Raw genomic sequence first — 57671 nt, 5'->3', positions numbered from 1 at the left:
TTGATTCTAATGGCGCAGTTATTGGGCACGGCTATAACAGGCGGGAGTTGGACCAAAATGCACTTAAACATGCGGAGATGCTGGCAATATCCGAGGCATGTCAGAACCTTTCGACGTGGCGGTTAGAGCACTGCTCCATCTTTGTGACACTCGAACCTTGCCCCATGTGTTCGGGTGCGATTATCAATAGTCGCATCGAGAATGTGTTCTACGCAGCACACGACCGTAAGGCTGGTGCAGCCGGTAGCGTGGTCGACTTATTCAAAGTGCCACAGTTCAATCACCATCCCGTGGTTTATCCGGGTCTGTACGAGCAGAAATCTGCAATGCTACTCCAGAACTTTTTCCGCGCGATTCGTGCACGAAAAAAACAAAAGTAGTTTGCAAATAGGTGGAAAATAATTGGCGTTTAAGGTATGATAGTTAGTGCCGAAAGGCAAGGGCAATATTGCTCTTGTGAATCGTGTCAGATTCGGAAGAAAGCAGCACTAAGCAGGTTGCGGTATGTGCCCTTAAATTGAACAACAACACTCTTAGTCTTTTAGGCTAAGAGTTTTTTAATAAGAGGTTATCAGATGGCATATCAGGCTCTCTATCGAAAGTGGCGTCCCAGAACGTTTGCGGATGTAATTGGTCAGGAATCAATTACAAGCACGCTTAGAAACTCAATTCGTATCAATAAAATCAGTCACGCATTCCTATTTGCCGGTCCGCGCGGGACTGGTAAAACTAGCTGTGCAAAGATCCTCGCTAAAACAGTTAATTGTTTGAATATTAAAGACGGTGAACCTTGTAATGAATGTGCCAACTGTCTGGCAGCTGATGAGAATCGGATGAGTGATTTGATTGAGATTGATGCTGCTTCGAATAACGGTGTCGATGAGATAAGAGACATCCGGGATAAGGTGAAGTATGCTCCGACCGAGGGCAAGTACAAAGTCTATATCATTGATGAGGTACATATGCTTTCGATGGGCGCATTCAACGCACTTTTAAAGACGTTAGAAGAGCCCCCTGAGCATGTCATCTTCATTCTGGCAACGACCGAATTGCAGAAGGTGCCGGCGACTATTATCTCACGGACACAGAAGTACACTTTCAAAAGAATTGCACTTGATGCGATTATTGCGCGTCTTAAGCAGATCCTAGTTGCCGAAGAAATTAGTTATGAAGATAAAGCTTTACAAGTCATTGCACAGGTTGCAGACGGTGGAATGCGCGATGCGTTAAGTATTCTTGACCAGATTATTTCGTTTGAGAAGGATGGCGTCACATACGCCGATGCGCTAGAAATTACCGGTTTTGCAAACCAAGAAAAAATCGAAGAATTATTTCTCTTGCTTACACAACAAGAGACCGGCGCGGCACTAGCCCTGAATAAGGAATTACTAGCAGCGGGTATCAACCCGCAAAATATTTTAAATGAACTCGTAGAACTTGCTACCCAGGTATTAATTAGTCAAAAGACCAAGACAAAAAGTTCAGCGTTCTTAACTAATGAATTAAGTGAGACTGTAGAGAGTCTGGATAATCGCGCGATTCTTTATCTCATCGATACTGCTAACGAAGCGCTCAACGATTTGAGATTTACCACACAACAAAACGTGCCACTAGATATTTTCTGTGTGAAGGTGACTAGTTTCCACCCTGCTGGTGACGAGCAGCAAAGTGGTCGACAAACAGATACTAGCGAGGAAATGCAGGAGTTACAAAAGCAGGTCCAACACCTTAGTCAACAATTGGGTGCACTGCAAAAGACCGGGGTCGTTCCGAGAATGAAATCTGCCACTACTACTGGTGCTTCCGTCAAATCAACCGTAGCAAGTACCAACTTGAAGACAAAGTACCGTGCGAGTGTATACCATGTGCTGAAACACGCCACTAAAGATGACCTCAGTCGAGTGAAGGATGTTTGGCCAGATTTAATCAGTAAGCTGGAAGTTTCGCAAAGAGCGATGATGAAGGTTTCAAAGCCCGTTGCGGCTGGCCCTGATGCCTGTGTTGTGGCATTTGACTACCAACTTTGGTTTGAACGTGCAACTAGTGATAGTGAGCTAATGAAGCAATTGAATGATGGCTTAACAAGTTTAACGCATGCCAATACCGAGATTGTCCTCGTGCCGAAGAATGAATGGCCGATTTTGCGTGCTGACTATCTGAAGACTCATAAGGCAGAATTAACTAACCGCCAAGAGGTGGACGAAACTGAGACTGCTGCGCAGGCAGATGAGGCCGATAATAGCCAGTCAAAAGATGTAGTAAAGAATGATATAATTGAACAGGCGCGTCAGCTTTTTGGCGACGACATGATTGATGTTAAAGATTAATTTACTGAGATAAAGGAGAAGTAAACGATGCGTGGTGGAATGCCTAATATGCAGAAATTGATGAAACAAGCACAACAGATGCAAAAAGAAATGGAACAAACTAAGAAGGAAATCAACGAGACTGAATTTATCGGTCATGCGGCAAACGACTTAGTTGTTGCGACTTTCATGGGAGATAGTACCCTAAAGAAGATTGCGCTTAAGCCTGAAGTAATCGATCCAGATGATCCGGACATGCTCCAAGATTTGATTGTGGACGCGGTCAATCATGGGCTTAGCCAAATTAACGAAACAACGACCCAAAAGATGGGGAAATACTCTAAAGGATTAATGTAAAAAGGTGAGATAATGCAATATCCATTACCAATTGCCAAGGTAATTGAAAGTTATATGAAGCTACCTGGTATCGGAGAAAAGACGGCAACTAGACTTGCCTTTTATACTTTAGGCATGCCCGAGAGTGCAGTCCAGGATTTCGCCAAGAGTTTGGCTGATTTGCAGCAAAAACTGCGCTTTTGTTCAATCTGCGGCAACATCACTGAGACTGATCCATGTGCCATCTGTCGGGATGCAAGTCGTAACCAAAATCAGATTCTGGTAGTTGAACAACCAAAAGACATCATGGCCTTTGAAGAGATGGGCGAATACAATGGCCTCTATCACGTGCTGAACGGTGTTCTGTCACCGATGGACGGTGTCTCAGTTGAAGACATCAACATCAAATCACTGATTACGCGACTACAAGAGAGCGACGTCAATGAGGTGATCATCGCACTGAATTCTACACCAGAGGGTGAGGCAACAACCATGTATATCAGTCGACTGATTAAACCTGCTGGAATCAAGGTAACGCGACTAGCTAGTGGTCTAGCAGTCGGCTCTGATATTGAATATGCTGATTCCCTCACGCTAAAACGAGCAGTAACGGGAAGGACTGAATTGTAATGGGCAAGCATAATTTAAGGGAACAGGCTGACAGTCAGTTAATGACTTCAATTGCCAATCTGCAACAACAGCTTGCATTGACGAAGACGTTGTCAGAAACCAGTCTAGATGATTCGCCCGAGAATATCGTGGCTCTTAAGATATTGAAAGCTAAATATAATTTCCTGTTTAAAGAAGCCCGATTGCGCCAGACTAGTTCGAAGGGATTGAACAATGTTATTTCACATTAAGTCCAATTGTTTTGGGCTTTTTATTTTGGAATTGACTTTAAGTTGACTACGATTTCAAGTACAATTTTACCTATGGAGGCGTAAAATGACAGGGACATTTATTTCTTTCGAAGGGCCCGATGGTTCGGGCAAAACTAGCACGCTGAATGGTGTACTAGCACAACTTGCAGGCAACACGATTACTAAGCCAGTAGTTACCCGGGAGCCCGGAGGATCCCAGATTGCCGAAAAAATTCGCCAAATTATATTAGATCCAAACAATAAAGAAATGGATGTTAAGACTGAGGCGCTGCTCTTTGCGGCGGCCAGAAGACAACATGTGGTTGAGGTGATTAAACCGGCGCTAGAACGCGGTGAGATATTGATTTCTGATCGTTTTGTGGACAGTTCGCTGGCCTATCAGGGTGGCGGGCGCCAGATTGGGATTGCGCCAGTGGCGATGATTAATAGCTTTGCAACTGACAATCTGCAGCCCGATCTGACTATCTACCTCGATGTGGATTCGCAGATTGGCTTACAACGCATCTCAAACAGTCGCTCTGGGACGGAAGATCGCTTGGAACAAGAACAGGTAGAGTTTCATGAACGCGTGACTACTGCTTATCATGAGCTAATCAAAGCTAACCCCACCAGAATAATTGCGGTGAATGCTAATCAGGAGTTAGCAAAAGTAATCAGCGATAGTGTTAAAATAATAAGAGAGAGAATACCACAAATTTTTCGTGAAGGAGAACACAAATGAAATTAATTCTCGCAATCGTACAGGACAAAGACAGCAACCTATTGAGCAGTGAGTTTATCGAAAACGATATTCGGGCAACTAAACTATCGACCACTGGTGGTTTCTTAAAGGCCGGGAATACCACTTTTATCATCGGTATTGAGGATAAGCGGGTCTATGAAGTGCTGGACATCATCAAAAAAATCTCGCATGCAAGACAGCAGTTTATGACACCGCCAGTTAATATGGACATGGGTGGCGACGCCACAATGTCTTACCCAATTGAGGTTCAGGTTGGCGGTGCAACGGTGTTTGTCTTGCCAGTTGACCAATTCGAACAGTATTAAGCACAATGATAAATGAAGGTAGTTTTACCAACATTCCTGCTAAGTTTAAGCAGGAATTTTTACAAGCATATAAAGAAGATGCTGTGAGTCACGCCTACCTTTTCTTGGGGAGTGACGAAAAGACAACAACTGCAGCAGCTATTTGGCTGAGTTGTTTATTTCTGTGTGAGCACCCAGACGAAGATTTGCGACCGGACGGTACTTGCGCCAATTGCCGGCGGGTGAGTGAACTGAACCATCCAGACGTCTTTTTGGTGACCGAAACTGAGAAGCAGAGTATCGGGATCGACACTGTGCGGCCATTAAAGATTGAACTTGCGAAAAGTCCCACGGAGGGCGATCGCCGCTTCTTTATCATCTCTGATGCACAAAAATTAACGATGTCGGCAGCAAATGCACTACTAAATGTGCTGGAGGAACCTGTAGCACCCGTGCTGACAATCTTAACCACCACGAATGTTAATCAGATTCTGCCCACGATTAAGTCACGGGTTCAAATAGTTAACGTGACGGATGAATTCAAGAACGAGGCAGAACAAGATAAGCTGCAGGATGATCAAGCTGAGTTGGCGCCTTTAGCTGAGCGTTTTTATACTGAATTAATGGAGAATAATCCATTGGCGATTCTGACGGCCAAAACCCTTGCAGATTCAGCTAAGCAAAAGGAGTTGCAGCAATTTATACTCGATTATCTGCTGCAACAAGCCGATAGAGAAATGCTGACGCTCACGAACATCAAGCAAAATCAAGAGTTGTTGAGTGAGCTACTTCATGTGAACAAGATGATTGCTGCTAATGTGAGCTTTAGTAGTTGTCTGCAGTATCTAATTTTGAACATAGAATTCTAAAGGTGAACAAATTGACAGATCCATACACACAACTTGATCAGGTATTAAATAATTTACACACGATGATTACGACAGTCGAAGGCCTACAAAACGACCTGCTAGAGGCCCTGCGAGAGAATACTGAGTTAAAGATCGAGAATAAGCTCTTACGGGAGAAGTTCAACAATATTCCGGAGAAACACCAAGAGAAGACTCAGGATGGGATGTCCGGACTGAAAGAGATTTACCAGTCTGGCTACCATATTTGTAATATGTATTACGGCTCTCATAGAGTGGAGAACGAAGACTGTATTTTTTGCCTAGATATTTTCGATCATCAGCGTGGTGCGGGAAAGAAGAATAATGCAAATTCAAAGTAGTTTTAATGACGAAGCAGGCAAGCTTTATTTGGTGCCGACGCCAATCGGTAACTTGAAGGACATGACGCTGCGCGCAAAAGAAACATTAGAAAATGTGGATTTAATCGCCGCAGAAGACACGCGGACGACGGGTAAACTTCTGGGGCTCCTAGGAATTGAGACCAGTGGTAAACTAGTCAGTTTTCACGAGTTTAATGCTAAGGAGAAGGCGCCAGAATTAGTTACGCAAATTCTGGCTGGACATTCGCTCGCACAAGTCAGCGATGCGGGAATGCCTGTGATTAGTGATCCGGGATATGAACTGGTGCAGTCTGCGATTGCCGCAAATATTGCGGTGGTCAGTTTGCCCGGACCGGCGGCTTTCACCACCGCTCTGATTGCTTCTGGCTTGACGGCTCAACCGTTCACGTATTACGGCTTCTTACCGCGTAAGAAGAAACAGCAAACGGACTTTTTAACCGAAATCAGCAGACAAAAAGAGACGGCAATCTTCTATGAGGCCCCGCACCGGATTAGAGCGACACTCGCTAATTTGGGCGAAACCGTGGGTCTAAACCGCCAAGTGGTGGTCGCCCGCGAGCTGACAAAGTTACACGAGGAATACCTCCGTGGTACTGTAGCTGAGCTAATAGAGCACTTCGAGACGGTGGAACCACGCGGTGAAATGGTTGTTCTAATGGGTGGCTATGTTGAGTCAGAGAAACCGACAGCGACGTTAGCCGAGTTGGCGGTGGTAGTTGACCAACTAGTTGAAGATGGGCAGAGTAAGAAGGATGCGATTGGCCAAGTCGCACGGCATGCCCATTTAAGTAAGAAAGAATTGTACGATTATTATCACAATCAACCAAGGGAGTAAAACTAGGAGCATGGAAAAATTTGAACAAACTGCTAAATTATCTTACTTCGATGTTGATGCATTGAACCAGATTAAATTATCCGTCCTAATTGACCTACTCTTGAAGGTATCAAGCTATCAGCTCGATACAATGGGGGTGGGAACAAACAATCTTGCTAGGGAGAACCTCGGCTGGGTCGTGACGCAGTATCACATGGAGATAAAAAGATTACCACAACTGGATGAGGAAATAATTCTTGGCACGCAACCGACCGGTTACAACCGGTTTTTTTGTTACAGAGATTTCTGGGTGAAGACCCAGGAGGGGGAATCCCTGATTACGGTCTCCAGTACGTGGATTGTGCTAGATCTGTTGAAGCGAGAGATTCACGAGAATACGTCGGAATTTGGTGCAAAAATGGCGGTACCAGAGGTTAAGCGGGGACCGCGATTGCCAAGAATTAGGTTACCTAAGTTTGATGATTCCGGGGTCGAATATCGGGTACGTTATTACGATATTGACGCGAACCGTCACGTCAACAACTCACATTATTTTGAGTGGATGATTGATGTGCTCCCACAGGATTTGGTATTGCATGCTCAAATTAAGTGCATTGACATCAAGTTTGACCAGGAGATTCGCTACGGCGACTCTCCGAGGTCATTGGTCAAGGTCGAGGAGCAGGAGGAACTTAAATCATACCACCTCATTCAAAACGGAACAGGTAAGGCAGCCGAGGCGATTTTCACCTGGAAAAAATAAAAAACGCCATTAAGATACGGCATTGCTGACAAACTTATTTAGCTGAATTTGTAACATCTCATTCGGTGTAATTTGTGGCGAGGACAGGTTGAAGATTTCTTCAGTTGTGAGTTTCAATGGGACATCCGTAGCTAATTGGAATTGGTTGAGGGGATTTCTCTCATTTGGCATGATTTCACCAGCATCATTTTCTGACATGGAGATTGTGCCACCGGTGTGTAGAACGAGAATATTTTTCATCGTCGTTAACCTCTTTTCAATAACATATCATAGTAAATATGTGGGTTTAAGACAAGAATGTGTTATATTTAAACGGTTGTATTTATGTTAATGATGCAGATTAAGTGAACGGAGGGCGACTCCATGACAATGAGAAATGTATTTAGAAAATTAGAACTTAGAGAGTTGATTGTGCTGGGCTTAATTGTGGCCATTAGTATGATTTTGCAGAAAATTTCATTTGGGACATCGGTCACCAAAGTTGGGTTGGGCTTTATCGCAACGGTGCTGCTTGGAAAGTATTTTGGCCCTTTTTGGGGTGGCATTGGCGCAGGCGTAGCTGATGTGCTTTCTGCTGCATTATTCGGGGTTGGCGGAGGAATGTTCTTTGGCTTCACCATCTCCGCAGTTGTTGGGGGGATCATCTACGGTCTCTTCTTCTACGAGCAAAAACTCGTGGTTTGGAAGGTGATAAGCGCTGTTTTATTAGTCACGATTATTGTGAACGTCCTGCTCAACACATATTGGCTGACCGTTATGTACAAGCTCGACTTTCGTGGCGCGCTCCTCCAAAGAATTCCAAAGGAACTGATTGTTCCTTGGATTCAGATGGTAATCACCTGGATTGTTCTAAAAGCGACAGAACGTGTTAAGATTAAATAATAGTATTTTTTAACCAGAAATTTTAACGAGATAAAGTGAATTAAGACAAGATTCAGAGGATACAAATTGAAGACTTTAAGTATATCGACTGCAACGGAAAATCTGAGCGTTGCCGTGAATAATGGCATTGAAACGTTAGCAGAGCGCAATATCGTTGATCAAAGAAATCATAGTGTGAATATTATTCCTACCATTGAGGCGGTGCTTGCTCAGTCAAACCTCAAGTTGACCGAGATTGAACAAATCGCTGTTGCCGCGGGTCCAGGATCGTATACCGGCCTGAGAATAGGTATTACCACCGCGAAGGTGATGGGAGAGCGGCTGGGCGTGAAGCTAGTTGGTGTCTCCACTTTGGCGGCACTAGCAGCGAATATGACGCCTGCTGGAACCAAAGCTGAGCTAACGGTCGCACTACTAGACGCGCGCAATGATAATTTCTTCGCGGGAGCATATCGGCTGGACTCTGCTAGCAAGAGTTCAGGTCCAGCGGTGGTGCTTTCAGACGCTCATGTGGCCCTGGAGCACCTATTAGAGCTTGTGCAGGAAATGCTCCGGCAATATAACTTTACACGGGTGAACTTCGTCGGTGACTTCACGCCAGAACATGCAGCTAAAATCAAGGACCAACTTCTTTCTACTGATGTCGAGCTTCATTTCGGGACAGACCAGGAAAATTTGGTTCATGCCGGGCAGATTGGCTGGATAGCGGAATTTAGTACACCAGTTAGTCCTGCAGAGCTCTTGCCTCGTTATTTGCGAAAAACCCAGGCTGAGGTTGAGTGGGAGAATAGGACCGGTGCGAAGAGCTTGAAAGACGATAGTAAGTATGTTGAAGAAGTTTAGTGATTTTTTTAAACCTGTACCACAGTTTGACCTCTCATTTGAACCTTTTGTGAAAGTAATTTCACACCTCTCACTCCAGTTTATGAAGGCTAATGATAGTCACCTTGAGGACCTGTTGAATCTTGAACGACGTGTCTACCGCGGACGCACACCGTGGGACCGCTTTTCATTTAGAAATGAGTTAAAGAAACATCATAACTCACTCTATCTTGTCGTGTATGATGGTTCACAGCTGGTGGGTTTTATTGGTGCTCGCTTCTCTGAGCAGGAGGGACACATTACGAATATTGCAATTAGCCCAGAATACCAGCACAGAAAGATTGGGAGCTTTCTAGTTTCAATGATGATTGATTACGGTAGAAGAAATAATTGTACTGTGATTACCCTAGAAGTGCGGATGGACAACTTGGTGGCCCAAACGGCATATAAGAAGTTGGGCTTTAAACCCAATATTGTCAGGAAAAACTACTATTACACTGAAAAAGTCGACGGTTTAAACATGGTGTTAGACTTGAAAGGAGACGGATTTAAGTGACGAAAGATAATCTAATTTTGGCATTTGAGACTAGTTGTGACGAGACGAGCGTGTCTGTCGTCAAGAATGGGCATGAGATTCTCTCGAATGTGATTGCCACGCAAATAAAAAGCCACCGGCGTTTCGGTGGCGTCGTGCCAGAAATTGCGAGCCGCCACCACATCGAGGTAATCAACCAGGTGATGACTGAGGCCATGGCCGAGGCACAAGTGGACTACGACGATCTCGATGCAGTAGCTGTGACCAAGGGTCCGGGACTCGTAGGCGCACTTCTAGTCGGAGTTGCGGCCGCCAAGTCGGTGGCGTTGGTCGAGCAAAAGCCACTAATTGGTGTCGACCATATTGCTGGTCATATCAACGCAGCTAATCTGGACAATGAAGTGGTTTACCCGGCATTGGCTCTGGTAGTCTCTGGCGGTCATACCGAATTGGTCTATCTAACCGATGAGAATAGTTACGAAATCATCGGTGATACTAGAGATGACGCGGCAGGAGAGGCGTACGACAAGATAGGTCGCGTGCTTGGGATTAAGTATCCTGCAGGTAAAACAATTGATGAGATGGCTCATCAGGGCTCCGACACATTCCATTTTCCACGGGCAATGATGGAGGATGACGATTATGATTTCTCCTTCAGTGGCTTAAAGAGCGCTTTTATAAATACCGTCCATCATGCAGACCAGTTAGGTGAAACACTCGATCAGAATGATCTGGCAGCTAGTTTTCAAGCAAGTGTAATCGACGTTTTGGTCCACAAAACATTGCGTGCAATCGCAGAGTACAAGCCTGAAACATTTATCTTAGCCGGTGGAGTAGCGGCGAACCAGGGACTACGTGAAAGACTGGCAACGAAAATTAGTAAGTTGCCCCAACAGCCAAAAGTGATTATTCCCCCACTGCGCCTTTGTGGTGATAACGCGGCAATGATTGGTGCAGCAGCATATCACCAGTTTAAGGCTCAAGATTTCGCTGATTTAACGCTGAACGCTGATCCGTCACTTGAACTGCCTTATGCAGAATCAATGCTTGATTAGAATAGTAATAAAAAGGAGTAGCTATTTACGATTGAAATAGTTACTCATTTTTCTGTGATTTTTTACTTTATGGCAGCAAATGTTTCGAGTTTCGTTAGCGCCTGTTCCCACCTAGCTGATATTGCTTCATTTTCTTGCTCAAGTTCTTGAACCTTCCTTTGGAGTGGATCTAACTTGCCAAAGTCAGTCGCTACTTCTGGTTGTGCCATCTCTAGTTGTAGCTCCGTAATCTTGTTCTCAATCTCGCTGATTTGGTGTTCTAATTGGTCCACTTCCCGCTCCAGACGTCTCTTTTCAGCCTGATTCTTCTTTTGCAGCTGGTAATCAACCTTACTTTGGTTGGCGTTAGCAGTAGTTGCATTATCCTGTTCGCTACTGTTACTTGGCTCAAGTTGATTTCTCTTCTCTAGGTAGAATGAGTAGTTGCCATCGTAGATAGTACCATGTCTTTCGTTGACTGAGTAAATTTTCTGTGCAAGTTGGTTAATGAAGTAACGGTCATGTGAGACGAAGACGATTGTCCCTTCATAGTGTTCGAGTGCTTTCTCGAGCACCTCCTTAGCCTCAATGTCCAAGTGGTTGGTGGGCTCATCCATAATCAAAACGTTGTTGAATTCGAGTGAGAGGACAGTTAACGAGAGTCGCGCTCTTTGGCCGCCTGAAAGTTGGGCAACTGTCTTCTCGAGGTCATCAGGACCAAATAGGAAACTAGCTAGGATGCTACGAACTTCTCGCTCAGGCATCGTCTTGTGGCGATTCCAAATTGTATCAAGCACGGTCTCCTTTGGGTTAAGGTGGTTGATTTCTTGGTCGTAGTAGCCAATCTTAAGGTTGGCACCGTACTTGATATTTCCCTTCAGTAGCGGTAGCTCCTTGACGATTGTCTTCAAAAGGGTTGACTTTCCGATTCCGTTCGGCCCGATAATTGCGAGGCGATCCTGCTGGCGGACCTGCAGATTTACATCCTCAATCATGGTTTTGTTCGGATAACCAACAGAGACGTCAGAGAAAATCAGCACCTCTTTACCAGTCTGCTGCTCAATTTTGAAGTTAATGCGGACCTTTTGATCGCGTTTTGGTGGCTCGATTCGTTCCAATTTATCCAGTTGTTTCTGGCGACTTTGTGCCCGTTTCGTCGTCGATGCGCGCACAATATTCTTCTGAATAAAATCCTCTTGTTTCTTGATTTCTGCCTGTTGGCGCTCGTATGCCTCTTGTTGTTGATCGTCTAATGACGTCCGCAATTTGGTATAGGCAGTATAGTTTCCCTTGAACTTATTCAGTTGACCGTGTCGCAACTCTAGGATATCGGTCGCGACCGCATCCAGGAAGTATTGGTCATGGCTGACGGCGAGGATTGCGCCTTTATACGTTTTCAGAAAACTTTCCAACCAGTCCAGGGTGTCGAGGTCCAAATGGTTGGTGGGCTCATCTAGGATTAGCAAATCAGGACTTTTGAGTAGGAGCTTCACAAATGACAACCGCGTCTTCTCACCGCCTGAGAGCACGCTAATTTTCTTGTCATAGGTTGTTTCGTCAAATTTGAAGCCATTTAGAACACTCTTGATCTCTGCCTGGTATGTAAAGCCACCTTGTTGCTCGAAATTGAATTGTAATTGGTCGTATTGTTCTAGCATTTCCGAATTGGGTGTGCTTGTGGTAGCAAGCTCTTGTTGAAGCCGGGTTAATTCATGCCCCAGCTCGATTAACGGCGCGAAAACTTCGGCCATCTCCCCGTAAACGGTTTGGTCTGGATTGAGGTTATTCTCTTGTGCAATATAGCCAAAAGTGATATTTTTACTTTTAACAATATTGCCGCTTGTAGGGGCCTCTTGCCCGGTGAGAATCTTAATCAAAGTTGATTTACCAACGCCGTTTGGACCTACTAGGCCAATCCTACTTTTCCCGTCAATCTCAAAGCTAATATTCTTGAATAATGTTGTAGCGCCGAAGCTGCGTTCGACGTTATTTGCTTGCATAATAATCATTTAATCACCTAGAGAACATTCTATCATAGTTCGTGAATTATGTTGTTGAAGTCAGTCAATGAATTATTATACTAAATTTTTGGCTTTTGTGAAAAAAATACTTGAACTTTTACTACTTAATTAGGTATTATAGAATTGTTAATGAAAAAGTTCACAAATGAGGTGTAGTATGGAAGACGTTAAAATCCCTAGGGCAACTGCAAAAAGATTACCGTTATATTATCGGTATCTGGTCTTCTTGAACGATGAGGGAAAAGAGAAGGTCTCCTCGACTGAATTATCTGAGGCCGTCCAAGTTGATAGTGCTTCAATCAGGAGAGATTTCTCATATTTTGGTGCGCTCGGCAAGCGTGGCTATGGCTATGATGTCAAGAGACTCCTTGATTTTTTCAAAAAGATTTTGAATCAGGATACGCTGACGAATGTTGCGCTGGTCGGTGTGGGTAACATGGGGCACGCCCTGCTCAATTATAATTTCAAGCGGACCAATAACATTCGGATCTCTGCCGCCTTCGATGTGAATGCAGAGATAACTGGTAAAATAATGAACGGTGTGCCAGTCTATCATACCGAGGATCTGAAGAAGCAGTTAAGTGAACAACAGATTGAAATTGCTATTCTTGCTGTCCCAAAAGATCAGGCACAGTCCACCGCTGATGAGTTGATCGAGGCGGGAATTAAAGGCATCATGAACTTCACACCAATTAGAATTTCGACCCCAAGCAATGTGCGTGTCCAAAACGTTGACTTGGCAACTGAACTACAGACGTTGATTTACTTCCTGGAGCAAGACAACCAGTAGTCAATCATTCAATCATAGATTAAAGTCGCGAAACTTTTCGCGACTTTTTTAAATTTCATAATGTCAAAAAACTTGCATTTGGTTGACGGAAAAGTTAAGATAATTTTTGTAGTTAGCACTTATTAATTAAGAGTGCTAAAAAAGAAATAGGAGGGATATCAACGTGTTAAAACCAATTGCAGATCGCGTGATTATCAAAGTACAGGAAGAGAAGGAAGAGTCAGTTGGAGGAATCCTACTAGCATCAAATGCGAAAGAGAAGCCTCAAGTTGGTGAAGTTATCGCTGTGGGCGATGGATCAGTGACAGAGAACGGCACTAAGTTACCATTAACTGTTAAAGTTGGCGACACCGTGTACTACGACAAGTATTCTGGTAGTCAGGTTAAATTTGATAATGAGGATTACCTTGTTTTACACGAAAAAGATATTATCGCTATTGTTGAGTAGTGAGTATGAAACTCACTATCACTGATGTTCATGCACATTAATATTTAACTTAATTAATTTTAGAACTAATAATAAGAAGGACGGAGATTCAAATGGCAAAAGATATTAAATTCGCTGAAGATGCTCGTGCAGCAATGCTGCGTGGTGTTGATAAGCTGGCAGATACTGTTAAGACAACGCTTGGACCAAAAGGTAGAAACGTAGTGCTCGAGAAATCATATGGTTCACCCGACATCACAAACGATGGTGTGACAATCGCCAAGTCGATTGAACTAGAAGATCATTTCGAGAACATGGGTGCAAAACTCGTTGCTGAAGTTGCATCGAAGACGAATGACATCGCTGGTGACGGTACGACCACCGCGACGGTTTTGGCACAAGCAATCGTTCGTGAGGGAATGAAGAACGTCAGTGCCGGTGCAAATCCTGTGGGTATCCGTCGGGGAATTGAGCAGGCTACTAAGGCCGCTGTCGCTGAATTGCACAATATTAGCCACGAAGTTGCTAACAAGGACCAGATTGCTCAAGTTGCTTCTGTCTCAAGTGCAAGTGAAGAAGTCGGTCAACTCATTGCGGATGCAATGGAAAAGGTTGGTAACGACGGTGTTATTACCATCGAAGAGTCAAAGGGAATCGACACTGAATTAAACGTGGTTGAAGGTATGCAATTCGACCGTGGTTATCTTTCACAATACATGGTAACGGATAATGACAAGATGGAAGCAGACTTAGACAACCCTTACATCTTAATCACCGACAAAAAGATTACGAATATTCAAGACATTTTGCCAATGTTGCAAGAAATAGTGCAACAAGGTAAGGCACTGTTGATTATTGCTGATGATGTTGAGGGTGAAGCACTACCAACACTTGTGTTAAACAAGATTCGGGGTACTTTCAATGTCGTTGCCGTTAAGGCACCGGGCTTTGGCGATCGGCGCAAGGAACAACTACAAGATATCGCTACATTAACAGGTGGTACGGTAATTACCGATGATTTCGGCCTGGAATTAAAGGATACTAAGCTTGAGCAACTCGGCCAGGCTGGTAAAGTTACGGTTACTAAGGACAACACAACGATTGTTGAAGGTTCTGGTACGAAAGAAGCAATTGCAGAGCGTGTTGAGACAATCAAGAACCAAATTGAAGGCACGACTTCAGACTTTGACCGTGAGAAGCTACAAGAGCGGCTTGCTAAACTGTCTGGTGGTGTAGCCGTTATCAAGGTTGGTGCTGCTACAGAAACGGAATTAAAGGAAAGAAAATACAGAATTGAAGATGCTTTGAATGCAACTAGAGCTGCGGTTGAAGAAGGCTACGTTGCAGGTGGTGGTGTTGCTCTGATTAACGTCATTAAGGCAGTTGATGACCTCACTGCTGAGGGCGACGAGCAAACGGGAATTAACATCGTTAAACGCGCGCTTGAAGCACCTGTAAGACAAATTTCTGAGAATGCCGGACTTGAAGGTTCAGTTATTGTAGAACGCATGAAGAGCGAGAAGAATGAGTTTGGTTTCAACGCTGCCACAGATAAGTGGGAGAACATGGTTGAGGCAGGAATTATTGACCCAACCAAGGTTACTCGTTCAGCATTGCAAAATGCCGCATCAGTTTCAGCATTATTGTTGACCACTGAAGCTGTTGTTGCGGAAATTCCTGAAGAACATCCAGCAGATCCCCAAGCTGGTATGAACCCTGGAATGGGCATGATGTAACAGATATAATTAAGAAGTAGCACTGCTACTTCTTTTTTTTATTTCTAAAATACTGACAAAATAGACTAGCTTTTTTAATGTAGATGGAGTAATATTGCGTGGTTTATTGATTAATTATTCTAAGAATGCATGTTTCATTTCTGGAGGAAATATTAATGGGACAGTTCAAACAATTGCTATTGGGTAAACCGTTGAAGTCAGACGAAGAGGGTGGACAGAAACTCACTCGCTTCAAAGCATTAGCTATGCTGAGTTCAGACGCTTTATCAAGTGTGGCCTATGGTACGGAGGAGATTGCTCTTGTGCTAGTGACGCTGTCGGCTGCAGCAATGTGGTACTCTATTCCAATCGCGGCCTTCGTGCTTGTCTTGTTGCTTTCGCTGACTTTATCTTACAGACAGGTTATTCATGCTTATCCCGGTGGCGGTGGGGCCTATAAGGTCTCAAGCGATAATCTGGGTAAAGGTGCAGGACTCGTGGCTGGAGGCTCATTACTCATTGATTACATGCTGACCGTTGCAGTTAGTGTGTCGGCTGGCTCAAATGCAATTGTGGCGGCTATCCCGGCTCTTTATGGTCACCAAGTAGTCATCTCCTTGGTCATTATTACCATCCTGACTATTCTCAATTTGCGGGGCATGAGCGAGTCTGCGAACTTCCTGATGATTCCAGTCTATTTCTTTATCGTCATGATTCTGATCATGATTGGGACAGGATTATTTAAAATCCTGACCGGACAGATTCCATTTACAGCGGCAGCGCCCATTGGCGCTGTCGTGCCTGGTGTGACTGCCGCACTGATTTTCAAAGCATTCTCTAGTGGCTCAAGCTCCTTAACCGGTGTCGAGGCCATTAGCAACGCCGTCCCATTCTTCAAGAAGCCCCGTGCAAAAAACGCTGCGGCGACTTTGACCATCATGGCCGCAATTCTGGGCGTGTTCTTTGCCGGTATCTCTTTTCTAAACTATTGGTACGGCATTGTGCCAATGGAGAAGGTCACGGTTCTCTCACAAATTGCCGATAAGACATTTGGAGGCCAGAACATCTTCTACTACCTGGTTCAATTTGCGACGGCGTTCATCCTCACGGTTGCTGCCAACACAGGATTCTCCGCCTTTCCCGTTCTCGCTTTTAACTTGGCTAAAGATAAATTCATGCCGCATAACTACATGGATCGTGGGGACCGACTGGGCTACTCAAACGGCATTCTTACACTGGCGATCGGATCCGGTATTCTCATCGTCATGTTTGGTGGCGATGTTTCCCGGCTGATTCCGCTCTATGCTGCTGGCGTGTTCATTCCGTTCACGTTATCGCAGACTGGGATGATATTAAAGTGGTGGCACGAGCGGCCAAAGAATTGGGTCTGGAGTGCAACTGCCAATCTGGTCGGTGCGCTGATTTCTTTCGCGATTCTGGTAATTCTATTTACCTATCGCTTAGCCGAAATCTGGCCGTTTTTCGTTATCATGCCTGCACTCGTCTACCTCTTCCATAAGATTAACCAGCATTACAAAAATGTGGCGGAACAACTGCGACTCATGGATAATGAGGCAACCTACCACCAATTTGACGGTTCAACGGTGATTGTGCTTGTTTCAAGCGTCACTCAGGTTACTAAGAACGCCCTCAGTTATGCAGAGTCAATCGGTGACTACGTCATTGCAATGCATGTCTCGATGGACGAGAATCCCGATAAAGAGAAGGAAATTCAATCAGAGTTCACGAAAGATTACCCGAATATTCGCTTCGTCGATATCCACTCATCTTACCGCTCTATTGTGAAGCCGGTCAGTCGCTTCGTGGACGTGATTAGTCGCAACGCAGCGCAACGTAACTATTCAACCACAGTGTTGATCCCACAGTTCGTCCCAAATAAGAACTGGCACTTCGCGTTACATAATCAGACAGCTTTACGTTTGAAGCAGACTTTTATGCGCCGTGAAAACATTATTGTCGCAACGTACAGCTATAATTTGAAAAAATAAATTAAGAATAATACTAATGTTAATTCTAGAGAACAGTGGTCAAGCATGCTGTTCTCTTTTTGTCGTTTGCGGGGGAGATTTTACGGTATAATGATGAGAAAGTATTATTTTTAGGAGAGATGATTAAGATGCCACAAGCAGATACACCAATGATGCAACAGTACAGGAAAATAAAAGCACAGTATGCTGATGCCTTCTTGTTTTATCGTGTGGGCGATTTCTATGAACTCTTCGAGGACGACGCTGTGAAGGGGGCACAGATTCTTGAACTGACACTCACGCACAGAAACAAGAATGTTGAACATCCAATTCCAATGGCCGGTGTGCCTCATCACGCGGTCCAAAGCTACATCGATACTCTGGTTGAGAAAGGCTATAAGGTCGCCATTAGCGAGCAACTGGAGGATCCAAAGCTGGCTGAAGGGATGGTCAAAAGGGATGTCATTCAACTGATCACACCCGGGACAATGGTTGATGATCGGCCCAATCATGCAAAGACCAATAATTATCTGACCTCAGTTGTACTGACCAGCGCGGGTTATGGATTGGGGTATGCCGACCTCGCAACAGGTGAGATAGAGACGACCCATCTAGTGGACTTTGACAGCACATTCAATGAATTACTGTCGCTCAGAACGAAAGAGGTTGTTTGGTCGGGCGCACTCACTGATCAGCAAAAAGATTATTTTGCCAAGGCTAACATCATCATTTCAAAGCCGTTTAAACCGGAACAACCGTCAAGTGAGACGTCATTTGTCACCCAGAACCTCACTAACGAAGAGGAACGTCTAAGCACGAGCCAGCTAATCGATTATCTGGTGGCTACCCAGAAGAGGAGCCTCGCTCACCTCCAAATAGCCAAGACATACGAGCCAAGTAGTTACCTCCAGATGAGTCACGTCGTGAAGCAGAATTTGGAGTTGCTAAATTCCAACAAAACACAGAAAAAGGCGGGTTCGCTGTACTGGTTGTTGGATCAAACAAAGACAGCGATGGGTGGACGCCTCCTTAAACAGTGGATTGACCGCCCCCTGATTAGGAAACAGGATGTTGTGGCACGCCAAGAGATGGTCGAAGCTCTGCTAGACGATTACTTCACGCGGGAGAGTGTTCTAGATGCACTTGCCGGTGTGTATGATCTGGAGCGCTTGACTGGCCGCATTGCTTTTGGCAGCGTCAATGGACGTGAATTGTTGCAGCTGGCCCGCTCGTTGAAGCAGGTTCCTTTGATACTCGCTACACTTCGCCAGTCCCAGAGCAAGACGCTGCTAGACTTTGCTTCACAACTTGACCCAATGCAAAATGTGGCAGAGCTGATTACGACAGCATTGGTCGATGACCCACCCGTTTCCACCACAGATGGCGGACTAATTCGTCCGGGTTATAATGACCAGCTTGACCGTTACGTTGACGTCATGACAAATGGCAAGCGTTGGGTGGCGGAGCTTGAAGCAAAGGAACGTGAGCAGACGGGAATTAATACGCTCAAAATCGGCTTTAACAAGGTCTTTGGTTACTACATCGAGGTGACTAACGCAAACAAGGCAAATGTGCCTGAGGAGCGCTACCAGAGAAAGCAGACTTTGACCAATGCAGAGCGGTATATAACGCCTGAATTGAAGGAGCATGAACATTTAATTCTCGAGGCAGAGAATAAATCAACGGACCTCGAGCACGAACTTTTCGTCAAGCTGCGCGATCAGATTAAGCAATACATCCCCCAACTACAAAAGTTGGGTCAAGAGATAGCTACATTGGATGTCCTAGCGGACTTCGCGGTTTTAGCAGAGAAGAATCAGTACACTAAGCCGACCATCAATGAAAAAGACCAGAATATTCAGATTGTTAACGGGCGTCACCCGGTGGTGGAACAGGTTCTGGCCAAACGGGACTATATCCCAAATGACGTGCTAATGGATGAGAGTAGCAATATTTTCTTGATTACTGGACCGAACATGTCTGGTAAGAGCACGTACATGCGCCAACTAGCTCTGATTGTTGTGATGGCCCAGATTGGTTCTTTTATTCCCGCCGAAACGGCCAAGCTGCCGATTTTTGACCAAATATTTACCAGAATTGGCGCTGCGGACGACCTGATTTCTGGCCAGAGTACCTTCATGGTTGAGATGAACGAGGCAAATCAGGCTTTGATGCATGCTACTAAAAAGTCCCTGGTGATCTTCGATGAGATTGGTCGGGGGACGGCCACTTATGATGGGATGGCACTCGCCGGTGCAATTATTAAGTACTTACATAATAATATTCATGCTAAGACAATGTTTGCCACACACTATCATGAGTTGACGATGCTCGATCAGACGCTAACCCACTTGAAGAACGTGCATGTCGGTGCTACCGAAAAAAATGGCGAATTAATTTTCTTGCATAAAGTATTGCCTGGGGCAGCGGACGAATCTTATGGGATTCATGTGGCGAAGCTAGCGGGGCTCCCGCAACCGGTACTTGCAGAAGCCACGACGATGTTGCATCAGCTGGAGCAGGACCAACATTCCGCGTCAACCAAGAATACGGAACAATTAGCTCTGTTTGATTCGGAAGATACAATCAGTGACGTAGAGAAGGACGTAATCAGCACGATTAGGTCGTTGTACTTGGCTGACAAGACGCCACTTGAATTGATGAATACAGTGAGCCAATGGCAACAAGAGTTGAATAACGAGGATTAATATGGCAGAAATTAAAGAATTATCACCTGAATTGAGTGACCAAATTGCTGCTGGTGAAGTAATCGAACGTCCAAGTTCGGTGGTGAAGGAATTACTGGAGAACGCCATTGATGCGGGTAGTAGTCAAATCAAGATCTCCTTTGTGGAGGCCGGACTACGGGAAATCGTGATTGAGGATAATGGTAGTGGTATTGCACCAAATCAGTTGGATTTAGCTTTTCGCCGGCACGCGACAAGCAAGATTAGTACAAAGGCGGACTTATTTAAGATTCGCACTCTGGGCTTTCGGGGTGAGGCACTCGCATCTATTAGTGCCGTAGCCCATGTGGCTATTCTGACTAATACTGGTGGTGCTGCAGGTGTTAGTGCCACCTTTGCCGATGGGCGGAAGCTGACGCAAAAGCCAGCTGCTGCGAAAAAGGGAACGAGAATTAGTGTGCGGGACCTCTTTTACAACACGCCTGCGCGGTTGAAGTATCTCAAATCGGAGACGACGGAGACGACGAAGATTATTGATATCGTCAATCGGATTGCCCTGAGTCATCCCGAGCTCAAGATCTCGCTGAAGAGTGAAAAGAAAGATTTGCTACTCACAAATGGTAGTGGCGACTTGCGCCAGGATATGGCGCACATCTATGGGCGGATCGTAGCCAGTCAGCTGATTGAATTTAGCGGTTCTGATGCAGACTTTGTCATTACTGGCCTGATGACGCCACCCGACATTACGCGGGCGAATCGGAATTACATTTCTATTCTCCTCAATGGGCGTTATATCAAGAATTTTCAGCTGAGTAAGGCAATTATGGCAGGATATGGCTCGAAAATTGGCCTAGGTAAATTTCCGATTTTCGTATTGAATATCAAATTGGATCCATTATTGGTCGATGTCAATGTGCATCCAACGAAGCAGGAGGTTCGTTTATCAAAGGAATCAAGCCTTAGCAGACTGATTATCAATACGGTTGCAAAAGCGCTTGAACGAAACTCGAACTCGGGCGACGCGCTGACTAATCTAACCAACCCAACAGATACGACGAGCTACGACCAAATGGTGTTTAACCTGAACAAAAGCAATGCGGCAGACATCGCAGCCCCAAAAGAGAACGACCAGCAAGCGGGTGCTGAGGTACACGAGAATTCTGCTGGATTTACGGTAGAGCATAGAGAACTTGAGGTCAGCGAGCTCAATATTTCGGTATCAGACCCTGATCAGTCGCTAGTCTCACCTAGCTGGGCACAAAACGTCCAAATTCAGACAGGATTGTTGCCATTTGGTGGTGCACTGGTCAAAGCGACAGATGTGGCGCATGGTTCGACGGATCAGGTTTTACAAGCCGGTTTTCCTGCGTTAACATATATCGGTCAGCTACATAACGGGCTGATTGTTGCGGACAGTACCAGCGGATTTTACCTGGTAGACGCCAAGGAGGCAATGGCTCGCCTGCGGTATAACAAGCTGGAACAAGAATTAACTGAGCTGACGCTCACGCAGCAGGTGCTGTTGACCCCCATAATCTTGGAGTTAAACAACACAGAATATGAACAAGTACTAGACCATCTAGATTTGTTTAAAGAAGTAGGCTTAGTACTAGAGGATTTTGGCCGGAATAGCCTCATCATGAAGAGCCATCCTAATTGGATACCGGCGGGCTTTGAAGAGAAATATGCTCGAGCTACGCTTAATCTCTACTTCAACAATCCACGAAGTGATGTGTCGGATTTTAAACAGCAAGTTGTGCTGTTTGCGGTGCAGCAGTCCGTGCAGCACGGCCAGCAGCAGAATACCCGCTTCAATCTAGAAACTGGTCAGAGCTTATTAGACGACTTGCAAAACGCCGATTCACCATACCAGAGCCCGACGGGTAAACTGATTCTGGTTCATTTCTCGAAGCGAGATCTGCAGAAGATGTTTAAACGAGTCCAAAAAACTGCTAAATTAGAACTAGACTAGCTTTGACAGCAACAACTTAGGAATCGAGGAGTTTTACTATGTACGAATATTTGAAAGGTATCATTACGGCAATTACCCCCGGTTATTTAGTGTTAGATGTTTCTGGTATTGGCTACAAGCTTTATTGTCCCACGCCCTACACCTATGATGTGAATCAAGAAGCGAAGCTTTTCGTTGAACAAATTATCCGGGATACGGAGCACAGCTTGTACGGCTTTGCCTCGGCTGAGGATAAGGCCTTATTTCTGAAGCTCTTGAGTGTCTCCGGTATTGGTCCCAAAAGTGCGCTGGCAATTATGGCGGCAGAGAACACTACTAGCCTGGCCAACGCAATTGAGAACGGCGAGACAGCGTACTTGACTAAATTCCCCGGGGTCGGAAGGAAGACCGCATCACAGATTGTGCTTGATTTGAAGGGCAAATTGGGTGATTATGCGGTAGGACAACAAAGTATCTTCGATCAGGCGGCTGTCTCACCCGATCTAAATGATGCATTACTGGCACTTGTTGCCTTAGGCTATACTCAGAAGGAAGTCGATAAGATTACACCCAAATTATTGGAGAATAATTTCGATCACGCTGAGGATTACATCAAACTCGGGTTAAATTTATTATTGAAAAAGGTAACTAAATGACGGACGATAGATTGTTAGCACAAGATAACTATGATGCGGATGAAGAAAAATTAGAGTTATCACTCAGGCCACAATTTCTTTCTCAGTATATTGGCCAGACAAAGGTTAAAGAAGAGATGGCGATCTATATTTCTGCGGCCAAGAAAAGAGAAGAGGCGCTAGATCACGTCCTTTTGTACGGGCCACCTGGGCTCGGTAAAACTACACTTGCAATGGTTATCGCAAACGAATTACAGGTGAAGATCAAGAGTACAAGTGGGCCAGCCATTGAGAAAGCCGGAGATTTAGTTGCTCTCTTATCAGAACTTGATCCCGGAGATGTTTTGTTCATCGACGAGATTCACAGGTTGCCAAAGGCGGTGGAGGAGGTACTTTATTCGGCAATGGAGGACTTCTACATTGACATCGTCGTTGGTCAGGGGCAGGCTACCCATCCTGTCCACGTTCCACTGCCACCGTTCACGCTCATCGGCGCGACGACGCGTGCTGGTCAACTGTCCGCCCCGTTACGCGATCGATTCGGCATTGTTGAGCACATGCAGTTCTACGATGTGTCTGATTTACGAAAAATTGTGCAACGAACCGCAAAAGTATTCGATTCTGAAATTGATGTGTCCGCGGCAGATGAGCTTGCCCGGCGTTCACGGGGGACACCACGGGTCAGCAATCGGTTGTTGAAGCGGGTACGGGACTTTGCCGAGGTGAAAAACGAGCGGAAGATTTCCCTAGAAACCACGCGTGAAGCGCTGGACAAGTTACAGGTTGATATCGAGGGCTTAGATCAGACAGACAGACGGCTCCTTTTGATGATGATTAATAACTATCACGGCGGCCCTGTTGGAATCAAGGCCATCGCAGCCAATGTGGGTGAGGACCAAGAAACAATTGAAGAGGTGTATGAACCATACCTCTTGCAAAAGGGTTTTATCAAACGAACACAAAGGGGTCGCGCCGTTACCCAAAAGGCGTACAAGCACCTTGGAATTGATTTTTTAGGAGAAGATTAATGTTAACTACTGAAGATTTTGACTACGATTTACCGGAAGAACTGATTGCTCAGACTCCAATTGAGCAACGTGACACCTCAAGACTACTAGTACTTGATCACCAAACGGGCGAATTACTGGATCAACATTTCTACAATATCATTGACCAGTTGCACGCCGGGGATGCACTTGTGATGAACGATTCCCGTGTGATGCCTGCCAGATTACATGGATTGAAAGAGGGGACAGGTGCCCACATTGAACTGCTTTTGTTGAAGAATATCGTAGGTGATAAGTGGGAAGTACTTGCTAAGCCAGCCAAAAAAGTTCCGGTAGGTTCGGTGATTGACTTTGGTGACGGCGCACTGAAGGCCACTGTGACTAAGGAGCTGGACTTCGGTGGTCGAGAAATTACGTTTAGTTATGAAGGAATCTTTCTTGAGGTATTAGAAGCTTTGGGTGAGATGCCCCTGCCACCATACATTAAGGAGAAGCTGGACGATCCGGAGCGCTACCAGACGGTCTATGCGAAGGAAATGGGTTCGGCCGCTGCTCCTACAGCAGGCTTACATTGGACTAAAGATTTATTGGCAAAAGTTCAGGCTAAGGGTGTTAAGCTAGTCTATCTGACACTGCATGTGGGCCTTGGGACTTTTAGACCAGTCTCGGAAGAAAATATTCTGGATCACGAGATGCACAGTGAGTTCTATTCCCTGTCTGAGGACGCCGCAAGGACCCTGAACGAGGTCAAACAAAACGGTGGCCGAATCGTGGCTACGGGAACGACTAGTATCCGGACACTCGAAACTATTGCTACTAGAAATGATGGTAAAATCGTGGCGGAATCTGGCTGGACGGATATTTTTATTTATCCGGGCTATGAATGGAAGGTTGTTGACGCGTTCATCACAAACTTTCATTTACCGAAGTCCACGCTCGTAATGCTCGTGGCCTCGTTTACTGGACGAGAGACGATTCTAAACGCCTACAAACACGCTGTGCAGGAGAAATACCGTTTCTTCAGTTTTGGCGATGCAATGTTTATCAAATAGTTAATGTACGGAGAAAAATAACCTGATTATTTGACTTGTACACCATTGATTCGCTAGTATGTGCTAGTGAATCTTTTTTTGAAAGGAAATATTTGTGAGCTCACCGTTAACGTATAAATTAATTCATCAAGATAAAAAAACCGGTGCTAGATTGGGCGAGATTACAACACCACATGGTACGTTCCAGACACCGATGTTCATGCCCGTTGGTACCCAGGCCTCAGTAAAGACTTTGGCACCGGAGGAATTAAAAGAGATGGGGGCGGGGGTAATCCTCGCTAATACATATCATCTCTGGCAAAGACCGGGACCGGAAATCGTGAAGGAGGCCGGTGGACTACATAAGTTCATGAACTGGGATCAAGCAATCCTGACCGATTCTGGTGGCTTTCAGGTATTTTCTTTGGCGCAGATGCGGGACATCAAGGAAGAGGGAGTCACATTTAAGAGCCATATTTCGGGTGCGAAGATGTTCCTTTCCCCCGAGAAAGCAATTGGAATTGAAAATGATCTTGGTCCAGACATCATGATGAGCTTGGATGAGTGTCCACCATACTTCTCAGACTTTGAATACCTGCAGAAATCCGTTGCGCGGACCTCACGTTGGGCCGAGCGCGGTCTAAAAGCACACAGAAATCCTGATACCCAAGCCCTATTTGGTATCGTTCAGGGCGGACCACATGAAGAATTACGGCGTCAAAGTGCCCAAGATCTAGTCTCGCTCGATTTCCCGGGTTATTCAATTGGTGGATTGAGTGTGGGTGAATCTAAGGAAGAAATGAACCGGATGCTAGAATTTACCACTCCCTTATTGCCGCAGAATAAGCCCCGTTACCTGATGGGCGTTGGCTCACCAGATGCGTTGATTGATGGCGTAATTCGTGGTATCGATATGTTCGATTGTGTCTTACCCACGAGAATTGCCAGAAATGGTACCGTCATGACCAGTCATGGCCGTTTAGTTGTAAAGAATGCTAAATATGCCCATGATTTCACACCGATGGATCCAGAGTGTGATTGTTACGCCTGCCGCAATTACACGCGGGCCTATATCCGTCACTTGATTAAGGCAGATGAGACCTTCGGTATCAGACTTACTAGCTATCATAACGTCTATTTTCTACTTAACTTGATGAAAAAAGTGCGTGCTGCCATCATGAATGATGAGTTATTAGAATTTAGGGCTGATTTTTTCGAGAAATATGGCTATAATGATTCAAGTAGAGACTTTTAGAAAATAGATGAGGTGTTAGATTGAATACTTTTTTAGTTGGAGCAGCAGCTGGTGGCAGTAACATGATCATGATATTCGCATTCTTGCTACTGATTGCATTCACCTACTTCACAATGCTCCGTCCACAAAAGAAACAGAACCAAAAGCGCATGGAAATGATTAAGGCTTTGAAGAAGGGCGATCAGGTTGTCTTGATTAGTGGTCTACACGGCAAGATTGATGAAGTCAATGATAGCAATCATACTGTTGTGATTGACGCTGATGGCATTTACCTAACCTTTAATCAGACTGCAGTCCGGGATGTGATCCCGACTGTCACAACTGAAACGACAAATGAACAGTCTACGGAGAAGGATGAGGGTGCTGCCCAAACAGAAGCAGAACCGACAACTGACGACGAAAAGTCAGATAACTAATAAACAGGCATCAAACTAAAACACCTTTTGGTGTTTTTTTATTATCGTGCTAATCAGTAATAGTGTAGAATGTAAGCAGAATGGATAAAAGAGGAACAATGATGCAGACAGAAATTTCAACAACATTTATTATTTTCGGCGGGTCTGGCGACCTGGCACATAGGAAACTCTACCCAGCCTTGTTCAATTTGTATAAACGGGGATTCATCAAGGAACATTTCGCAGTGATTGGCACCGCTAGAAGACCTTGGTCCCACGAATACTTTCAAAATATTGTGACGGAAGCAATTGAGGAAAGTACAAACGATACGACTGGCGTAACTGAATTTGCGTCCCATTTCTACTATCAATCACACGACGTAACCGATACGGAGCATTACAAGGCGCTCAATCAACTGTCTGATCAGCTGGAAGAGAAGTATCAGACTCATGGTAACCGAATTTTCTATATGGCAATGTCACCCCGTTTCTTTGGCACGATTGCGACACACATTCATGATGAACACATTCTAGGTCGGGGATTTAACCGGCTGATCATCGAGAAGCCCTTTGGGAATAATCTAGAGAGTGCGACCGTGCTCAATAAACAGATTAATGCATCCTTCGATGAAGAAGACGTCTACCGCATCGACCACTACCTGGGTAAGGAAATGATTCAAGATATTCTCCCGTTAAGGTTTAGTAATCCCATCATGAAGGCCATTTGGAATGCGGACAATATTGCAAGTATTCAGATTACACTAGCTGAGCAATTAGGTGTCGAGGCGCGTGGTGGCTACTACGAGACCGCAGGCGCATTGCGTGACATGGTCCAAAATCATATTTTTCAGATTGCCACAGTTTTAGCAATGCCTGAGCCTAAAAACCTAACCGCGCACGAGATTCATGAAAGTAAGCAAGCGGTGCTCAATAGTCTGGTGGAGCCGGATGCTGCGGAATTAGCGCACGACTTTGTCCGTGGTCAATATGCTGGCGACGAAGATACGTTGGCCTACGTGGCTGAGAATCAGGTTAGCCCAGACTCGAGTACCGAGACCTTCATTGCAGGTAAAATTAAGTTTGGTGTCGGTCCCCTTGCAGGTGTTCCAATCTACATTCGTACAGGTAAGCGTATGGCTGTCAAGCAGAGTGTGGTCAATATCATTTTTAAAAACACCACCAACCTGTATGACGATGCTAGTCAGAATGTGTTGACCCTGGAGATTGACCCAACTAATACGATCTCCTTAGTGTTGAACGGTAAAAGAGTTGCACATGCTGGCTTGAAGGAGCAGAGGCTAATCTACGAGTACGAAGAGCACATCAAAGATGACGTGCCGGATGCTTATGAGCGTCTGATTGGGGATGCATTAGTGGCGGATTGCACCAATTTCACGAATTGGCACGAGCTAAAATCTTCATGGCAGTATATCGACCGGATCGAACAATTCTGGGCACAGGCTGGGAAAAAGGGCCTTCATCAATATCCACCATTTTGCATGGGACCAAAGGAAGCAAACCAGATCTTCGAATCTGCGACCGATAAGTGGATTTAAAGCAAATGGCATCGATGGATCTATTGCCACCAAATGACACAAATAGAAAAGTAATTCACTTAGACATGGATGCCTTCTACGCGTCAGTCGAGGAGCGGGATAATCCTGTCCTGAAGACGAAGGCACTGGTAATTGCACACGACCCACGGAAGCATCGTGGTCATGGCGTAATTACCACGGCTAATTATCGCGCTCGTAAATATGGTGTTGGCTCGGCCATGCCCGCGCAAAAAGCATTGGACAACATACCGGCAAAAGAGCTCGTCTTTGTTACACCCGACTTCGTCAAGTATCGGGCGGTCTCGGCCACTATTCATGCGATCATGCATGAGGTAACCGACATTGTAGAATCAGTAGCACTGGATGAGGCGTACCTGGATGTCACTCAGAACAAGCTGGGCAAGTTGACCACAATTGAGCTGGCCCAATTTTTACAACAAGAGATTTATCGCCAAACACACTTAACATGCTCCGTTGGGATCAGTTACAATAAATTTCTGGCTAAGCTGGCTTCTGAGTATGCGAAACCGTTTGGCAGAGCAATAATTCTGCCGGATGTGGCGCAAGCGTTTCTGGCGACCAAAGATGTGGGGGATTTCCCGGGCATTGGTAAGAAAACGGCCGTGTTGATGCACGAAATTGGGATCAACACTGGTTATGATCTTCAACAAAAGGACGTGCGCTGGTTGATAGCTAAGTTCAAGAAGGCTGGCTATTATTATGCGCAACATGCGCACGGAATCGATTTACGAGAAGTAATCGGTCAGCGTAAGAGAAAGTCCGTGGGGAAGGAGCGCACGTTTGAACCGGTTATTGTGGACAGGGAACGGGCTCTGCCTTACTTGCAGGACTTTACCGGCTCCATTGCGCAGATTCTAAGGGAGAAACATTTACGCAGCCAGACAATCGTCTTGAAGATTAGATCGAAGGACTTTGAGACGGTGACGAAACGCACCACAATTAAAGAGGTTACGCAGGATGAGGATGTGATCTACCGAGCCGCAGTTTCATTGTTAGACGAGTTTCCCGAGTTTTTAGAGCTTGGTATTCGTTTGCTCGGTATTTCAACAACAAACTTCATTGATGATCAAGTGGAAGAACTAACACTACCGTTATTTGAAACACAATAGTTGCTTAAGAGCTAGGAAGATGGAATTTATGAATAAATTTAGTGAGATTTTAGCCAAAATTGAGGAATATGATAAGATAATTATTCACAGGCATCAAAGCCCGGATCCAGATGCGCTTGGATCACAGAGCGGGCTTGCGCTTGTACTACGGCATGCTTTTCCACAGAAACAGGTCTTAATGGCCGGCGAATCAGTTGGTGATCTTGATTGGATTACGACGATGGACAACGTGGCAGATGCCGATTACGTTGGCGCCCTGGTCATCGTGGTGGATACAGCAAACACACCGAGAATTAGTGACCAACGCTTCCTTCAAGGAGCTGAGCTCATCAAGATCGACCACCACCCAAATGACGATTCATACGGTGACATGCAATACGTTGATGATCAGGCGTCCAGCAGTTCGGAAATAATTGCTGAGTTGATCGAATCCTCAAATGGTGTGTTATCATTAACAGCTGATTCTGCATACGCATTGTACGCTGGTATCGTCGGTGACACAGGGAGATTCTTGTTTAGCTCCACTAGTGCAAGTACTTTTTTGATGGCCCAAAAGTTGGTTGAAACGGGCATCAATCATAACGAAATCTCCCAGAATATTCAGTCTGTCACATTTGCTCAAGCTAAGTTACAAAATGCTGCGCTTGATGAATTGACGATCGACAAGAGCGGCGCTGCATACGTCGTCATTAGTCAGGCTAAGTTACAGGAACTTGGTGTCGACGAAGAGGGTGCCAATGCCGTTGTTAGTGGACCGGGCCGTTTGAAGGAAGTTCTGGCCTGGTTGATTTTCGTGGAAAAAGCGAACGGCAGCTATCGGGTGCATTACCGTTCGAAGGGTCCAATCGTGAATGAATTGGCGAAGAAGCATGACGGCGGTGGTCACGCTCTAGCTAGTGGCGCAAACGCGAAGGATCAGACTGAAGTTCAGCAAATCATCCAAGAGTTAATTGAAGCCTCAGCAGCCTACAAAAAGGAGAAACATGGCGAATAATATTTTTCAAAACGAACTCATTAGGCCGGAACTACGGGCCGGCATTAAGCAACTAGGCTTTAGCGAACCAACGCGAGTTCAGACGGGAGTGATTCCTAAGCTACTGGACGGAAATAATTTGGTGGTCCAGGCAGCGACAGGTTCGGGTAAGACACATGCCTTCATGATTCCGGTATTCAACACGATTGACACTGCACAAAAGACGACGCAGGCAATTATTACTGCCCCAAGTCGGGAACTGGCCCAGCAATTATTTGATAATGCCAGAGACTTACGTGAACGAAGTGGACTTGCGGTGAGTATCATGCATCTGGCCGGTGGCATTGACCGCGAACGACAGATGGCAAAGGTGGAACACCAGCGGCCACAGATAGTGATTGGTACACCAGGCCGCATCAAGGATTTCATTGAGAAGAAGTTAATTAAGGCTGAAGATGTCCAAACTATGATTATTGATGAAGCCGATATGACACTCGATTTAGGCTTCTTGAATGATATCGATGAGATTGCATCACGCTTGAATCAAGATGTTAACATCAGCGTCTTTTCAGCAACCATTCCTGCTCGGCTTAAGCCGTTCTTGAACAAGTATCTCCAGAAGCCGGAGTATATCGTGATTGATAACCCAACGGTGATCTCCCCAACTGTTCATAATTACTTGATTGACATTGGTGGTCGCAGCCGTAACGGTGTTATTTACGATTTGTTAAACATTGGTCAGCCATACATGGTCCTGATTTTTGCCAACACGAAAAGTGATGTTGATGAGATTCATCATTATCTCAGCAAAAAAGGGCTCGTAGTCGCTAAGATTCACGGTGATATTTCGGTTCGTGAACGCAAACGAGTAATGCGTGATGTACAGGATCTGAAGTATCAATACATTGTCGCAACAGACCTGGCAGCTCGTGGAATTGATATTGAGGGCATCTCACTGGTGATTAACGCTGCTTTACCAAAAGATTTAGAATTCTTCATTCATCGTGTCGGTCGGACTGGTCGAAACAACATGGAGGGAACTGCCATTTCTTTGGTAACTGCTGACGAGATGGAGCCCGTGCATCAACTGGAGCACCTAGGTATCAAGTTTGAAATTAAGGCAATCAAGAACGGTGAACTCGTTGATCGAGCTGATTTCGGTCGCAGAAAGAAACGCGAGGCAACGAATGAGAAGCTTGATCCTAAATTAGTAGGACTCGTCAAGAAGTCCAAGATTAAGAGAAAACCTGGTTATAAAAAACGGATCAAGACGGCGATTGCGCGTGATCAGCAGCAGAAACGCAAGATTAGTCAAAGACAGGCTGCTCGTGATGCACGTCGCGCACGTAAAGGTAGAGAAGATTAGCATTGACACGCGTTTTTTGTCATTGTAAAATATAACAGTTACGGGACATGCTTGGCCTAAATGATTAGCACAGAGAGAATCGGCGGTGGAAAGATTCCTAATTAGTGGTCAGGTGCTACCCATAAGTTAAATAATTAAATAAACTCTAAAGAGGTAACAAAACACTGTTGCAATCAAGGTGGTACCGCGCAATCGCGTCCTTGTGTGCAAGGGTGTTTTTTTGTGAAGGAGCAAGTATGAAGCAATTATCAAGTGCAGAAATCAGACAGATGTTTCTCGATTTCTTCAAAAGTAAGAATCATATGGTTGAACCAAGTTCATCACTCATCCCAAAGGATGATCCCACTTTGCTGTGGATTAATTCTGGTGTGGCCACGCTGAAGAAGTATTTCGACGGTTCAGTAATCCCGAAGAATCCACGGATTACGAATGCGCAGAAGTCGATTAGAACGAATGACATAGAGAATGTCGGTAAGACGGCGCGCCACCATACTTTCTTTGAGATGCTTGGGAACTTCTCTGTTGGTGATTACTTCAAGGAGGACGCTATTCCCTGGGCGTGGGAATTCTTGACCAGCCCTAAATGGCTTGATTTTGATCCGGCAAAACTTTATGTGACTGTTTACCCGAAAGATACAGAGGCTGCGCGGATCTGGCTTGAGAAGGTCGGCTTGCCAGAGGATCACCTCTTCAAAGTTGAGGATAATTTCTGGGATATAGGTGAGGGACCTAGTGGCCCCGACTCAGAGATTTTCTACGACCGTGGTCAGGAGTTTAATAATCTGAGCGAAGACGATGAAGAGAGCTATCCTGGTGGTGAAAATGAACGTTACCTGGAGATCTGGAATATTGTCTTCTCCGAATTCAATCACCTACCTGATGGAACTTACGTTGAGCAGCCACATAAGAATATCGATACGGGAATGGGCCTTGAACGCCTGGTTTCGGTCATTCAGAATGCGAAGACAAACTTCGAGACTGATCTATTCTTACCAATAATTCACGCAACGGAGGAGTTGGCCAGTGGTCCTAAGTATGGGAACGACCAAACCGCAGATGTATCATACAAAATCATTGCGGATCACGCACGGACTGTGAGCTTTGCCATCGGTGATGGTGCCTTGCCATCAAATGAGGGGCGGGGCTATGTCTTGCGGCGTTTGCTTCGGCGCGCGGCTCTTAATGGACAAAAGCTGGGTATAAAAGGTGCATTTTTGTACAAACTGGTACCAGTGGTTGGTGAAATAATGAAGTCTTACTACCCAGAGGTCTCAGAGCAGGCTGATTTCATTGCTAAAGTAATCAGGCTTGAGGAAGAGCGATTCCAGGAAACGTTGGCTGATGGATTAAGTCTCTTGAATAACCTGATTGAGGATGCAAAAGCGAGTGGGCAACAAGTAATCGCTGGACGAGATGCATTCAAGTTGTTTGATACATATGGTTTCCCGTATGAGTTGACCTTTGAATATGCGTCCGATGCCGGGCTGGCCGTCGATCAAGCGGCCTTTGAACAAGAGATGGCTGCCCAACGGGAACGGGCCCGTTCTGCACGGACTAAGGCACAATCCATGGGTTCACAGGATGAGACCTTGATGGCGCTGAAGGATAACAGTGAATTCGTTTACGGCACGTTCGAGATTGATGACGCCGAACTTTTAGAGATTGTAGTTAACGATCAGGTCGTTGACACAACGAACGCCGATCATGCTCAATTGATTTTCGACAAAACACCGTTCTATGCAGAAATGGGTGGACAAGTGGCCGATGTCGGACAAATTCTTGACGAGTCTGGCGAGGTAGTTGCTAATGTGACCGATGTGCAGCATGCGCCAAATGGTCAGAATCTCCACTACGTCGATGTGATTTTGCCACTTAAAAAGGGTGCGCGATATCAATTGAAGATTGACGCAGAGTTTAGAAGAAAAGTCCAGCGCAATCATACCGCTACTCACCTGTTGGATCAGGCGCTGCGGAATACGTTGGGGGATCATACACATCAAGCCGGATCCCTCGTTGAACCTACATACCTCCGCTTTGATTTCACTAGCCTTGAGCCAACTACGCCGGCCCAGCTCGTTGCGGTAGAGAAAATGATCAACGAAAAAATTTGGGCGCAAATTCCGGTTGAGACCACGATTACCGACCAGGAGACTGGCAGAAAGATGGGTGCTATCGCGTTATTCGGTGAGAAATATGGCGATGAAGTACGCGTGGTAGACATCGGCGGTTGGTCAATCGAGTTCTGTGGTGGAACTCATGTGGCGAATACCGGTGAGATTGGTTTATTCAAAATTGTGTCAGAGCAGGCGATTGGTGCCGGCACCAGGAGGATTGAAGCCATCACCAGTAAAGAGGCATTTGAATACTTGAACGAGCATTCGAACCTGTTACAACAGATTAAGGATGAGGTTAAATCGACGAAGGTCCAGGATGTGCCTGAGAAGGTGAACCAGTTACAAGTTGCACTAAAGTCGAGTCAAAAAGAGGCCGAGCAACTACAGGCGGAAATTAACCGCAGCAAGACCGGTGATATTTTCGATGACGTGCAGGAAGTTAACGGTCTGCAGGTGATTGCAAAGCAGATTGAAGTCACAAGCATGAACGATCTGAGACAGTTCGCTGATGATTGGAAGAGTCAAGGTAAGTCTGATGTTCTAATTCTGGCGGCAGCCATTGATGGTAAGGCAAACATGATTATTTCACTGAATGACCAGGCCTTAACAAGTGGTCTGAAAGCCGGTGCGATGATTAAGAGTGTTGCTGCAACCTTCGGCGGTGGCGGCGGTGGCCGACCAAACTTGGCCCAAGCTGGTGGTAAGAACCCCGCAGGTTTACCGGCTGCCATCACGCAAGCAATTAAATTAATCGAAGAAAACTAAAAATAATTGTTTTCATAAGGCGTTTACAGTAGAATGAACAATGAATGGGGAGGTATAGAAATGAGCTCATTAGATAAGACAATGCACTTTGATTTTAACGAGAATAAAGGCAAGAATGTGCATGATACACTTGCCGATGTTTATACTGCTTTGGAAGAGAAGGGCTATAACCCAATTAATCAAATTGTTGGTTATTTACTGTCTGGTGATCCCGCCTATATTCCACGGCATAATGACGCACGGAACATGATTCTGAAACATGAACGTGATGAAATAATTGAAGAACTAGTCAAGAACTATCTCGGTAAGTCGAAGTAATGCGCTTATTGGGGTTAGATGTCGGGTCCAAAACAGTCGGTGTTGCTGTCAGTGACCAGTTGGGTATTATTGCCCAGGGTGTTGAGATAATTCCGATTGATGAAGAGACCGAGAACTTCGGCATGCGCAGAATGAAGAAACTGGTCAGAGAATATGAAGTTGACGGTTTCGTAGTCGGCCTGCCGAAGAACATGAACAATACCGTTGGAGAGCGTGCTCTGAAGGCGGAAAGTTATGGCAAGCGGCTGGCAACTAAGTTTGGCTTACCTGTGTTCTACAACGATGAAAGATTAACGACCGTTCAAGCAGAGCGGATGCTAATTGAAGAGGGGAATGTCCGTCGCGAAGATCGAGAGCTCGTGATTGATAAGTTAGCGGCAACGCTCATCCTACAGAATTATCTCGACCAACAAAGAAATGGAGTAAATTAATGGCTGTTAAAATTAATGATCAGAGCAACCTACCCGAGGAAGATCGTCAAATTACTTTGGTTGACGAGAAGGGCAATGAAGAATTATTTGAAGTTCTCTTCACATTTTATTCTGACGATTATGAGAAATCATACGTCTTACTCTACCCAGCAGCGACTGTTGATGAAGAAGACGTGGAGATTCAAGCATTTAGCTTTGACGCGGATGAAGCAGGTGACGCAACAAGTGGTGACCTCCACGAGATTGAGACGGAAGCGGAATGGGACATGGTTGAAGGTGTCTTGAATACTTTCCTAGATGATGATCGTTTGAGTGGTGAGTAAGAAATGAGGACTAGTTACGACTAGTCTTTTTTTACGGATAAAAACTGTGGTCGCGTCAACATTCTAAAAGAGTTAGAATGTACTTATTCAGTAAATGTGTACTTGAGACAAATTTGATAGGTGTGCGATGCAGAAAAGAAGGTACAAGGCCAAAATTGGTGAGAAGAATTATATCATTGTCGGACCGGGTAGTGAGGAACATATGGCGGCCGTCACAAACTACCTCAATGAACAGCTGGCGCAGTTAAAACGTCTCTCGCCCGGAATTACCCTGGAAGAAGCAAGTGTCCTACTGGCATTCAATGCCGTGAGCACTTTCTTGAAACAGGATCGGGTCGATTCTGAGGATCACGCGCACGCACCAAAAAACACCCAGTGGGAGGACAAGCGTGACTCGGTGATCGATGGTGATCTATTCGACGATTCAAATGTCCCCGCAAAACTAACGAAGCAGGAATCAGACTAATACATGTTAAGTTTATTAATCATCATTACTTTTATCATCTTTGGCTATGTGGCGTACAGACGTGGGTTAATCTACCAGGGAGTCATCACAATCACATTTGTGGTCAGCTTTCTCTTAGCTGCACTTCTGTACAGATTGTTCATTCCACTCGTCTCGTTGTGGGTACCCTACCCCTCGGCAACTGCTGCAAGCAAATTTGTTTTCTTCTCGCAAACACTTGGATTAAACTTAGATAAAGCATTTTATGCCGGGATTGCCTTTTCCGTAGTACTCTTATTGATTTGGCTGCTAATAGGTATTTTGCTGAGGGGATTTGCTAAGTTACGGTATGTGGATATTGGTCTTCAACACAACCTAAGTAGTATTTTGGCAATAATTTTAGGCCTGATAGTTGCTGGAGCACTGATTAGCCTGGTACTGGCGTTGCTATCGATGATTCCGCTTGAAGGGGTACAACGGATGATTGAACACTCATTCTTGGCTAAGTTCTTAACTCGTGCCACATTCCCTTGGTCTGCTTTTTATACAAAACTATTTATTGGAATAATCTAAAAGACCACCATGGTCTTTTTTTAAGTTAGAGATTGGAAATTATGAACGAAAAAATATTAAATACACTGGAATTCGCAAAGATTCTAGACCGCTTAGCCGGACTAGCGGTGACCGATGCGGCAAAATTGCGTGCAAGGGCACTCATGCCGCAGACTGATTTAGAAGAAGTACGGTCTGCTATTAATGAGACGTTGGCGATGACAAATGTCCTGCGCGTAATGGGTAGTCTACCAATAGTGAACTTTCAAGACGTTGCGCCAGCAATTAAACGATTGAAGATCGGGGCAGAACTAAACGCCAATGAGTTAGGAAACATCTTACTTGTTCTGCGAATTGCAACTGATGTCAAACGCTTTTTAGCGGATCACGACGAGTTAGATTTATCAGCATTAGATCAACTGCAACAGGAGCTTGTGATTCCCGAAAAGTTGTACAAGAGACTGAAAGACTCATTGGAAGCTGATGGAACGATTCTAGATACAGCAAGTAGCGCACTGGGTTCAATTCGGCATAGCTTTGTCCGGATGGAAGCAAGCATTAAGCAGAAGATGGACAGCTATTTGCACGGCTCCGAGAGTAAATATTTAAGTGAGCAAATTATCACGATTAGAGACGAAAGATACGTCATTCCTGTCCGTCAGGAATACCGGTATAAGTTTGGCGGTGTGGTCCATGATCAAAGCGCCAGTGGTCAGACCCTATTTATTGAACCAAAGGGCGTCGTTGAGTTTAATAACTCGCTCCAGGAAATTGTGGCTCAAGAACGCGCTGAGGTGAAACGGATTCTGGCAGAATTATCGTCAATGGCGGGTGATTTCGTCACAGAAATTACGGTAACGACAGATGCACTAGTAGAACTAGATTTCTTGCAGGCAAAAGCCCGTTTGGCGGATCAAATGCGGGCCACGGAACCACAAGTTAATGACGCACATCAAATTAATCTGATTCAGGCAAGACATCCTTTGATTGACCCAAAGAAGGTTGTACCAAACGATATTAATCTCGGCCTGAAGTTCGACACGATGCTTATTACTGGCCCGAACACGGGTGGTAAAACAATTACTTTGAAAACTCTGGGTTTGCTCCAGTTGATGGCGCAGTCTGGCTTATTCATTCCGGCACACGAGAACAGTCAGGTCGGTGTTTTCACGGAAATTTTTGCGGATATTGGTGATGAGCAGTCGATTGAGCAGAGCCTGAGTACTTTCTCCTCGCACATGGACAACATCATTAAGATTCTTGCTCAAAATGACGAGGATAGCCTTGTTTTGTTCGATGAACTTGGCGCTGGAACCGACCCTGAAGAGGGAGCGGCGCTGGCAATCGCTATTCTGGATACGGTCAGGGCGAAACATAGTAAGGTTGCCGCAACCACCCACTATCCAGAGCTGAAGTTATACGGATATGACCGTAAGCGAACGACTAATGCTAGCATGGAGTTTGACTTAGCCACCTTGTCGCCGACATTTAACCTGCAAATAGGAATTCCTGGTCACAGTAATGCTTTCGCGATTGCGGAGCGTCTAGGGATGCCAAAAGCCATTGTAAAACAGGCACGTGGATTCATGAATAGTGATGATAGTGATTTGAACTCGATGATCACGAAATTGAATATACAGACAAAGGGAGCAACTCAGGCTAAGAAATTGTATGAATCAAGGCTTGAGCAGACCGTTAAACTACGGGATGAATTGACACAGGCACTCGAATTCTATCACCAAAGAGAGCAGAAACAGCTGGACGCCGCTAAGCAAAAGGCTGATGAGATCATTAGAAATGCCCAAGATAAATCAGATAAGATTATTGATCAATTACGAGCAGCACGCGACCAAGGGGCGGCAACGGTCAAGGATGATAAGTTAATTGCCGCAAAGGGTGCGTTGAATCAGTTACGTGATCAGAATCTGGCACACAATAGGGTATTGAAACGGGCGAAGAAACAGCAGCAGATTAAGGTGGGGAACGAGGTTAAGGTACTGAGTTACGGCCAGTTTGGTCAGGTAACACGGAAACTGTCTGATGCAGAGTTCGAGGTTCAGATTGGGGCCTTGAAGGTCAAAGTTAAAAAAGCCGATCTTGAAAAAACAAATCAAGTCGCAAAAACCGGCAAACAACCTGAACGCCAGATTTCACATACTAGTCCGCTTAAGAGAAGCAGTACATCCTCGAGCCTAGACCTACGTGGTAAGCGTTATGATGAGGCAATGACAGAGCTAGATCGTTATATTGATTCTGTGTTACTAGCAGGAATCGATAGTGCAACAATTATTCACGGTATCGGGACCGGCGCTATTAGACAGGGAGTACAGCAGTATCTGAAGCGAAATAAGCGCGTCAAGAGCTTCGGCTATGCGCCTGAAGGTTCAGGTGGTTCCGGTGCGACGATCGTCGAATTCAAGTAAGAAAGTTATTTAATCAGTACTCTGAGCAGTTAACTTGCAAAAAGTAAGCGACATGGTAGAATAAAAAATATACAAATGAAATAGATGAGGTAATAAAAATGGTTACAGAAGTAACAGATCAAAATTTCGTTGATGAGACAAGTGAAGGCGTTGTACTCACAGACTTCTGGGCAACATGGTGTGGTCCATGTAAGATGCAGAGTCCTGTTGTGGACAAGCTTGCCGAGGAAATGGACGAAGTGAAATTCGTTAAGATGGATGTCGATGAGAACCAAAAGACTCCCCAAGAATTTGGGATCATGGCAATTCCTACTTTGCTCATCAAGAAGGATGGAGAAGTCGTTGACAAACTCGTTGGTTACACACCAAAAGAGAAATTAATGGAAATCTTAAACCAATACACAGATTAATCAATATAAAGGCGTCAATTGACTTTTTGCCAATTGACGCCTTTTTTATGGTTGTTATGGATGTAGCGTTTAATCTTTCAAATCAATCACAACATCAATGGTAACGGTATGGCTCTTCTCATCGATAGTGAACTGGGACTCTGCAGTGTGGCCGTTCTCTAATGAGACTGTTTCGGCAATTAAACCTGCTTCTAAACTAAATTCTGTTGATTTAGCGGCAATTCTGTCCGTAACTACGGTCCCGGAAAGTTCAAATTGCAGCTTCTTAGGCTTAGTAGAAATCAATTTTAGTGTGCCAAAGCTGGCAATGGTGAAGAAGTCCGGGAGGTCTTTTACGTTATCGAGTTGATATTGCCTAGCTAGTTTCTTACCTGCCCAGTAGAGAATATCGCGATTATCTGAACCGAGAATGGTGGGTAATAAGAAATCACGGTAAAGTTGGTTCAGAAAATATGTTTGCTCTTCAGATACAGTCAATGTATTCACTCCTAAAATCACGTCTATAACTTGATATTTTACCCTAAATCCACAATAATAAAAACAGAAAGATGAAACTGGTGATATATTGGAAAATAGACCTATTGGATTACTCGACTCCGGCCTAGGTGGCCTGACTGTCGTGAGAAAAGTTATTGAACTAATGCCCGAGGAAAACTTGGTCTTTATTGCTGATCAGGCTCGTCTACCATACGGTGACCGCTCGGTAGCAGAAATTAAGGAATTTACGTGGCAGATGGTTCATTTTTTATTGAAAAAAAACGTTAAGGCAATTGTCTTCGCTTGCAACACGGCTACAGCCGCCGCTCTCGATGAGATTGCGCCGCAATTAGACATTCCGGTTATTGGTGTGATTCAATCAGGAAGCTTAGCAGCAACTAAGGTTACGCAAAACGGTCACGTGGGAATAATCGGGACGAGATCAACGATCGATTCAATGGCCTACGAGAGGGAAATCGGTTCTAGACTTGCAGGTGCCCAAGTAATGGGTCTCGCTACACCCAAACTGGTACCGTTGATTGAATCTGGTAACGAAGTGACGCCAATCAATCAGGAATTGGTGGATAGCTTACAACCATTTGCCGATAGTGATATTGACACTCTAGTGCTCGGATGCACCCATTATCCACTGATTGCGGAGCAGATTCAAAAGAATGTTTCAAGTGAAGTGCGGTTGGTTGATCCAGCAGATCAGACAGCGATCTACACCAGAAATGTTCTGCGCCAGAGAGGATTGCTCCGGACAGGCGACGATGTGGAGCGGGAGTATTTCACCACCGGTGAACCAACTCATTTTGCCCTAGTTGCCAAAAAGTGGTTACACGACCAGAATTTGACGGCAAACAAGGTCGTGCTAGATGCGTAGATATAAAGTGACTGTAAAGGAAATAATTTGAAATGAAAAAAGTATTGTTTGCCACGAATAATCCGGGAAAGATCCGAGAAATCGCTCCTGTTTTTGCAAAAATGGGCTATCAACTAATTACTAATCAGGATTTAACTAATCCGCCAGAGGTCAACGAAACAGGAAGAAGCTTCCAGGAAAATGCCACGTTAAAGGCTCATCAGCTGGCCAACTATTCTCAACTACCCACAATCGCGGATGATTCTGGCTTGATGGTTGATTACTTGAATGGTCAACCGGGTATCTATTCTGCTCGTTATGCCGGTGAGGGACATAACGATGCCCGTAATAATGCAAAGTTGCTGGCTGAACTGGGCGGTGTGCCGGAAGATAAGCGTACCGCAAGTTTCAAAACAGTGATTGTGTTTAGCTGGCCGGGAAAATTTGACGATGATTTGGTCGTGACCGGTGAAGCCAAGGGCACAATCTTGACTGTGCCAGAGGGTAGCGACGGTTTTGGCTATGATCCGCTGTTCTATGTCTCGGATAAGGGCAAAACCTTTGCTAGTATGACTGCGATGGAGAAAAACGAAGTTAGCCACCGTGGCAAGGCCATCCGTGCTTTAGTGGCTGCCTTACCCCAATGGTTGGAAAGTGTAGACGTAAATGAGTAAGTTATTGGTTGTGAGTGATTCACATGGTGATGACCAGATTCTAACAGCGCTAGCAAAGCGCTATGCGGGTGAGGTCGATGTGCTGATTCATGCCGGTGACTCGGAGTTTTACCCTCGGAATCCGCTGATCGCGGACTTTCAAATTGTTGTTGGGAACATGGATTATGGAACCGACTTTCCCGTTTCCATTAACTTAGATTTACCAGAAGCAAGGGTATTCGTGACCCATGGCCATAAATATAACGTGAACTTCGGCCTTAATACTATTTATTTAGCGGGACGAGAGCAGGATGCAGATATCATTATCTACGGGCATACACATCAACTGCTGACGATGATTGATTATGGCGTACTCATTGTTAATCCTGGCTCAATCAGTTTACCTAGGGGAGAATATGCGAGAATTGGTGGTACTTACGCCATAATCGATGTTGCTGCCGACTCGTTTCGGGTACAGTATTATACACGCGAATTTAAGCTGGTTGAAGAATTATCTTTCGAATTTCCCCGTCTATAAAATTACAAATTTATTTTTGAATCCGCTACGAATAAAATTGCGACTACGTTTGAATAATGCTAGACTTTAAATAATAGAAAAAATCTGGAGGATTTAATCATGGATATATCGCTTGGTGCACTAGCAGGACTAATTGCAGCCGTTGCATTTCTTATTTTAGTTTTATTTTTAATTCCAGTCTTGGTTAGGACTGCAAAGACCATGAAGGAAGTAAGCCGAACCGTTGCTACCACTAATAAGACGGTGGAGCAGGTGACTAACAATGTCGATGCCTTATCACAACAAGTCGAAGGTCTCCTGGTTAAGTCAAATACTTTACTGAATGACGTTAACGGTAAGGTTCAAACGCTTGATCCTGTATTCGTTGCTGCTGCTGACCTTGGTCAGAGCGTCTCTGATATTAACACGAGCTCTAAGAATATCGTTCATCGTGTGTCAGGTTTCAGCGGAACGGCTACGAAGGCTGGTGTTGCCGGTACGATTTTAAAAAAAGTGATGCCAAAGAAGAAAAATTCAGAAGAAGTTAAATAAGGAGAATGCATATGTCTAAATTTGGAAGTTTTGTGTTTGGTGTGGTGGTCGGTGCTGCTGCAAGTCTCGTTGCCACAACCTTGCTCACACCCGATACTGTTGAAGAATTAACTGATTCAGTGAAGAACCAGACGAAGGATTTAAAAGACAAGGCTCTAGACTTAAAGAATCAAGCCGAGAGTAAGGTGTCCAGTGTGTCTGGTGAAACCCTTGACAATCTCAAGAAAAAGTATGATAACTCCACTGATCTGATTAAGAGTCAGTTACAATCGTTTCCTAAACAGGTTGTGAACGATGATTCAGAGTTAACAGATTTCGACGATATCATCATCGATGACACAGAGGCCTTCAATGATGACCCGACTGACAATGACAGAATTTTAAATGAATTAAACCAAGAGCAAGATAAAGACTAATTATTCTGGTAAACAAAAAATCACACATTTGATTGTGTGATTTTTTGTTTTAGTGAACTGCAATTGTTTTAAGCTCTTTAGGCGTGTGTGTGAATGGTACGAAGCCATTTTCTGTTAGGTGCCCACAGTCTTCAATTCTGACACCGGCAACACCTGGAATGTAGATACCTGGTTCGATTGAGAAGCACATTCCTGGTTCTAACTCCATGTCGTTACCTTCCATGAGTGAAGGAAATTCATGGGTCGATTTACCAATACCGTGGCCGAGACGGTGATTGAAGTATTCACCATAACCGGCTTTAGTGATGATGTCCCGCGCAACGGCATCTAGCTCAGCAGCGGTGATACCAGGCTTAGCCTTATCCATCGCGGTGAGATTCGCCTCAAGACAAACCTTGAAGATATCTAGCGCCTTATCGCTTGGTGTACCATAAGCGACCGTTCTGGTTGCATCGCTCATATAGCCGTTTTTAACAGTACCAAGATCAAACAGGATAAGTTCGTTAGGCTGAACTGTACTCAAAGTTGGCCCACCGTGTGGATTGGCGGCATTAGCACCGGTCTGAACGATTGTATCGAAGCTCATTTCCATCACGCCGCGTTTCTTCAGTTCATATTCAATTTGACCAACCAGACCACGCTCGGAGACGCCTGTTTGGACCGCGTTGAAAGCCACCTCAAAGGCAAAATCGGCGTCCGCACCGGCTTGTTCCATGATGGCAATTTCTTGTTGTGTCTTATAGAGCCGCGTCTGTTCGATGAAACGAGATGCATCCTGTGTGAATGAGGCGGTTGGAAAAGCTGTTTTGATTGCTTGATAACGGAAAACCGATAAATTATCTTTCTCAATTGCCCATTTTTCAAAATGATTTGTCCGCTCTTTAATTCTTTCTGCTATAATCTTAAAGGGATTTTCATGGTCAAGGTAGCCGTATACATCGGAATCAAACTCGGAGTTCTTAGCCTCCTCGACGTTTAGTTGAGGGGTAAATAGAAATGGGGCTGCATCTTTGAAAACAAAGAGTGCAAGCACACGTTCCTCTGGGTCAGAACCGTAGCCACTGAAATAATTCACATTGACGGGATCACTAATATACGCCACATCGGTGTTAGTATCCTGGAGCCATTTCTGTAATTTATCAAGTTGTATCATAATTTGTAACCTTCTTTTCTCGTGATAATAAAAGTATAGCATAATCATCTGCAAGTAAACGAAAAAACAGCTAGTAACCGCTTGCAAATTTTTGGTATGTTTGTTATTTTAGAGAAGTGCAGACGATTGAAAGCGGAGAATAACGATGGAAAAACAAGAAATAACAATTTACGACGTAGCTCGAGAAGCTAAAGTTTCTATGGCAACTGTTTCCCGTGTTGTTAACGGTAATAAGAATGTACGTGATGATACACGTCAAAAAGTACTTGCTGTTATTGATAGACTTAACTACCAGCCAAATGCGGTTGCTCGCGGACTAGCAAGTAAGAGAACGACAATGATTGGTCTAGTTGTGCCTGAACTTAATAACCTTTATTTCTCCGAGTTATCGAAGGGAATTGACGATATTGCGACTATGTATAAATACAATATTATTATTACAAGTGTTGATACTAGCGTAAATCGTGAAGAAGATGTCATCTCAGCGCTTTTAAGCAAGCAGGTAGATGGAGTTATCTACATGACAAATGAGCTCTCTACGATTGCAAGAGACGCTTTCACGCGTACCAGGACGCCAGTTGTCCTAGCCGGTACAGTTGATGCTGAATCTAAGTTACCAACTGTCAATATCGACTACCAAGCATCAATTACTGAGGCAGTGGAATTGCTGGCTAACAATGGGCGTAAGAAACTTGCCCTGGTTGTTGGCAAAGAGGATGCGGATATTAACCGTTCTTACAGAATGAAGGCCTTCGCTGAAGCTACCACCAAACTAGGATTGACCGACAGCGCTGATTTGATCTTCCCGAATAACTTTGGCTACGAAGATGGTTACGATTTGTATGAGAAGATTAAGGCAAATAATGTTGACGGAATGATTGTGACGAGAGATGTGACCGCTGCTGGGTTAATGAATGCCGCCCTGGACGCCGGGGTGGACGTACCAGCCGATTTAGAGATCATTTCTGCCAATAACACGATTATCTCTAAAATTGTCCGACCAAGTATGACTGCTATCAAACAGCCGTTGTATGATATCGGCGCTGTAAGTATGAGAATGCTCACTAAATTGATTAATAACGAGGAACTCGATGAGGAGCATGTTACATTGCCATATTCTATTTCAAAGCGTAATAGTACTAAATAATTAACTCACTGACAGATAACAAAAAAAGGAATTAACGGCAAAACGTTAATTCCTTTTTTTTGCATTGCGGCGCAACTACCAGCTGAAACTAGTTGTTGCCGCCAGTTGTTTCTGGCGGATTCGTTTGCTGGCTAGGTTGTTGGGTATTCTGGTTCGGTGACTCTGCATTGGAGCCTGCACCTGTTTGGTTGGTAGTCGTATTACCAGCCGGTTGGTTCTCGTTAGAGTTAGTTGGTGGTGTTCCACCTGTGGTCTGTGGTTCTTCGTCGTTTCCTTCAACCTCAGTATTGGCACTAGGAGTAGAAGGAGGTGTAATGTTTGTTCCATAATAATTTTCGTTCAGAGCAGAGTTCTTGTTATCCACAAACAGATCAGCAACATTTTCTTTCGTATTAATGGTTTCACCTGTGTAGTACAGCCTAGTTCCATAATTACTTAATTTGCCTAATTTATAATCAAAAAATAGATCATAATCCTTCTTGTTTGCCCCGACGGAGAACTTAGCAGATGCTGCTCGTGCGTGTGTTGAGAGGCTCAGACTAGTGGTCATTGATCCAGTGAGCTTTACCGTGGCTCCGTCATAGTTCACTGAACCCGCCTTGGTTCCAGTTTGACGCAAAACTCCATGAGAATGTACAGTAGCAGGTTTCTCACTGGCTTTGTCTAACTTGAATATCTTAGGATTAGTTGCATACAGCTGATTGACCATCTCAGTCCACAGGCTCATGTTAACAGAACTGGCGTTATCGCTCAGTGTATACGTGTGACCATAGAAGTTATCGTAGCCCATCCATGATGAGATTGTGACGCCGGGTGTTGCACCGTTGAACCAGATATCTCTGTAGTCGTTACTTGTACCGGTTTTGCCAATCAGGTTACTGGTGTCGAAATTCAAACCGTAACTTAGTTGTGCAGCGGTACCCTGCGTCGTTACCTCATGCAGCATTTTCTGCATAATATAGGCTGTTCCCTTAGAAAAGACCTTCGTCTTCTTTGTGTGATGCTGATAGATTACTTTACCACTAGGATCAGTAATCTGATCGATATAATATGGTTCACTTCTTGCACCGTCATTATAGAAAGAGGCAAAGGCAGCTGCGTTCTCCGCTACGGAGAAGCCATACTTAGTGCCACCAAGTGCGAGTCCTAGCTGTTTAAATTCGCTATTCTCGATGTTGAAACCAAGTTTTTGCATATATTCCTGAACTGGGGTTTGCTTGCGTACTTCGTTGAACAAACTAACAGCGGGCAGATTATAGGACATTCTTAGGGCCTCATCGGCACTGATGAAGCGATTCTCAACACTTTGGCCATAGTCGGTTGGTATATAGCTACCATAGTTGGTTGGAAAGTCGGGTAATACTGTCTTCGTACCAATCAATTTGTTCTCAATTGCGGGAGCATAAACAAGGTAGGGTTTAATCGATGAACCGGGAGAACGGTACGTGTTAAATGCATGATTGACTTGTGAATTCTCGAAGTCTACGCCACCAGCAAAAGCAATTACTCGGCCGGTCTCGTTATCAATCATTACGGAGCCGTTCTGTGCTTTCTCGGTTATATTGACGTTACGATTCAGTGAGGTGTCATAGTTGGTGGTCGTGTGCACCGTTCCTAGTTCGGCATTAGCAACAGTCTGACTCATGATAGCGTACATATTCTTATCAATAGTTGTCTTGACGTGATAGCCCTTTTGTTTCAAAATTTCGCTAGCTTGAGCAAGGTATTGGTTGTATTCTGCCTCGTCCTTGACAACATCAGCTACTCGCTCTTTATTCTGCCTGATGAGCGACTTTGCGATCAACTCGACACTTTTATTAGCGACCAGATTATAGAGGTAATTATTGTAGCCATTGACTTGTGAAGTCTTTTGCGGCTGTGCGAAATCTTGTGCGAGGTCATAGTTCTTTGCTGCTGTGTATTCCTTCTTTGTGATATTTCCGTTGCGGTACATCCGGAAAAGGACGATGTTCTTTCGTTTCAAACCAAGTGAGTAGTCCTTCTTTAATTTTCCCGTGATGGTGAATGGGGTGTAGGCAGATGGACTTTGAGGTAGGCCGGCAATAAAGGCAGCCTGTGGGAGGGTAAGATCCGCAATTTTTTTGCCGAAAATCCCTATAGTAGCCTCCTCTATTCCCGCGATATTCTGGCCGGAACTGTTCTTACCGAACGGGACAACGTTTAGATATGCATTCAGGATTTCGTCCTTGCTGAAGTGTGCCTCAATCTTCTTGGCAAAAAACATCTCGATTACTTTTCTCTTCCAAGTGGTTTGGTTAGTGAGAAACTGCATCTTAACCAACTGTTGGGTGAGGGTAGAACCACCGGTTCTTACACCGATACCCGTTAGTTCGGAGAAAATAGCGCGGATTAGTGACTTAGGAAGCACACCAGAATGATCGTAAAATGTCTCATCCTCGGTGGAGATGACCGCCTGTTTAACTAGCGGTGTAAGCTTATTTTTGCTGATATGGGTCGCCTTAATATCCGATTTGATGTCGGAAATCTTCTGCATGTCAGCATAGTAGAGTGTGGAGGATTGTTCCGGATGGTTTATCTGCTTATCTAGTTGGGCAATCGAGGGTACGGGCTGATCTTGAAGTAGGCCGACGGCGAAGCCAATTCCAATACCCAAAGCGAGAAAGGCACCGAAAATGAGCACAAGAAAAAAACGTTTAACAATACCTTTAATAGTTAGGTACACGGTACCTAAGTAAAATTGGCCCTTGCTAGCGTTACTCTCGTTGGCGTATTTGCTGACCCTTGGTAGGGTCATGATGCTTTGTCGCAAACGGTTAAACACCGCACTAAGCTGGTGCCATATCCTCATTGCAATTTGTTTGACCTGTGCCAATAGTTCGTTGATTTTATTCAATTTAACACCCTTTTTGAATTAGTGTTTCCATTATAACTTATTTATTTTTTTGCCGCATAAAAAAAGACAGATGTAACTGTCTTTTAACATACTATTTGGTCAATTCGTAGATTGCTTCCGTGTAAATTGCCACAGAATCAATTAATGCTTCTTCCAGCATATACTCGTTTGGTTGGTGCATGACGTTTGGCTGATCTTCTGGTTGGGCCCCAAATGCTACACCACGATCGAAGATTCTACCATAGGTTCCACCGCCAATGATTGTCTCATGACCAGGTTTACCGGTCTGGTGTTCGTAAACTGCGAGTAGGGTCTTAACTAGCGGATCCTCACCACTGACGTAGTGTGGTCCTTGATTATGTCCCTTGACTGCTGCCGTAGCGAATTCTCCAAGATTACCATTAATGGTAGTCACCATCTCGTCTGGTGTAGTTCCTTTTGGATAACGAACATTAATTAAGATTGTGGCATTATCAGAATCGTAGTCATAGACATTAGGTGCACTGGATAGTTCACCCATCAAGTCATCATGATGATTGATGCCTAATTTGCTCCCCGTGAAGTCCTCGTGCAAGAAGGAGGAAATTGTCTTTAGGTAGTTTAAATCACGACCAGCAAAATCAAATTGGCTGAGGAAGAGGCCTAAGAAAGTAGCGGCATTTCTACCAAGTTCTGGTTCTGATCCGTGAGCACCTTGGCCGTTTAGCACAACTGTTGCGTTATCACCGTTAAGTTCAAATGTTCCGGTTAGTTGATTTTCGGCCAGGAATTTTTCATATGCCGGCTTGATTGCTGCGAAGTTAGCCGAATTAATGGTTGCCTGAGCAGTTTGCGGAACCATGTTTGCTGCCAGACCAGATTTAAAGGAAACCAGCTTGTCCTTGCCGGTGTTTGCAACACCTTTGAATGTTAGTTCAAAGGATACAATTCCCTTCTCACCATTGATAATTGGAAATTCTGCATCTGGTGAGAAGACGAAGTCAGGTCTAGGTTCCGTTTCAAGGTAACGGTTTATCCCGGTCCAGTCATTTTCTTCATCTGTACCGACGATGAAGTGAATTTTCTTAGTTAATTTAACGCCCTGTTCTTTCAAAATCTTTAATGCGTAGTAGGCAGCGAGGCTAGGACCTTTGTCGTCAGCCACACCACGACCGTACAGCTTACCGTCCTTTGCTGTCACAGTGAATGGATCCGTGACCCAACCATCACCTGCAGGAACTTCATCCATGTGACCAATGATCCCGAGAGTCTCGTCTCCTTCACCAAACTCGACCCGACCAGCCACATTTTCAATATTGGCGGTCTTAAAGCCATCTCGCGCAGCAATTTCTAAGAATTTTGCTAGTGCCTTTGCAGGACCAGGTCCTAAAGGAAATTCAGCTGTCTTATTTGCCAGGTCGCGCGATGAATCAATTGCAACCATGTCTTTTAAATCGCGCATTAATTCTGTGCGTTTCTCTTCAGCTAACTTTTTGTAATCTAATGTCAATGCTCTAGTACCTCCTAAAATTTCGATAGTTTAATTCTATCATTAATACTACTAAACGCGAGGTTCGAAATAGCGAAATATTTAATAAATTTCTGGTTTAACTGGTTTAAAGGAGCCACAATCGCCTGTTGTAAGCTAATGTTTGAAAGCCTTTTTGCGGGTTTCTGAGCAAAAAATATTTGAGTGGATAGGTCCGCGTGTTCGTCCGGAAAAATCCCGTAGATTAGCACGTTTTTTCCCTGTATCCACCCGTGGGTAGTTTCAAACCACGTCTCACCGCCGGAGGTGTTCATGCCAACGATACTTAATGGGGTATTAGCAGTTAGCTTACCAACGACCTTGGTGGGGGTGAGCGGATTATCATAAAGGGAGTTAGCTCCGCCAGCTTTTAAGATTATTTTCTGATTGATGTAAGGGAGATAGTTTCTCTCATCGAGATTGAAATTAACCGTGTCTGCGGGAATAAACTCACCATTTTCGAGCTGATAAAATGTGCGATGGTTGACGATGACCGCAGAGTCTACGTGAACTTTTCTAAATGGTGGAACGGTCTTGTTGGTACCAAGATCGACGTAGGGATTCACCCGTGTGGTTAGCGGCGCCTTAGAAACGACGACTGCATCTCGGTCAACCCGATACTCTTTGGTGCCATCCTTGGCCAATTTGTACTGAAATCCTGTCGAGGGGTAGTTAGTCACGACGCCATCAATGGGTAAGTTAACTAGCCAATTCCACTGTGCCGGATTTTCCTGCATCTCATCCCAAACAAAGACTTTCTTGTTTAATGAATGAAGTTGCGAGATTAGCTTGCTATTCACTAGCTTCGATGAGATGTTGATGCCGTCAACATAAGATAGTACATCAAAGTTGATCCGTTTAAGAGAGCCAACGATGAAAATTAAAGGTAGGCCAGGCATGAGTTTGCTGAGTGATTTCAGACTCTTGTAGCTGAAGGAATGGACTAAGACTCGATCTGCCATGTGATATTGCTCAATCGTCTCCACCAGTAATTGCTCCATGTTCTTTGGATTGTTGTACTTGGTTTTCTTAGTCTCGATAAGGAATTTAGTCTCGGGACGTTCTGCGTAGTAAGCGAAAATCTGGTTGAGGGTATGCATTGGTTCGCCGTTAGCCTGGTGTAATGTACTTAAATAGGCGAAATTATTTTGTGATACAATAGCAGATGTACCGGTGATTCGTTGTAAATCTCGGTCGTGTGAAATTACTAATTGATTGTCCTTTGAAACATGAAGGTCCAATTCGACATAGTCCGCACCATCGGAGAATGCTGAGTCGAAACTAGCAATTGTCTCCTCTGCAACTTTGACGGGATTTCCACGATGACCGACGACGGTGAACCCACTTTGGGTCACCCAGATAATTAATGCAAAAACAAAAAAAGAGAATTTACGCATCTGTTTCACCACCTTACAGATATTTACTGTAGCATGGATGCCGTTTTTTTTCTATTTCGCAATTCAGATGAATTTTTTGAAGGATGGAGATTCTTGTGGCAGAAACATATCAGACATTTGATCTAATTGAAGAGATTACGCGTGTTGACGGAACGCGCTACTACGAAGTTGCAAATATCATGATGAATGGCGTGGCGGAGGCTGCGGCAATTAAGGGATTAATCAAAAGTGTCAGAATCTTACAACTAAATATTCCCCGTAGTAAAAGTCTAGTAACTTATGAGGAGTATATCAATGAGACCTATCAATTTCCAAGTTTACAGTTAACTAGTTGGGAAGAGTGGGCTAAACCAGAGGGACCGATTGCCGATGCGTTTAACCTTATCTTACAGACGAACCATATTGGTTAGGGAGTTATAATGGAATCAATTCGCATTGTGCATACAAATGATTTGCATTCACATTTTGAAAACTGGCCGGTGATTAGACGTTACATCGAACGCGCACAAAAGGATGAGACTGTTTCCCAGACACTTACTTTTGATCTGGGCGATTTCATGGATAGGAGTCATCCTCTGACCGATGCAACTGATGGCGGTATTAACATTGAGTTGATGAATAATGTGCACTATGATGGGGCGACCATTGGCAATAACGAAGGCATCGGTAATCCGCATGCAATTCTTGAGCACCTGTTCGATCACGCAAATTTCGATATTTTATTGGGGAACTTGTTTGAGCAAGATGGCAAACGACCGGCGTTTTGTCAGCCCTACAAGATTATTACAACAAAAATGGGAACTAGGATTGCTGTACTCGGCTTGACGGCTGCATATCCCCTGACGTACGAACCAAACGGGTGGGACATCCATTTGATTACGGATGTATTGCCAGGACTGCTAGCCGAACTTAGGGGACAGTATGATTACCTAATCCTGCTGAGCCATCTAGGCATTACCATGGATAAGTATCTGGCTAATGAGTTTAAGGAACTAAATCTCATTATCGGTTCACACACACACCATCTGTTAGAGAACGGTCTAGTGGTGAATCAATCGATGCTTGCTGCTGCTGGAAAGTGGGGCCGGTATATTGGTGATATTCGCTTAGAGTTCGATGTCAATCACCAATTGGTGCAGCAGCAGGTTAATACAGTTAAAACGGCGGATTTGCAAACTCTTCCGGGGGATGCAAAGGAAATTGCGGGCTATGTTGAACGGGGTGAAGCATTACTCGCGCATGAGCACGTCGCAACTTTACCAGCCTCATATGCTGCTAAAAAAACAGAGATGGCAGACGCGCTCCATGCAATTGCCCAAACCGCTGGAACAAACTTAGCTATTTTAAACACGGGATTATTCGTGCAACAGTTACAGCCAGGACTATTAACAATGAACGACTTGCACCAAGGCTTACCACATCCGATGCATGTTGTTCGGGTTAAGCTACGCGGTGAAGACCTCTGGCGTTTAGTCATGGAGATGGAGAAAAACCGTAATTTTTTGCGGAATTTTAAAATCAAGGGTATGAGCTTCCGGGGGAAAATATTTGGTGAGATTAAGTACCTCGGAATTGAGGTTGATCAAGCTACGAGAACAGTTTATGTAGAAGGACAAGAGATTGATACGGAGCGTGATTACTACATTGCGCTGCTTGATCATTACGTGTTTATACCGTTCTTTCCCACCATTGAAATTATGGGAGAAACGAAATTCTACTTTCCGAAGTTCTTCAGGCAAGTGGTTGCCGATTATCTGAGTCACAAATATAAATTAGAGGATGAATAGGGTGTCAAATCAAGAAGAAAATAAGGTTAAGGTCAGGCATGCACCGGCAGATGTAGTTTTAGTGAGTCCGGAGTTTGTCGTCATTAACCAGTTAAAGTACCGCGTCGTAACGAATTACCGCAATGCGTTAGATAGCGAATTATTGAAATTAAAGTTTGATCCTTTTTTGGACAAATATGATTATTTAGTGGGCGATGTCTCTAGTGATAAACTGCGGCTAAAGGGTTTTTTCAAGGGAACATCGAATAAGATCAACCTGGATAAGCGGGTTGAAACGATAGAGGATTACATTTACGAGTATCTGAATCCAGGTGTCGCCTTTTTTGTCTTGGAGTCACTAACACCGAAAAAAATTAAGGTACCAGCAAGAAATAAGAAACGGCACAACGAGCAGCCTGTGAAGAAAACCAATTTAACAGGTAAAGTTGCCGAGAAAACAACCAAAAGAAGACGACACAGCTTCGTCATAAAGAAGAGGGACACAAGTGAATCATAAACATAAACAGTACAGGGGATATCTGATTGATTTGGACGGTACAGTCTACCGGGGTACCGAGTCAATACCGGAAGCAACAGACTTTATCAAGCGACTACAGGACGCAGAAATTCCCTATTTGTTCCTGACAAATAACACCACCAGAACGCGGCAAATGGTGGTGGATAAGTTGGCAGGACATGGGATTACTGCCACCGTCGACCAAATCTACACGCCGAGTTTAGCCACACGTGATTACCTACTAGACAAAGCAGACACTAAGAAACCACTTTCGGTCTATATCGTGGGCGAGATTGGCCTTTATCAGGCGCTTTTGCAGGCCGGATTTGTGTTGGATAACGAACACCCTGACTACGTTGTCGTGGGCCTCGACAACGACCTAACGTATGACAAGGTCAAGAAGGCTGTTCTGGCTATCAGAAGCGGTAGTAACTTCATTGGTACTAATGCCGATAAAAACTTACCAAATGAAGAGGGACTGGTGCCCGGTGCTGGCTCGGTGATCGCATTCGTTGAAGCAGCCGTCCAGAAAAAGGCGTTATATATTGGTAAACCTGAACGGATTATTGTAGATATGGCCTTAAAACAATTGGACGTTGCAAGAGATGATGTCATTCTAGTTGGCGATAACTATGACACTGATATTAAGGCGGGTATCAACAGTGCACTCGATAGCCTCTTAGTCTACACTGGTGTGTCAACGAAAAATCAGGTGGCCCAACAACCGATTAAACCAACTTATGAAATTAATGACCTAACGGAGTGGAAACTATGAGAACGCGTGAACCGGGCATCCTTCGCAGTTTAACGCAATTGCTGTTTGGTTTCGTGACAGCAATTGTGGGTACTATCTTATTGAGCTGGCCACTCCTCTACCTGTTCTTGAAAGGTGAGCACCTGAACAAGTTGGTTTCCTTATCGGTTAAGCAAGTAATGGGTAATTATAATGATTTAATGGCTTACTTACTATCACCATTTGTTAAAACACTAAGAATGCGCGATTTACCAACATCAGTCTCTGCTGCCAGTCATTTTTATGAGGTGAAGAATCTTTTTCAACTGGTGTTAGCAATCTTTTTGCTGTTATTGGCAGCGCTCATTATTGCTAAGTATCAGCGAATTGACTTTCGCTTAGATAAAAAAATGGCGTTGTTATTCATGGTTCTACCCGTGGTGGTCGTTCCTTTTGCGTCAATGAATTTCGATGCATTCTTTGTCTTTTTCCACGGAATATTCTTTCACAACAGCGACTGGCTCTTTGATCCAGTGACCGATCCGATTATTAATGTCTTGTCGGAGAACTTTTTCGCGAGTTGCTTCGTAATGTTTCTAGTATTATATGAAATCTACTTCGGCTCTTTTCTATTCAGCACCAAACGAAAAAGCATGACGAGTGAGAACTAGCTCATTTATCATGCTTTATTTTTATTGCCTGTTTAACGAAGTTGGCGCCTTTGTGTGATTTTCTTGCGAAGATAGACAATTATAATTGGAACGACAGAGACTAAGATAATTGCCACTACAATTAGTGAGAAGTGGTCCTGGACAACGGGAAAGTTGCCAAAAAAGTAGCCGATGATACTGAACAGACTGACCCAGAGAAATCCGCCAAGAAAGTTATAGGCGATGAAGTGACGGTAAGACATTTTACCCGCACCCGAAACGAAGGGGACGAAAGTCCTGATGAAAGGGATGAAACGACCAATTACGATCGTCTTCCCGCCGTGTTGCTCAAAGAAGTGTTCCGCTGCTGCTCTTTTGTCCTGATTGATTAGCTTATTGAACCAATTTTTCTCGCTTCCTTTTTTAGCTGACCAACGACCAATTTCATAGTTAATCGTGTCGCCCAGGATGGCAGCGAGTATAAAGATGAAGTAGGCCAACCAGATATTTAGGGCGTACTTCGGGTTTGCTGCCATAGCAGAGGCGGCGAAGATCAGGGAATCACCCGGTAGAAAGGGGAAGACAACCAAACCTGTCTCGATAAAGATGATGAGGAATAAGATGAGATAAGTCCAATTACCGAAGTTATTTACAATTCCAACGAGATGTTGGTCAATATTTAATATGAAGTCGATTAGTTGCATGCGTGCTCCTTAGTTGGAATAGATGTTGTCGTCTTCTAGTTTCGGATTCTTATGAGCAAGACGACTGGCGGTAGCTGCAGCGATTGCCCCAACAATGTCATCTAAGAAAGTATTAACTTTGCCAGTTGATTTGTCGTTTAGAATAGCTAGAATACCAGGCTTAACTTTATCTATATAGCCATAATTTGTAAAGCCAATTGAGCCATAAAGATTAGTGATTGAGAATGACATTACTTCATCAATTCCGTACAGCCCCTCGTCCTTCTCAATAATTTCCTGTAGTGGTGAGAATAGTTTCTTTTCCTCTGCTAGTAGGTCAAGCTGAATGCCGGTCATGATCGCATTTTGTACTTCTCTTTTCCGCAATACGAGGTCGAGACTTTCATAGATCATCTCTGGTGTTAATGTTTTGATGTAATCTTTCTGGAGAAAAATTACTAGGTCAACAAAGTCGCGTTTCGTCACTCCTCTGCTTTCAAGTAGCTTAATTGTTCTATCGTAAAAATGTTCTGGCATATTATTATCCTTTTCTATTATTTATTTGATACTCGTTGAATGGAGCGTGATTTTCTTCTCTGGAAAACGACTGCGCATAATGTCGGTGATGGCAATCTGGGCTTCGCCGAAACCGAGGGCAATGATGGGCACGCGACTTTCATAAGTTACAGCATCGCCGATTGCATAAATGGCTGGTCGGTTGGTCGCCATTTGGCGATTGACATGGATAAAACCGTTGTCTGTTTTGACGCCCCAATCGTCGACAAAGTCATTCTTAGTCTTGAATCCATATGCGACAAGTACCTCGTCGAAAGTCTCTTCTAGTGTTGAACCTTCAGTGACATCCTTTAGCGAGAGCTTAATTTGACCGGATGGAGTGCTCGTAACCTGAATGGGGAGGTAAGGCGTGATCAGCTCAGCATGCTCACTATCATTCAAATGAGCGATGGTTCTGTCGAGACCACGGAACTTGTTTCTTCTATGAATGACGGCAACGTCGACCCCATTTTGTTGAAGTAGGTCAGCCCAATCCAAGGCAGAGTCACCACCACCGAGTACAGCAACTCTTTTGCTGGTGAAGGCAGCTGGATCCTTGATGAAGTAATGGAAATGCGGTCTTGCAGATTCAGGGATATCGAGCGGCAGTTTCTTTGGAGAGAACGCTCCTAGCCCAGTTGCAATAATTATACTCTTAGCAGAGAGCTCACCGTTTATAATTAAGCCAGCAGCCGCCTTATTCTGATCGATTGTCTCTACCTTGTAATTAGTTTTAATTGTTGCTGATTCCGTGCTAAGTTGGTTACTAAGATTTGCAGTTAGCTGGTCTCCGGTGATTCTTGAAAAAACCGGAATATCTAGTAACTCCTTGGCTGGATAAATTTGAGCAGGTTGCCCGCCAACTTGTGCAAGGCTTTCAAGTATAACAGTAGAAAGCCCGTGCAGAGATGCAAAGTATCCGGCATACAGGCCAACTGGGCCAGCGCCAATAATTGCTAAGTCATAATTTTCTTCCATGAATATTTGCCACCTTTTTGACTTTGTGATATCAACTTTAACATTAATGTTCACGAGTTTCATTCTTTTAATCAAGTGCTAAATAGATTAGAATTGAGTTTGAGGTATTGTTTTGATGAAAATTGGAGAAAAAATTACCGGAGTTGTAAAGGGTATTCAGCCATATGGTGTTTTCCTGCTTCTCCCAAATAAACGCCAAGGGTTGATTCATATCTCTGAGTGTCAGTCTGGTTATGTAGGAAATATTAATCAGCTTTTTACTGTTGGCCAAACTGTCCAAGCGATGATCATCGATATTGATGAATACTCTGGTCAGATCAGCCTGTCCTTAAGAGCGATGGAGGAACGACCAACACCTCGTAAGTACGGATCAAAGCATACCTGGACACAGCGTAAAACCCGCCTGGGGTTTGCACCTCTTGCTTCGGAAATGAATGGCTTCGTCTGCGAAGCACTAAAAAAATACAAAAATGCTTGACGGTACTCCGTTCAACTGATAACATTGTTCAAGTCGTCAAGTACGACGGCCAGAAATTTCGTTAAAAAAATCATTGAGATTACTTGATTAACTTTTCTGGTTTTGGTATGCTTTTAAAGCATTGTTAGCGGTAACAAGGATGCAAAAAAGTTTAAAAAACTTGTTGCATTCGGGCAATGGTTTTGGTAACATAATTAACTGTTGCTAAGCGAGAAATTGAGCGAAATAAGCAAGTCTTTTAAGGTTAATTATTTTAAAAACTTTCTTGCCATAATCGCAATAATGTGATAAAATTATCAAGTCGCTGAAAGCGACACAGTAGACCTTTGAAAACTGAACAAAGTTTCGATTTAAGTGTGCGGGGGGTCAAACCCCTAAAGATTTAAGCGAAGTCAA

At 44.5% G+C, this 57671-nt stretch carries 59 protein-coding genes, 1 other RNA gene and 1 pseudogene (1 of these 61 running past the window's edge); 51 read left to right on the top strand and 10 right to left on the bottom strand.

Annotated elements, in window-relative coordinates:
* From FC62_RS05950 to FC62_RS05900, 12 genes are all read left to right on the top strand, one after another.
* Positions 1-380: the 3' portion of a nucleoside deaminase gene (locus FC62_RS05950; protein ID WP_056946791.1), read on the top strand. 100 nt of this gene lie to the left of the window's left edge; the window shows 380 of its 480 coding nt (coding positions 101-480); its start codon lies beyond the left edge, outside the window; its stop codon occupies positions 378-380.
* Positions 381-434: 54 nt separating this feature from the next.
* An RNA gene (gene ffs / locus FC62_RS08015) (signal recognition particle sRNA small type) lies at positions 435-521 on the top strand.
* 54 nt (positions 522-575) lie between these two features.
* A complete protein-coding gene (gene dnaX / locus FC62_RS05945) occupies positions 576-2327 on the top strand; it encodes a DNA polymerase III subunit gamma/tau (RefSeq protein ID WP_056946492.1) in 1752 nt (583 codons plus the stop codon).
* Positions 2328-2354: 27 nt separating this feature from the next.
* Positions 2355-2663 (top strand): YbaB/EbfC family nucleoid-associated protein, encoded by a 309-nt coding sequence (locus FC62_RS05940; protein ID WP_054745508.1) that lies wholly within the window; start codon positions 2355-2357, stop codon positions 2661-2663.
* A gap of 12 nt (positions 2664-2675) precedes the next feature.
* Complete coding sequence (gene recR, locus FC62_RS05935; protein WP_056946490.1) at positions 2676-3272, top strand: recombination mediator RecR; 597 nt, start codon at positions 2676-2678, stop codon at positions 3270-3272.
* The gene (locus tag FC62_RS05930) at positions 3272-3502 is read left to right on the top strand and encodes a YaaL family protein (RefSeq protein ID WP_054745510.1); all 231 of its coding nucleotides are present in this window, start codon (positions 3272-3274) and stop codon (positions 3500-3502) included. The genes recR and FC62_RS05930 overlap by 1 nt, the downstream gene beginning before the upstream one ends.
* 85 nt (positions 3503-3587) lie before the next feature.
* Entirely contained in the window at positions 3588-4244 is a 657-nt protein-coding gene (tmk, locus tag FC62_RS05925; protein WP_056946489.1) for a dTMP kinase, read from the top strand.
* Positions 4241-4570: a cyclic-di-AMP receptor gene (locus FC62_RS05920; RefSeq protein WP_056946487.1), complete on the top strand. Its 330-nt coding sequence runs from the start codon at positions 4241-4243 to the stop codon at positions 4568-4570. The genes tmk and FC62_RS05920 overlap by 4 nt, the downstream gene beginning before the upstream one ends.
* A 5-nt stretch (positions 4571-4575) precedes the next feature.
* On the top strand, positions 4576-5418 hold the full coding sequence (locus FC62_RS05915; RefSeq protein WP_054745511.1) for a DNA polymerase III subunit: 843 nt from the start codon (positions 4576-4578) through the stop codon (positions 5416-5418).
* Between the two features lie 11 nt (positions 5419-5429).
* Entirely contained in the window at positions 5430-5777 is a 348-nt protein-coding gene (locus FC62_RS05910) for an initiation control protein YabA (protein ID WP_141322585.1), read from the top strand.
* On the top strand, positions 5761-6633 hold the full coding sequence (rsmI, locus tag FC62_RS05905) for a 16S rRNA (cytidine(1402)-2'-O)-methyltransferase (RefSeq protein WP_054745514.1): 873 nt from the start codon (positions 5761-5763) through the stop codon (positions 6631-6633). The genes FC62_RS05910 and rsmI overlap by 17 nt, the downstream gene beginning before the upstream one ends.
* Positions 6634-6643: 10 nt before the next feature.
* On the top strand, positions 6644-7375 hold the full coding sequence (locus FC62_RS05900) for an acyl-[acyl-carrier-protein] thioesterase (RefSeq protein ID WP_056946486.1): 732 nt from the start codon (positions 6644-6646) through the stop codon (positions 7373-7375).
* A gap of 9 nt (positions 7376-7384) precedes the next feature.
* Here FC62_RS05900 and FC62_RS05895 read toward each other — a convergent pair whose 3' ends face one another.
* Complete coding sequence (locus FC62_RS05895; protein ID WP_054745520.1) at positions 7385-7615, bottom strand: asparaginase domain-containing protein; 231 nt, start codon at positions 7613-7615, stop codon at positions 7385-7387.
* 123 nt (positions 7616-7738) lie between these two features.
* Here FC62_RS05895 and FC62_RS05890 point away from each other — a divergent pair, with 123 nt between their 5' ends.
* From FC62_RS05890 to tsaD, 4 genes are all read left to right on the top strand, one after another.
* A complete protein-coding gene (locus FC62_RS05890) occupies positions 7739-8257 on the top strand; it encodes a folate family ECF transporter S component (RefSeq protein ID WP_054745522.1) in 519 nt (172 codons plus the stop codon).
* A gap of 66 nt (positions 8258-8323) precedes the next feature.
* On the top strand, positions 8324-9100 hold the full coding sequence (tsaB, locus tag FC62_RS05885; protein ID WP_056946484.1) for a tRNA (adenosine(37)-N6)-threonylcarbamoyltransferase complex dimerization subunit type 1 TsaB: 777 nt from the start codon (positions 8324-8326) through the stop codon (positions 9098-9100).
* The gene (gene rimI, locus FC62_RS05880) at positions 9084-9635 is read left to right on the top strand and encodes a ribosomal protein S18-alanine N-acetyltransferase (protein WP_056946482.1); all 552 of its coding nucleotides are present in this window, start codon (positions 9084-9086) and stop codon (positions 9633-9635) included. The genes tsaB and rimI overlap by 17 nt, the downstream gene beginning before the upstream one ends.
* Positions 9632-10669 (top strand): tRNA (adenosine(37)-N6)-threonylcarbamoyltransferase complex transferase subunit TsaD, encoded by a 1038-nt coding sequence (gene tsaD, locus FC62_RS05875; RefSeq protein ID WP_056946480.1) that lies wholly within the window; start codon positions 9632-9634, stop codon positions 10667-10669. The genes rimI and tsaD overlap by 4 nt, the downstream gene beginning before the upstream one ends.
* A gap of 62 nt (positions 10670-10731) precedes the next feature.
* Here the strand turns inward: tsaD and FC62_RS05870 are convergent, their stop codons facing one another.
* A complete protein-coding gene (locus FC62_RS05870; protein WP_054745528.1) occupies positions 10732-12657 on the bottom strand; it encodes an ABC-F family ATP-binding cassette domain-containing protein in 1926 nt (641 codons plus the stop codon).
* Between the two features lie 169 nt (positions 12658-12826).
* On the opposite strand from FC62_RS05870, the gene FC62_RS05865 reads away from it, so the two are divergent.
* From FC62_RS05865 to trxA, 23 genes and pseudogenes are all read left to right on the top strand, one after another.
* Entirely contained in the window at positions 12827-13459 is a 633-nt protein-coding gene (locus tag FC62_RS05865) for a redox-sensing transcriptional repressor Rex (protein WP_056946478.1), read from the top strand.
* A 163-nt stretch (positions 13460-13622) separates the two neighbouring features.
* Positions 13623-13907: a co-chaperone GroES gene (gene groES, locus FC62_RS05860; RefSeq protein WP_054745530.1), complete on the top strand. Its 285-nt coding sequence runs from the start codon at positions 13623-13625 to the stop codon at positions 13905-13907.
* A gap of 92 nt (positions 13908-13999) precedes the next feature.
* Positions 14000-15622: a chaperonin GroEL gene (gene groL / locus FC62_RS05855; protein ID WP_054745532.1), complete on the top strand. Its 1623-nt coding sequence runs from the start codon at positions 14000-14002 to the stop codon at positions 15620-15622.
* Between the two features lie 155 nt (positions 15623-15777).
* Complete coding sequence (locus tag FC62_RS05850) at positions 15778-17610, top strand: APC family permease (RefSeq protein ID WP_056946476.1); 1833 nt, start codon at positions 15778-15780, stop codon at positions 17608-17610.
* Between the two features lie 128 nt (positions 17611-17738).
* Positions 17739-20297 (top strand): DNA mismatch repair protein MutS, encoded by a 2559-nt coding sequence (gene mutS / locus FC62_RS05845; RefSeq protein ID WP_056946474.1) that lies wholly within the window; start codon positions 17739-17741, stop codon positions 20295-20297.
* A gap of 1 nt (position 20298) precedes the next feature.
* Positions 20299-22248, top strand: a complete 1950-nt coding sequence (gene mutL, locus FC62_RS05840; protein ID WP_056946472.1) for a DNA mismatch repair endonuclease MutL — start codon at positions 20299-20301, stop codon at positions 22246-22248.
* 38 nt (positions 22249-22286) lie between these two features.
* A complete protein-coding gene (ruvA, locus tag FC62_RS05835) occupies positions 22287-22883 on the top strand; it encodes a Holliday junction branch migration protein RuvA (RefSeq protein WP_054745543.1) in 597 nt (198 codons plus the stop codon).
* Positions 22880-23890: a Holliday junction branch migration DNA helicase RuvB gene (ruvB, locus tag FC62_RS05830; RefSeq protein WP_054745545.1), complete on the top strand. Its 1011-nt coding sequence runs from the start codon at positions 22880-22882 to the stop codon at positions 23888-23890. The genes ruvA and ruvB overlap by 4 nt, the downstream gene beginning before the upstream one ends.
* The gene (gene queA, locus FC62_RS05825) at positions 23890-24921 is read left to right on the top strand and encodes a tRNA preQ1(34) S-adenosylmethionine ribosyltransferase-isomerase QueA (RefSeq protein WP_056946470.1); all 1032 of its coding nucleotides are present in this window, start codon (positions 23890-23892) and stop codon (positions 24919-24921) included. Before ruvB ends, queA begins: the two co-directional genes overlap by 1 nt.
* Before the next feature lie 94 nt (positions 24922-25015).
* Positions 25016-26155, top strand: a complete 1140-nt coding sequence (tgt, locus tag FC62_RS05820) for a tRNA guanosine(34) transglycosylase Tgt (protein WP_056946468.1) — start codon at positions 25016-25018, stop codon at positions 26153-26155.
* Between the two features lie 20 nt (positions 26156-26175).
* Complete coding sequence (yajC, locus tag FC62_RS05815; protein WP_075362776.1) at positions 26176-26571, top strand: preprotein translocase subunit YajC; 396 nt, start codon at positions 26176-26178, stop codon at positions 26569-26571.
* A gap of 101 nt (positions 26572-26672) precedes the next feature.
* Entirely contained in the window at positions 26673-28106 is a 1434-nt protein-coding gene (zwf, locus tag FC62_RS05810) for a glucose-6-phosphate dehydrogenase (protein ID WP_056946466.1), read from the top strand.
* A 5-nt stretch (positions 28107-28111) separates the two neighbouring features.
* Positions 28112-29236: a DNA polymerase IV gene (gene dinB / locus FC62_RS05805; RefSeq protein WP_056946785.1), complete on the top strand. Its 1125-nt coding sequence runs from the start codon at positions 28112-28114 to the stop codon at positions 29234-29236.
* A gap of 28 nt (positions 29237-29264) precedes the next feature.
* A complete protein-coding gene (locus FC62_RS05800) occupies positions 29265-30230 on the top strand; it encodes a DHH family phosphoesterase (protein WP_056946464.1) in 966 nt (321 codons plus the stop codon).
* Positions 30220-31575: a DEAD/DEAH box helicase gene (locus FC62_RS05795; protein ID WP_056946462.1), complete on the top strand. Its 1356-nt coding sequence runs from the start codon at positions 30220-30222 to the stop codon at positions 31573-31575. The genes FC62_RS05800 and FC62_RS05795 overlap by 11 nt, the downstream gene beginning before the upstream one ends.
* 236 nt (positions 31576-31811) lie before the next feature.
* Positions 31812-34454 (top strand): alanine--tRNA ligase, encoded by a 2643-nt coding sequence (alaS, locus tag FC62_RS05790; protein WP_056946460.1) that lies wholly within the window; start codon positions 31812-31814, stop codon positions 34452-34454.
* Between the two features lie 60 nt (positions 34455-34514).
* Positions 34515-34772 (top strand): IreB family regulatory phosphoprotein, encoded by a 258-nt coding sequence (locus FC62_RS05785; RefSeq protein ID WP_054745549.1) that lies wholly within the window; start codon positions 34515-34517, stop codon positions 34770-34772.
* The gene (gene ruvX, locus FC62_RS05780) at positions 34772-35203 is read left to right on the top strand and encodes a Holliday junction resolvase RuvX (RefSeq protein WP_054745551.1); all 432 of its coding nucleotides are present in this window, start codon (positions 34772-34774) and stop codon (positions 35201-35203) included. The genes FC62_RS05785 and ruvX overlap by 1 nt, the downstream gene beginning before the upstream one ends.
* Positions 35203-35526, top strand: a complete 324-nt coding sequence (locus FC62_RS05775; RefSeq protein WP_054745553.1) for a DUF1292 domain-containing protein — start codon at positions 35203-35205, stop codon at positions 35524-35526. The genes ruvX and FC62_RS05775 overlap by 1 nt, the downstream gene beginning before the upstream one ends.
* A 127-nt stretch (positions 35527-35653) precedes the next feature.
* Positions 35654-35992: a cell division protein ZapA gene (locus tag FC62_RS08010; protein ID WP_075362775.1), complete on the top strand. Its 339-nt coding sequence runs from the start codon at positions 35654-35656 to the stop codon at positions 35990-35992.
* A 3-nt stretch (positions 35993-35995) separates the two neighbouring features.
* Positions 35996-36544 carry a CvpA family protein gene (locus tag FC62_RS05765; protein ID WP_054745555.1) on the top strand — a complete coding sequence of 183 codons (549 nt, stop codon included), beginning with the start codon at positions 35996-35998 and terminating at the stop codon, positions 36542-36544.
* A 41-nt stretch (positions 36545-36585) separates the two neighbouring features.
* Entirely contained in the window at positions 36586-38946 is a 2361-nt protein-coding gene (locus tag FC62_RS05760) for an endonuclease MutS2 (protein ID WP_056946458.1), read from the top strand.
* Positions 38947-39017: 71 nt separating this feature from the next.
* A pseudogene (gene trxA, locus FC62_RS05755) lies at positions 39018-39356 on the top strand (thioredoxin); the annotation flags it as partial.
* Between the two features lie 69 nt (positions 39357-39425).
* Here trxA and FC62_RS05750 read toward each other — a convergent pair.
* Complete coding sequence (locus tag FC62_RS05750; protein ID WP_054745557.1) at positions 39426-39833, bottom strand: YslB family protein; 408 nt, start codon at positions 39831-39833, stop codon at positions 39426-39428.
* Positions 39834-39921: 88 nt separating this feature from the next.
* Between FC62_RS05750 and murI the strand changes: the two genes are divergently transcribed.
* The 5 genes from murI to FC62_RS05725 all read left to right on the top strand — a co-directional run bounded on the left by murI (position 39922) and on the right by FC62_RS05725 (position 42836).
* A complete protein-coding gene (gene murI / locus FC62_RS05745; protein WP_056946453.1) occupies positions 39922-40719 on the top strand; it encodes a glutamate racemase in 798 nt (265 codons plus the stop codon).
* Between the two features lie 32 nt (positions 40720-40751).
* Entirely contained in the window at positions 40752-41372 is a 621-nt protein-coding gene (locus FC62_RS05740; protein WP_056946451.1) for an XTP/dITP diphosphatase, read from the top strand.
* The gene (locus tag FC62_RS05735; RefSeq protein WP_054745559.1) at positions 41365-41889 is read left to right on the top strand and encodes a metallophosphoesterase; all 525 of its coding nucleotides are present in this window, start codon (positions 41365-41367) and stop codon (positions 41887-41889) included. Before FC62_RS05740 ends, FC62_RS05735 begins: the two co-directional genes overlap by 8 nt.
* A 105-nt stretch (positions 41890-41994) precedes the next feature.
* Complete coding sequence (locus FC62_RS05730) at positions 41995-42420, top strand: DUF948 domain-containing protein (protein WP_056946782.1); 426 nt, start codon at positions 41995-41997, stop codon at positions 42418-42420.
* 11 nt (positions 42421-42431) lie between these two features.
* On the top strand, positions 42432-42836 hold the full coding sequence (locus tag FC62_RS05725; protein ID WP_054745561.1) for a YtxH domain-containing protein: 405 nt from the start codon (positions 42432-42434) through the stop codon (positions 42834-42836).
* Between the two features lie 49 nt (positions 42837-42885).
* On the opposite strand, the gene FC62_RS05720 is transcribed toward FC62_RS05725, so the two are convergent.
* A complete protein-coding gene (locus tag FC62_RS05720) occupies positions 42886-43986 on the bottom strand; it encodes a M24 family metallopeptidase (protein ID WP_054745597.1) in 1101 nt (366 codons plus the stop codon).
* Between the two features lie 148 nt (positions 43987-44134).
* Here FC62_RS05720 and ccpA point away from each other — a divergent pair, with 148 nt between their 5' ends.
* Positions 44135-45136: a catabolite control protein A gene (gene ccpA, locus FC62_RS05715; protein ID WP_054745563.1), complete on the top strand. Its 1002-nt coding sequence runs from the start codon at positions 44135-44137 to the stop codon at positions 45134-45136.
* Positions 45137-45224: 88 nt separating this feature from the next.
* Here the strand turns inward: ccpA and FC62_RS05710 are convergent, their stop codons facing one another.
* The 3 genes from FC62_RS05710 to FC62_RS05700 all read right to left on the bottom strand — a co-directional run bounded on the left by FC62_RS05710 (position 45225) and on the right by FC62_RS05700 (position 50915).
* Positions 45225-47966 carry a transglycosylase domain-containing protein gene (locus FC62_RS05710; protein WP_056946779.1) on the bottom strand — a complete coding sequence of 914 codons (2742 nt, stop codon included), beginning with the start codon at positions 47964-47966 and terminating at the stop codon, positions 45225-45227.
* A 136-nt stretch (positions 47967-48102) separates the two neighbouring features.
* Positions 48103-49500 (bottom strand): dipeptidase PepV, encoded by a 1398-nt coding sequence (gene pepV / locus FC62_RS05705; RefSeq protein WP_054745565.1) that lies wholly within the window; start codon positions 49498-49500, stop codon positions 48103-48105.
* Between the two features lie 14 nt (positions 49501-49514).
* The gene (locus FC62_RS05700; RefSeq protein ID WP_056946449.1) at positions 49515-50915 is read right to left on the bottom strand and encodes a glycerophosphodiester phosphodiesterase; all 1401 of its coding nucleotides are present in this window, start codon (positions 50913-50915) and stop codon (positions 49515-49517) included.
* A 95-nt stretch (positions 50916-51010) separates the two neighbouring features.
* Here FC62_RS05700 and FC62_RS05695 point away from each other — a divergent pair, with 95 nt between their 5' ends.
* From FC62_RS05695 to FC62_RS05675, 5 genes are read left to right on the top strand one after another with little or no spacing between them, the layout of a single operon-like run.
* Positions 51011-51325, top strand: coding sequence for a hypothetical protein (locus FC62_RS05695; protein WP_054745569.1), 315 nt, complete (start codon positions 51011-51013; stop codon positions 51323-51325).
* Between the two features lie 9 nt (positions 51326-51334).
* Positions 51335-52702 (top strand): bifunctional metallophosphatase/5'-nucleotidase, encoded by a 1368-nt coding sequence (locus FC62_RS05690; RefSeq protein WP_056946447.1) that lies wholly within the window; start codon positions 51335-51337, stop codon positions 52700-52702.
* Position 52703: 1 nt separating this feature from the next.
* Positions 52704-53198 (top strand): YutD family protein, encoded by a 495-nt coding sequence (locus FC62_RS05685; RefSeq protein WP_056946445.1) that lies wholly within the window; start codon positions 52704-52706, stop codon positions 53196-53198.
* Positions 53188-53973, top strand: coding sequence for a TIGR01457 family HAD-type hydrolase (locus tag FC62_RS05680; RefSeq protein WP_054745573.1), 786 nt, complete (start codon positions 53188-53190; stop codon positions 53971-53973). The genes FC62_RS05685 and FC62_RS05680 overlap by 11 nt, the downstream gene beginning before the upstream one ends.
* On the top strand, positions 53970-54602 hold the full coding sequence (locus FC62_RS05675) for a TIGR01906 family membrane protein (RefSeq protein ID WP_056946443.1): 633 nt from the start codon (positions 53970-53972) through the stop codon (positions 54600-54602). The genes FC62_RS05680 and FC62_RS05675 overlap by 4 nt, the downstream gene beginning before the upstream one ends.
* Positions 54603-54634: 32 nt before the next feature.
* Here FC62_RS05675 and FC62_RS05670 read toward each other — a convergent pair whose 3' ends face one another.
* The 3 genes from FC62_RS05670 to FC62_RS05660 are packed head-to-tail and all read right to left on the bottom strand — an operon-like array spanning position 54635 to position 56773.
* Positions 54635-55285: a DedA family protein gene (locus FC62_RS05670; RefSeq protein WP_056946441.1), complete on the bottom strand. Its 651-nt coding sequence runs from the start codon at positions 55283-55285 to the stop codon at positions 54635-54637.
* Positions 55286-55294: 9 nt separating this feature from the next.
* Positions 55295-55801 carry a phosphatidylglycerophosphatase A family protein gene (locus FC62_RS05665; RefSeq protein WP_054745575.1) on the bottom strand — a complete coding sequence of 169 codons (507 nt, stop codon included), beginning with the start codon at positions 55799-55801 and terminating at the stop codon, positions 55295-55297.
* Between the two features lie 21 nt (positions 55802-55822).
* Positions 55823-56773, bottom strand: coding sequence for an NAD(P)/FAD-dependent oxidoreductase (locus tag FC62_RS05660; protein ID WP_174795627.1), 951 nt, complete (start codon positions 56771-56773; stop codon positions 55823-55825).
* 139 nt (positions 56774-56912) lie between these two features.
* Here FC62_RS05660 and FC62_RS05655 point away from each other — a divergent pair, with 139 nt between their 5' ends.
* Positions 56913-57275 (top strand): CvfD/Ygs/GSP13 family RNA-binding post-transcriptional regulator, encoded by a 363-nt coding sequence (locus FC62_RS05655; RefSeq protein ID WP_075362774.1) that lies wholly within the window; start codon positions 56913-56915, stop codon positions 57273-57275.
* Positions 57276-57671: the final 396 nt, after the last annotated feature.

The sequence above is a fragment of the Amylolactobacillus amylotrophicus DSM 20534 genome (assembly GCF_001434555.1).
GTDB lineage: Bacteria > Bacillota > Bacilli > Lactobacillales > Lactobacillaceae > Amylolactobacillus > Amylolactobacillus amylophilus.
The sequence above is the reverse complement of the archived record's forward strand: the minus strand, read 5'-3'. Positions and strand labels throughout refer to the sequence as shown.

Bases quoted from the DNA above. Each gene is read 5' to 3' on its own strand.
- FC62_RS05740 (WP_056946451.1), top strand. From the start codon at position 40,752: ATGAAAAAAGTATTGTTTGCCACGAATAATCCGGGAAAGATCCGAGAA.
- FC62_RS05655 (WP_075362774.1), top strand. From the start codon at position 56,913: ATGAAAATTGGAGAAAAAATTACCGGAGTTGTAAAGGGTATTCAGCCA.
- FC62_RS05795 (WP_056946462.1), top strand. From the start codon at position 30,220: ATGGCGAATAATATTTTTCAAAACGAACTCATTAGGCCGGAACTACGG.
- queA (WP_056946470.1), top strand. From the start codon at position 23,890: ATGTTAACTACTGAAGATTTTGACTACGATTTACCGGAAGAACTGATT.
- FC62_RS05930 (WP_054745510.1), top strand. From the start codon at position 3,272: ATGGGCAAGCATAATTTAAGGGAACAGGCTGACAGTCAGTTAATGACT.
- FC62_RS05915 (WP_054745511.1), top strand. From the start codon at position 4,576: ATGATAAATGAAGGTAGTTTTACCAACATTCCTGCTAAGTTTAAGCAG.
- FC62_RS05670 (WP_056946441.1), bottom strand. From the start codon at position 55,285: ATGCAACTAATCGACTTCATATTAAATATTGACCAACATCTCGTTGGA.
- ruvB (WP_054745545.1), top strand. From the start codon at position 22,880: ATGACGGACGATAGATTGTTAGCACAAGATAACTATGATGCGGATGAA.
- FC62_RS08010 (WP_075362775.1), top strand. From the start codon at position 35,654: ATGCAGAAAAGAAGGTACAAGGCCAAAATTGGTGAGAAGAATTATATC.
- alaS (WP_056946460.1), top strand. From the start codon at position 31,812: ATGAAGCAATTATCAAGTGCAGAAATCAGACAGATGTTTCTCGATTTC.
- FC62_RS05865 (WP_056946478.1), top strand. From the start codon at position 12,827: ATGGAAGACGTTAAAATCCCTAGGGCAACTGCAAAAAGATTACCGTTA.
- FC62_RS05895 (WP_054745520.1), bottom strand. From the start codon at position 7,615: ATGAAAAATATTCTCGTTCTACACACCGGTGGCACAATCTCCATGTCA.
- FC62_RS05940 (WP_054745508.1), top strand. From the start codon at position 2,355: ATGCGTGGTGGAATGCCTAATATGCAGAAATTGATGAAACAAGCACAA.
- FC62_RS05765 (WP_054745555.1), top strand. From the start codon at position 35,996: ATGTTAAGTTTATTAATCATCATTACTTTTATCATCTTTGGCTATGTG.
- FC62_RS05675 (WP_056946443.1), top strand. From the start codon at position 53,970: ATGAGAACGCGTGAACCGGGCATCCTTCGCAGTTTAACGCAATTGCTG.
- FC62_RS05690 (WP_056946447.1), top strand. From the start codon at position 51,335: ATGGAATCAATTCGCATTGTGCATACAAATGATTTGCATTCACATTTT.
- FC62_RS05700 (WP_056946449.1), bottom strand. From the start codon at position 50,915: ATGCGTAAATTCTCTTTTTTTGTTTTTGCATTAATTATCTGGGTGACC.
- FC62_RS05870 (WP_054745528.1), bottom strand. From the start codon at position 12,657: ATGATTATTATGCAAGCAAATAACGTCGAACGCAGCTTCGGCGCTACA.
- FC62_RS05920 (WP_056946487.1), top strand. From the start codon at position 4,241: ATGAAATTAATTCTCGCAATCGTACAGGACAAAGACAGCAACCTATTG.
- FC62_RS05725 (WP_054745561.1), top strand. From the start codon at position 42,432: ATGTCTAAATTTGGAAGTTTTGTGTTTGGTGTGGTGGTCGGTGCTGCT.
- rimI (WP_056946482.1), top strand. From the start codon at position 9,084: ATGTTGAAGAAGTTTAGTGATTTTTTTAAACCTGTACCACAGTTTGAC.
- ruvA (WP_054745543.1), top strand. From the start codon at position 22,287: ATGTACGAATATTTGAAAGGTATCATTACGGCAATTACCCCCGGTTAT.
- FC62_RS05665 (WP_054745575.1), bottom strand. From the start codon at position 55,801: ATGCCAGAACATTTTTACGATAGAACAATTAAGCTACTTGAAAGCAGA.
- FC62_RS05850 (WP_056946476.1), top strand. From the start codon at position 15,778: ATGGGACAGTTCAAACAATTGCTATTGGGTAAACCGTTGAAGTCAGAC.
- mutS (WP_056946474.1), top strand. From the start codon at position 17,739: ATGCCACAAGCAGATACACCAATGATGCAACAGTACAGGAAAATAAAA.
- tmk (WP_056946489.1), top strand. From the start codon at position 3,588: ATGACAGGGACATTTATTTCTTTCGAAGGGCCCGATGGTTCGGGCAAA.
- groL (WP_054745532.1), top strand. From the start codon at position 14,000: ATGGCAAAAGATATTAAATTCGCTGAAGATGCTCGTGCAGCAATGCTG.
- dinB (WP_056946785.1), top strand. From the start codon at position 28,112: ATGGCATCGATGGATCTATTGCCACCAAATGACACAAATAGAAAAGTA.
- FC62_RS05890 (WP_054745522.1), top strand. From the start codon at position 7,739: ATGACAATGAGAAATGTATTTAGAAAATTAGAACTTAGAGAGTTGATT.
- FC62_RS05800 (WP_056946464.1), top strand. From the start codon at position 29,265: ATGAATAAATTTAGTGAGATTTTAGCCAAAATTGAGGAATATGATAAG.
- FC62_RS05900 (WP_056946486.1), top strand. From the start codon at position 6,644: ATGGAAAAATTTGAACAAACTGCTAAATTATCTTACTTCGATGTTGAT.
- dnaX (WP_056946492.1), top strand. From the start codon at position 576: ATGGCATATCAGGCTCTCTATCGAAAGTGGCGTCCCAGAACGTTTGCG.
- ruvX (WP_054745551.1), top strand. From the start codon at position 34,772: ATGCGCTTATTGGGGTTAGATGTCGGGTCCAAAACAGTCGGTGTTGCT.
- FC62_RS05735 (WP_054745559.1), top strand. From the start codon at position 41,365: ATGAGTAAGTTATTGGTTGTGAGTGATTCACATGGTGATGACCAGATT.
- mutL (WP_056946472.1), top strand. From the start codon at position 20,299: ATGGCAGAAATTAAAGAATTATCACCTGAATTGAGTGACCAAATTGCT.
- FC62_RS05775 (WP_054745553.1), top strand. From the start codon at position 35,203: ATGGCTGTTAAAATTAATGATCAGAGCAACCTACCCGAGGAAGATCGT.
- recR (WP_056946490.1), top strand. From the start codon at position 2,676: ATGCAATATCCATTACCAATTGCCAAGGTAATTGAAAGTTATATGAAG.
- zwf (WP_056946466.1), top strand. From the start codon at position 26,673: ATGCAGACAGAAATTTCAACAACATTTATTATTTTCGGCGGGTCTGGC.
- FC62_RS05710 (WP_056946779.1), bottom strand. From the start codon at position 47,966: ATGAGGATATGGCACCAGCTTAGTGCGGTGTTTAACCGTTTGCGACAA.
- ccpA (WP_054745563.1), top strand. From the start codon at position 44,135: ATGGAAAAACAAGAAATAACAATTTACGACGTAGCTCGAGAAGCTAAA.
- rsmI (WP_054745514.1), top strand. From the start codon at position 5,761: ATGCAAATTCAAAGTAGTTTTAATGACGAAGCAGGCAAGCTTTATTTG.
- FC62_RS05760 (WP_056946458.1), top strand. From the start codon at position 36,586: ATGAACGAAAAAATATTAAATACACTGGAATTCGCAAAGATTCTAGAC.
- FC62_RS05785 (WP_054745549.1), top strand. From the start codon at position 34,515: ATGAGCTCATTAGATAAGACAATGCACTTTGATTTTAACGAGAATAAA.